Annotated in this window: 38 protein-coding genes and 2 pseudogenes (1 of these 40 cut by a window edge); 28 read left to right on the top strand and 12 right to left on the bottom strand. The window is 46.0% G+C overall.

Features of this window, described 5'->3' with window-relative positions:
• From HMPREF1535_RS25140 to HMPREF1535_RS16930, 15 genes and pseudogenes are all read left to right on the top strand, one after another.
• A protein-coding gene (locus HMPREF1535_RS25140; RefSeq protein WP_052716734.1) for a hypothetical protein crosses the window boundary here: on the top strand, positions 1-3,347 show its 3' portion. Its footprint begins 613 nt before the window's first position; the window shows 3,347 of its 3,960 coding nt (coding positions 614-3,960); its start codon lies beyond the left edge, outside the window; it ends in the stop codon at positions 3,345-3,347.
• 60 nt (positions 3,348-3,407) lie between these two features.
• Positions 3,408-3,932, top strand: coding sequence for a hypothetical protein (locus HMPREF1535_RS25135; protein ID WP_052716733.1), 525 nt, complete (start codon positions 3,408-3,410; stop codon positions 3,930-3,932).
• Positions 3,933-4,034: 102 nt separating this feature from the next.
• A complete protein-coding gene (locus HMPREF1535_RS16980) occupies positions 4,035-5,435 on the top strand; it encodes a hypothetical protein (RefSeq protein ID WP_052716732.1) in 1,401 nt (466 codons plus the stop codon).
• A gap of 37 nt (positions 5,436-5,472) precedes the next feature.
• On the top strand, positions 5,473-6,744 hold the full coding sequence (locus HMPREF1535_RS16975) for an Ig-like domain-containing protein (RefSeq protein ID WP_046146921.1): 1,272 nt from the start codon (positions 5,473-5,475) through the stop codon (positions 6,742-6,744).
• 310 nt (positions 6,745-7,054) lie between these two features.
• A complete protein-coding gene (locus HMPREF1535_RS16970; protein ID WP_046146920.1) occupies positions 7,055-8,728 on the top strand; it encodes an AAA family ATPase in 1,674 nt (557 codons plus the stop codon).
• Positions 8,729-9,695: 967 nt separating this feature from the next.
• Positions 9,696-14,318 carry a fibrobacter succinogenes major paralogous domain-containing protein gene (locus tag HMPREF1535_RS25125; protein ID WP_129699161.1) on the top strand — a complete coding sequence of 1,541 codons (4,623 nt, stop codon included), beginning with the start codon at positions 9,696-9,698 and terminating at the stop codon, positions 14,316-14,318.
• A 226-nt stretch (positions 14,319-14,544) separates the two neighbouring features.
• Positions 14,545-14,850 (top strand): annotated as a pseudogene (locus HMPREF1535_RS26485) (DUF6922 domain-containing protein); the annotation flags it as partial.
• 106 nt (positions 14,851-14,956) lie between these two features.
• Positions 14,957-16,525: an ATP-binding protein gene (locus HMPREF1535_RS16960; RefSeq protein WP_046146919.1), complete on the top strand. Its 1,569-nt coding sequence runs from the start codon at positions 14,957-14,959 to the stop codon at positions 16,523-16,525.
• 107 nt (positions 16,526-16,632) lie between these two features.
• Positions 16,633-16,845 (top strand): annotated as a pseudogene (locus tag HMPREF1535_RS25460) (AAA family ATPase); the annotation flags it as partial.
• A gap of 186 nt (positions 16,846-17,031) precedes the next feature.
• Entirely contained in the window at positions 17,032-18,207 is a 1,176-nt protein-coding gene (locus tag HMPREF1535_RS16955; RefSeq protein WP_046146918.1) for a M24 family metallopeptidase, read from the top strand.
• A gap of 19 nt (positions 18,208-18,226) precedes the next feature.
• Positions 18,227-19,921 (top strand): alkaline phosphatase, encoded by a 1,695-nt coding sequence (locus HMPREF1535_RS16950; protein WP_046146917.1) that lies wholly within the window; start codon positions 18,227-18,229, stop codon positions 19,919-19,921.
• Between the two features lie 68 nt (positions 19,922-19,989).
• The gene (pyrB, locus tag HMPREF1535_RS16945; protein ID WP_007659291.1) at positions 19,990-20,910 is read left to right on the top strand and encodes an aspartate carbamoyltransferase; all 921 of its coding nucleotides are present in this window, start codon (positions 19,990-19,992) and stop codon (positions 20,908-20,910) included.
• A 6-nt stretch (positions 20,911-20,916) separates the two neighbouring features.
• A complete protein-coding gene (pyrI, locus tag HMPREF1535_RS16940) occupies positions 20,917-21,381 on the top strand; it encodes an aspartate carbamoyltransferase regulatory subunit (RefSeq protein ID WP_007659289.1) in 465 nt (154 codons plus the stop codon).
• A 6-nt stretch (positions 21,382-21,387) separates the two neighbouring features.
• On the top strand, positions 21,388-21,954 hold the full coding sequence (locus tag HMPREF1535_RS16935; RefSeq protein WP_007659287.1) for a flavin reductase family protein: 567 nt from the start codon (positions 21,388-21,390) through the stop codon (positions 21,952-21,954).
• Positions 21,955-21,958: 4 nt separating this feature from the next.
• Complete coding sequence (locus tag HMPREF1535_RS16930; protein WP_007659285.1) at positions 21,959-22,675, top strand: porin family protein; 717 nt, start codon at positions 21,959-21,961, stop codon at positions 22,673-22,675.
• A gap of 6 nt (positions 22,676-22,681) precedes the next feature.
• On the opposite strand, the gene HMPREF1535_RS16925 is transcribed toward HMPREF1535_RS16930, so the two are convergent.
• The 3 genes from HMPREF1535_RS16925 to porU form a co-directional block, all read right to left on the bottom strand.
• Entirely contained in the window at positions 22,682-25,561 is a 2,880-nt protein-coding gene (locus HMPREF1535_RS16925) for a PD-(D/E)XK nuclease family protein (RefSeq protein WP_046146916.1), read from the bottom strand.
• A 72-nt stretch (positions 25,562-25,633) separates the two neighbouring features.
• Positions 25,634-26,641: an L-glyceraldehyde 3-phosphate reductase gene (mgrA, locus tag HMPREF1535_RS16920; protein WP_046146915.1), complete on the bottom strand. Its 1,008-nt coding sequence runs from the start codon at positions 26,639-26,641 to the stop codon at positions 25,634-25,636.
• A 34-nt stretch (positions 26,642-26,675) separates the two neighbouring features.
• Positions 26,676-30,110: a type IX secretion system sortase PorU gene (gene porU / locus HMPREF1535_RS16915; RefSeq protein ID WP_046146914.1), complete on the bottom strand. Its 3,435-nt coding sequence runs from the start codon at positions 30,108-30,110 to the stop codon at positions 26,676-26,678.
• Between the two features lie 124 nt (positions 30,111-30,234).
• Between porU and HMPREF1535_RS16910 the strand changes: the two genes are divergently transcribed.
• The gene (locus tag HMPREF1535_RS16910) at positions 30,235-31,116 is read left to right on the top strand and encodes an aldose 1-epimerase family protein (protein WP_046146913.1); all 882 of its coding nucleotides are present in this window, start codon (positions 30,235-30,237) and stop codon (positions 31,114-31,116) included.
• A gap of 86 nt (positions 31,117-31,202) precedes the next feature.
• On the opposite strand, the gene HMPREF1535_RS16905 is transcribed toward HMPREF1535_RS16910, so the two are convergent.
• Together HMPREF1535_RS16905 and HMPREF1535_RS16900 are read right to left on the bottom strand one after the other, a co-directional pair.
• Positions 31,203-33,320, bottom strand: coding sequence for a M3 family metallopeptidase (locus HMPREF1535_RS16905; protein WP_044246806.1), 2,118 nt, complete (start codon positions 33,318-33,320; stop codon positions 31,203-31,205).
• Between the two features lie 47 nt (positions 33,321-33,367).
• The gene (locus tag HMPREF1535_RS16900; protein ID WP_046146912.1) at positions 33,368-35,485 is read right to left on the bottom strand and encodes a M3 family metallopeptidase; all 2,118 of its coding nucleotides are present in this window, start codon (positions 35,483-35,485) and stop codon (positions 33,368-33,370) included.
• Positions 35,486-35,598: 113 nt separating this feature from the next.
• Between HMPREF1535_RS16900 and HMPREF1535_RS16895 the strand changes: the two genes are divergently transcribed.
• The gene (locus tag HMPREF1535_RS16895; protein ID WP_046146911.1) at positions 35,599-36,549 is read left to right on the top strand and encodes an NAD(P)H-dependent flavin oxidoreductase; all 951 of its coding nucleotides are present in this window, start codon (positions 35,599-35,601) and stop codon (positions 36,547-36,549) included.
• 208 nt (positions 36,550-36,757) lie between these two features.
• Here HMPREF1535_RS16895 and HMPREF1535_RS26480 read toward each other — a convergent pair whose 3' ends face one another.
• From HMPREF1535_RS26480 to HMPREF1535_RS16885, 3 genes are all read right to left on the bottom strand, one after another.
• A complete protein-coding gene (locus HMPREF1535_RS26480; RefSeq protein WP_129699168.1) occupies positions 36,758-36,961 on the bottom strand; it encodes a helix-turn-helix domain-containing protein in 204 nt (67 codons plus the stop codon).
• Positions 36,962-37,192: 231 nt separating this feature from the next.
• Positions 37,193-38,353, bottom strand: coding sequence for a molecular chaperone DnaJ (gene dnaJ / locus HMPREF1535_RS16890; protein ID WP_010803395.1), 1,161 nt, complete (start codon positions 38,351-38,353; stop codon positions 37,193-37,195).
• A gap of 36 nt (positions 38,354-38,389) precedes the next feature.
• Positions 38,390-38,974: a nucleotide exchange factor GrpE gene (locus tag HMPREF1535_RS16885; RefSeq protein ID WP_007659266.1), complete on the bottom strand. Its 585-nt coding sequence runs from the start codon at positions 38,972-38,974 to the stop codon at positions 38,390-38,392.
• 221 nt (positions 38,975-39,195) lie between these two features.
• On the opposite strand from HMPREF1535_RS16885, the gene HMPREF1535_RS16880 reads away from it, so the two are divergent.
• From HMPREF1535_RS16880 to corA, 3 genes are read left to right on the top strand one after another with little or no spacing between them, the layout of a single operon-like run.
• Entirely contained in the window at positions 39,196-40,620 is a 1,425-nt protein-coding gene (locus tag HMPREF1535_RS16880; RefSeq protein WP_046146910.1) for a DUF4136 domain-containing protein, read from the top strand.
• Between the two features lie 15 nt (positions 40,621-40,635).
• Positions 40,636-43,107: an endonuclease MutS2 gene (locus HMPREF1535_RS16875; protein WP_046146909.1), complete on the top strand. Its 2,472-nt coding sequence runs from the start codon at positions 40,636-40,638 to the stop codon at positions 43,105-43,107.
• A gap of 12 nt (positions 43,108-43,119) precedes the next feature.
• Positions 43,120-44,202 carry a magnesium/cobalt transporter CorA gene (corA, locus tag HMPREF1535_RS16870; protein WP_046146908.1) on the top strand — a complete coding sequence of 361 codons (1,083 nt, stop codon included), beginning with the start codon at positions 43,120-43,122 and terminating at the stop codon, positions 44,200-44,202.
• Here the strand turns inward: corA and HMPREF1535_RS16865 are convergent.
• Positions 44,199-44,798, bottom strand: coding sequence for a recombinase family protein (locus HMPREF1535_RS16865; RefSeq protein WP_007659262.1), 600 nt, complete (start codon positions 44,796-44,798; stop codon positions 44,199-44,201). The genes corA and HMPREF1535_RS16865 overlap by 4 nt on opposite strands.
• A 181-nt stretch (positions 44,799-44,979) precedes the next feature.
• On the opposite strand from HMPREF1535_RS16865, the gene HMPREF1535_RS16860 reads away from it, so the two are divergent.
• From HMPREF1535_RS16860 to HMPREF1535_RS16845, 4 genes are all read left to right on the top strand, one after another.
• Positions 44,980-45,786, top strand: coding sequence for a DNA-binding domain-containing protein (locus tag HMPREF1535_RS16860; RefSeq protein WP_046146907.1), 807 nt, complete (start codon positions 44,980-44,982; stop codon positions 45,784-45,786).
• A 201-nt stretch (positions 45,787-45,987) separates the two neighbouring features.
• Positions 45,988-49,734, top strand: a complete 3,747-nt coding sequence (locus HMPREF1535_RS16855; RefSeq protein ID WP_046146906.1) for an efflux RND transporter permease subunit — start codon at positions 45,988-45,990, stop codon at positions 49,732-49,734.
• Entirely contained in the window at positions 49,724-51,202 is a 1,479-nt protein-coding gene (locus tag HMPREF1535_RS16850; protein ID WP_046146905.1) for a TolC family protein, read from the top strand. The genes HMPREF1535_RS16855 and HMPREF1535_RS16850 overlap by 11 nt, the downstream gene beginning before the upstream one ends.
• A 4-nt stretch (positions 51,203-51,206) precedes the next feature.
• On the top strand, positions 51,207-52,787 hold the full coding sequence (locus tag HMPREF1535_RS16845; protein ID WP_046146904.1) for an efflux RND transporter periplasmic adaptor subunit: 1,581 nt from the start codon (positions 51,207-51,209) through the stop codon (positions 52,785-52,787).
• An 82-nt stretch (positions 52,788-52,869) separates the two neighbouring features.
• Here HMPREF1535_RS16845 and HMPREF1535_RS16840 read toward each other — a convergent pair whose 3' ends face one another.
• Positions 52,870-53,097 (bottom strand): winged helix-turn-helix domain-containing protein, encoded by a 228-nt coding sequence (locus tag HMPREF1535_RS16840; RefSeq protein ID WP_046146903.1) that lies wholly within the window; start codon positions 53,095-53,097, stop codon positions 52,870-52,872.
• A gap of 336 nt (positions 53,098-53,433) precedes the next feature.
• Here HMPREF1535_RS16840 and HMPREF1535_RS16835 point away from each other — a divergent pair, with 336 nt between their 5' ends.
• Together HMPREF1535_RS16835 and HMPREF1535_RS16830 are read left to right on the top strand one after the other, a co-directional pair.
• Complete coding sequence (locus HMPREF1535_RS16835) at positions 53,434-53,733, top strand: GNAT family N-acetyltransferase (protein WP_046146902.1); 300 nt, start codon at positions 53,434-53,436, stop codon at positions 53,731-53,733.
• A gap of 12 nt (positions 53,734-53,745) precedes the next feature.
• Positions 53,746-53,973, top strand: coding sequence for a (4Fe-4S)-binding protein (locus HMPREF1535_RS16830; protein WP_007659254.1), 228 nt, complete (start codon positions 53,746-53,748; stop codon positions 53,971-53,973).
• 70 nt (positions 53,974-54,043) lie between these two features.
• Here the strand turns inward: HMPREF1535_RS16830 and HMPREF1535_RS16825 are convergent, their stop codons facing one another.
• Both HMPREF1535_RS16825 and HMPREF1535_RS16820 read right to left on the bottom strand, forming a co-directional pair.
• Positions 54,044-54,541: a hypothetical protein gene (locus tag HMPREF1535_RS16825; RefSeq protein ID WP_007659252.1), complete on the bottom strand. Its 498-nt coding sequence runs from the start codon at positions 54,539-54,541 to the stop codon at positions 54,044-54,046.
• A 121-nt stretch (positions 54,542-54,662) separates the two neighbouring features.
• Positions 54,663-55,298, bottom strand: a complete 636-nt coding sequence (locus HMPREF1535_RS16820) for a hypothetical protein (RefSeq protein WP_046146901.1) — start codon at positions 55,296-55,298, stop codon at positions 54,663-54,665.
• A 177-nt stretch (positions 55,299-55,475) separates the two neighbouring features.
• Between HMPREF1535_RS16820 and HMPREF1535_RS16815 the strand changes: the two genes are divergently transcribed.
• Complete coding sequence (locus tag HMPREF1535_RS16815) at positions 55,476-56,684, top strand: DUF4861 domain-containing protein (RefSeq protein ID WP_044214660.1); 1,209 nt, start codon at positions 55,476-55,478, stop codon at positions 56,682-56,684.
• Between the two features lie 105 nt (positions 56,685-56,789).
• The coding region (locus HMPREF1535_RS16810) for an IS110 family RNA-guided transposase (protein ID WP_046146900.1) at positions 56,790-57,671 on the top strand (882 nt) is incomplete at its 3' end.

Genomic DNA, 57,671 nt, shown 5'->3' with positions numbered 1-57,671 from the left:
CAGCTACTGTAGAGGCAGATACCCTGGCGACACCGCTCGCTATGGCAGGCGTTTACACCACCCCTATCGACCTGACAAGCTTTGATAACTCAGCACGCGTACAGATCGGCTTCAAGCTGACACGCCTCGCCGCACGTTTCGATATAGACAATAAAGCGGGAGACTCCCGCTTTATCATCGAGACAGTCTCGATAGGCAATGGACGACGCGGTTCGGGCTTCTTCCCCATACGCGTATACGGCGACCTGCCCAAAGCCAAACCCGACGAACTCATCACCTATCCCGAACGTGCCTTCTATGGCGACAACGCAAACAACGGACTTTGCACAGGCGCTTTCTACGCCTATCCAAGCCCCAAAGACGATAAAGCGTTTCTGATTCTCAAAGGCAAATACAAAGTAAACGAAACAGAAATGAAAAACGTATCCTATCAAATTCCATTCACACAGCAAGCGCCCGACGGCAATGCTGCCTGGCTCGATATAGCGAACAACCATCGCTATACCATCGCCATCACGCAGGCAGCCCCCTACCACCTCGACGCCAATATAAGCGTGGCAGACTGGGCGAACGACGGAAGCATCGACGAGTTTAAGCCGGAAACAAACTTCGGAGATATGGAAATCGACATACCCGATCCGTTTAAGGTCAACACAAAATACGATCCGGATACGCGCTCCGTCAGCATGTCAATAAAAGCCGGAAGCACGTTCGACGCCACAATCAACACCCCGGCAGCTCTTTTTGTCGATAAGAAATATGCAGGAGGACCATCGGCACAACAATACGACTGGCTTGAAGTTTCGAAGCCAAAGGTCGTCACCAAAACAGCACCGATGGACTATACCTATACCTTCTCCGTAAAAGACGCTTATGCAGGCAGCCGCTATCCGCGTGCCATACTGCATTTCATAAATACAATGACCGGTGGAGAAACTACGCTCACCGTAGAGGCCGTTTCCGTCCCGCAGGCCAACGCCACACCTCAGGAGGCGGGAAACAGAAACTCATTCGATGCCGATCTGCTGGAAGCCTCCATGTACAGAGTTACCGGAAGTAAGGTTAATATAAACATCTCCTGTCCCGACGGAACAATCGTTGGCTCAATGTCCGACTGGCTCGATATGAAAATTGTTTCGACTAATACCGCCAAAACGACTTTCCAGTTCTTCATCAAAGACGGACAACGGGATGTGGCAGCAGACGAAGGTTTCGTTATTTTCCTGAACAAGAAAGAGAACAGTATGGAAACGCCGGTGACCATTAAGTTGCTGGATGCCTCTATCAGTCCGAATTTTAAAGCCCTGGGCGGCACAGACAATAACTACGTGGAACCCGCCGGAGATGTGCCGGGCAATGTGAACATGACAGTAAACGACGACAATACCTTTACAGTGTCTTCTCTGTCGCTCGATGGCGTAAAGGTCGGCATAGATTTCGACGGCCATCCGGCATGGCTCAAGCATAACGGTCTGCCGACAACGAAAGCAGGCAGCAAAGCCAATGAGGTCAGCTTCTCACTCGTAGAAAGCGAAATAGCTAAGGGCACTGCCCAAAAGGCTACCGTTACCTTGCAAAACCAGAGTGGCGGGAAAGACTTCCTATTCACAGTCACACCGATATTTAAAGATCCCGTTGTAACTACCGGTACAGTCATGAGTCCGGATATCAACAACTACGATGCCGGCGAAAACAAACTTTACCTGTGCCTGCAACCTGCCGGTAAGACATCGGTAGGCTCCATCAAGGTAAAAGCCCTGGGCGGCAGTCAGCTGGAACTGCCGACAGGAATAGAAGCAACCCTTACCTCTTCCAACGAAAAGGAACAGGAATATGAACTGCGCCTGGCAGGCAAAGACCAGTCAACACCCAACACGAACCCACTGACCCTGAAAGTGATGAATAAATCGGACAATACCAAGTATAAGGAGATCATCCTGCAACCTGTGCTTCCGGAAATAACAAATGTCAAAGTCGTTTCGCCCGACAACTCGGTCTCTTTAAACGGTACGAACATCACTACAAAGCTGATAGCCGATAATACTTTCAGCTTAAACATGAAAGCAGTGGGCGGTAAGGTTTCGATCAGTAAAAAGCCGGACTGGCTCACCGTAGAGACTCCTGCCTCTCTGCGCACAACTCCCGCCAAAGGAGATGCTACGTTTACTTTCAAGGTAAAGAACAATGCAACCAGTTTTGCAGAGGCAGACCTGGTACTGGTGAATGATGCCGGAGGTGCTCCCTATACCTTCAAGGTGAAACCGGCTTACCAAAAGCCTCAGATCAAGGCAGGCACTATGGATCCGGCAGCCAACAACCTGCAAGGCACAACGCTGAATCTGTATTATACCAAAAGTGGAACAACCTCGGATGCAACAATCACCCTGTCGGCATTGGGTGGAACCGCCATCGAGGTGCCCGGCGGTGTAACCGTGTCGAAAACCTCTTCCGACCAGGTGACAGACTCTTACACGATCAAACTGGCAGGAAATACAGCAAAAACTCCTGAAAACGCCGGCCCTTATACGATCACCGTTAAAAATAAGAGCGACAACACCCAGTCTGTGCCAATTACGCTCTACTTCAAATCCTCCATGCCGGTCTTTACAACCGACAAGGGAAGTGCTATTAAGTTTGTGCTTCAGGGTAATAAGTATCAACATGACGTTTCATTAAATAATAATGCCGTATTCTACGGAACCAACGGTTCTTACACGCTGACGGTTTCTTCGCCTTCCGGGCTTAAGTTTTCTTTTGGCGATCAGAAGGATCCGTCCAACAGCGCCTCTACCTATCAGGATGTGAAACAAACAAAAACATGGACCCAAGAGAGCCCGACAGACGTATACGTTGTTTCGTTCAAATCGACAGCTACTTTCAACCCGACGAAGAACATCTGGTATCTGTACTTCGAGCACAATGACCCCAAGTTTCAGCGTTTTGAATTGGATGAATACATCTATTTCCCGGTTTGCCTGGGCAAAGTTCCTTACCCGATCGTAAATGCCAATACCACGACCACTAAATGGTGGTGCAACTTAGGCAAGGAAACCAACCAGACTACGGCCAAAAACAAAGCCGACGCCATCGGATCAGGTTGGCATATACCGACTCTTGCCGAATACAAGGCATTGGTTGGCTTCACCGACAAGCCGGCAACCGTTACAGATGCAAATTGGTACACTTTTTCTTATCCGATACAAACCTATATGACGAATGTATTCGGAACCGGCCGGGGTGCATTCTGGTTGCCTGATACGAATGCTACTTTTGAAATTTGGATCAGCGACAATAAAGGAGGTTGCTCGGGAATCAAAAGCAACACGGCACTGGTGGTCGTAAAATAAAGCTTTGTTCCGCCTCGTGGGCGGAGATGGCTACTGAATAATTAATTAAAAAGACTAAATATGTTGTACGTAAAGTTTATTACCGGATGTTTAGCAACTGCTTTATTACTGGGTAGTTGTACGAAAGAGACAGAACAAAAGGGCACAGCCCCTGTCACGCCGGACGCGGATAATTCCCGCCGGGAAGTTTTGATGACTTTGAAAAATAAGTTGTCGGTTAAACCCGTAACGTCGAAAGCAGGGACACCCATCGCCACCGCCGCCGAAAACGCCATTTCGACGCTCGACGTGTACGTATTCGGTGCAACGCAAGAAAGCGGCGACTACACCTTCCAGGAACGCTTCGCCTACCGCGCTGATGCCAACGACAAACTGCCGCAAGGAGCCACCGAACTGCAACTCAACACCACCGATGCCCACGGCAACGAAACGAGCGGGCTGCTCAAACTCAAAAAAGGGCTTTTCGTCAAACTATACTGTATAGCCAACGATACCACCCTGACCACCCCCGCCACAGGCAAAACAATCGTGCCTGCCGACTTCACTCCTATCACCTTTACCGAGGGCGAAAACGGCAACCCGTAACCCACAACCGAAGGCACTCCGCTGGAAAGTACCTTCCTAACCTGGCACACACGTCTGCTGACAGCTACCGCCAAAGCCGACACGCTCGCTACACCACTCGCTATGGCGGGAGCTTACACCACACCGGTCGACCTGACCGGTTTTGATAACTCCGCACGCCTGCAAATCGGTTTCAAGCTGACACGCCTCGCCGCACGTTTCGATATCGACAATAAAGCGGGAATCTCCCGCTTTACCATCGAGACAGTCTCGATGGGCAATGGCCGACGCGGTTCGGGTTACTTCCCCATCCGTGTTTACGGCGACCTGCCTGAAGCACAACCCGACCAGCTTATCACCTACCCCATACACGCCTTTTACGGTGAAGATGCGAACAACGGACTGCAAACCGGAGCCTTCTACGCCTACCCCAGCCCTAAAGACGACAAAGCATACATGATACTGAAAGGGAAATACAAAGTAAACGAGACGGAGATGAAAGACGTATCCTATCAAATTCCATTCACACAGCAGATGTCTGACGGCAATGCCACCTGGTTCGATATAGCAAACAACCATCGCTACACCATCAGCATCACCAAAGCAGCCCCCTACCACCTCGACGCCAATATAAGCGTGGCAGACTGGGCAGACGACGGCACCTTCGAGTATACACCCGAAGACAGTAATAACGAATTACTGATTTCCACCCCTCCGGCATTCGAAGGCCTCAACAAATATGATAAAAATACACAGACAGTCAGCATGGCTCTCGAAACCGGTAGTACCTTTGACATGAGCATCAACACAACTTCGGCGCTGAGTTTTAAGAAAACCTATACAGGCGGTCTGAATGCACAACAATACGACTGGCTAAAAATCTCCGAAACAACAACCGGACTGTCAAGTAAAGCAATCCAAACAAACTATACTTATACATTCGAGTTGCAGAAAGACTATAACAAATCACAATACCCACGTGCCATCGTACGCTTCAGCAACACAATGACTGGTGCTGAAACGGTACTATTCGTCGAAGCGATTGCCGCACCGCAAGCAATTAGTATTCAACAGGAAGCAGGAAACAGGAACACTATCGATACTGATTTGCTGAAAGCCTCGATGTATAGGGTTAACGGAAGCAAGCTGAAAATAAAGATGCTCTGTTTTGATGGCATAACCATGACCGAAACTCCTGAGTGGCTCGATGTAAAACCCGTTTCAACCAATGCTACCGAAACAGTCTATCAGTTCACGCTAAAAAATGATTACCGGGATACAGCCGAACAAGAGGGTACAGTATCTTTCTGCAACTCCAAACATATGAAGCTAAAAACAACTATCACCGTTAAGTTGTCAGACGCAACTATTGCTCCGGATTTTAGTGCATTGGGAGGTACCGACAATACCTATACTCCCCCGTCAGACGATACCCCGGGAAAAGTCAACATGACGATCTGCAGCAAAAATAACTTTACGATAAAGACTCTCTCTCGATGGGGTACAGATAGGTGTAGACTTTAATGGCGGGCCCGAGTGGCTTTCACACAACGGCGTGACAATGACGAAAGCCGGAACTCACCCGAACACAATTCTATTCTCGCTGGTGGAAAGTAAGATTGCCCAAGGACAAGCCCGGACAGCAACAGTCACTCTAAAAAACAAAAGCGGTGGTAAAGATTATTCATTTGCAGTCATACCGACATTCAAAGAGCCGGTCGTGGAAAAAAGCAACACGCCAGGAAAACCTATCCAAAATAGTTTAAGCAATACAAGTCTTACTATTTATAAGGTTCCCGGTTCTACAATCGAGATAAAAGCATATGCTTTAGGCGGTTCCGAAATACAGAATAAAACAACCGGAATTACGGTAACAGGAGGCAATAATTATACTGCCGATAATATATATACCGTAACATGGGATGGTACGAATACAAACGCTGCTTCTTTTGATATAGTAAACAAATCAGACCCGGAGAACAAAAAAACGACAATGACCGTCAATCTGCTTAGTCCGGAAATAACAGCCTCCAATACACTGATTACAGCAGGTAATAACAGCAATAGCAATATATCTATCCAATCACCTGAAGGAATAAAGGTTGCTGTATTAGACAACAATTGGAACGGAGGAGGGGAATGGTTTACGATTAGCAACACCGATTTGGCAAAAGGTAATCAAAACATCGTAATCAAACAGCCTGATAATACAAATACAATAATGAAAGCTGTTACCCTGCGACTGACCAACAATATAGAAGGGGGAGCAGCGAAAGATATAACAGTGACCCCCGGTAATTTTACTGCTCCGGTATTGAGTGCCACAAGCGGAAATTATCTATGGGCAAAAAATAATGTCTACATACCGAAGAGATCTTCAGCAACAGCAATTACCATCACGAAGCTCGCTGGTGGTGTAGGTAATATAACATCATCGAACCCTTCTGTTGCCACGGTATCTGTAGACGGAACAACCCTGACGATAACGCCTAAAACAATAGGAAGTTCAACTATTTCTGTTCTGAACGCAAGCGATACAGAAAAAAAAGCGACATTCAATGTAACAGTCAGTGCTGCAAACTTATATAACGGACAGCAGGTATGGTATTTCGGTGATTTGATTATTGCTCCGGCACTTGCCAATAATAGTCAGGCTTTAACGCCTTGGAATAAAAGTGTTTTAGATACTGCCTGCCCCAGTGGATGGCATATACCGACCAGTACAGAATGGGATCGTGTGAAGTCAACGAATAATTATACTACCTATAATAATGCATTCCCTGAAGGCAAGGTAGGCAAACACGCAGTATTGGGGAAACTCGGAAAATGGTAGTAAAGCTTATATATTTTATCTGCGTCATAAAGACTCAATGGTTTTGGGTAGTTTCTTTGGAAAAACGGAAGCGAACGTCTATGTCCGATGCTGTGCCACACCATAGAATATAGAAGTCAAAGAAGTCTTTGACTCCAGGCCGCCAGCGGGCGGCCACATTCAACAGGCTCCGGCCTGAACGATCTTTGACATGATGGGATTGATAGGAAAATAATAAGCTAATATGCTAATGTGGCAAATCAGTATATTGCCATATTGGCATATTGTTTAATTATTTTATCTTTGTAGAACCTTTTAAAACAGGACAGTTATGGACAGGAAAAAGTTACCGATAGGTATCAGCGATTACAAGCTGTTGGTCAGCGAAGACTATTATTATGTAGACAAGACAGATTTTATCCGCCAAGTCGTAGAAGAGGGTAGCCTCATTACCCTGCTCCCCCGTCCGCGCCGTTTCGGTAAGACGCTCAATCTTTCCACACTACGCTATTTCTTCGAGAAAACAGAAGGTAACGTATATCGTCCGCTCTTCAAAGGAAAAAGCATCGAACAGTGGAAAGATTTCGATAAGTACCAGGGACAATATCCCGTGATATTCATCACACTCAAAGATTGCAAAGGCGAAACCTTCGAAGAGGTGCTGCTAATGCTTGCCGGCGAAATAAAGTCGGAATATATCCGGCACGATTATCTGCAGGAACATATCCGGCAGGAAGACAATTTGGATCAGTTTATCCGCCTGCAAAACCGCAAGGCGACCCCCGACGAACTGGCCGGTTCGATGAGGTTGTTGGCCGATTTGCTGACCGATTACTGGGGAATGCCCCCGCTCGTCCTGCTCGACGAATACGACAGCCCGATCCATGTAGCCTACGACAAAGGCTATTACGACCGGATGATCGGGTTCATGCGTAACTTTATGAGTCTTGTGTTTAAAGACAATACGAATATTTTTCGCGGAGTCATTACCGGGATTCTCAGGGTGAGCAAAGAGTCGATATTCAGCGGATTGAATAATATCTCCGTATTCTCATTACTGGATCGCCCGATGTGTGCCTCTTTCGGATTTACACAAGATGAAACCGATTCGGTACTCGACGATTATGCCTTGGGAGATCATAAAGAGGAAGTTAAGCAATGGTACAACGGCTATCTTTTTGCAGGTATAACGATCTATAATCCGTGGTCGGTGCTTAATTATATAATGTATGACGGCGTGCTGGCCCCTTACTGGGTAAACACCGGTTCCGACGTGCTGCTCCGACATTTGCTGGCCGACGGTCCCTCGCAGATACGGGATGGAGTGGAAGCTTTGATACAGGGCGATCCTGTTCGCAGCGTGATCAATGACAAGCTGGCTTTTCCGGATTTACTGGACAAGGCGACAAATATATGGTCGTTCCTGCTGTTCAGCGGATATCTGAAAGCCTCCGATCCGGTAATGCTTTCAAATAAACTGTACGAATATAAGTTAGAGGTTCCGAACCTGGAAATATCGACTGTGTTTGAAACCATTATCCAAAACTGGATAGATGGCGGCCCCGTAAAGAACGACCGTCTCGAACGGATGCTACAAGCCTTGCGCCTGGGAGATATCGAATATTTCGAAGAGTTGCTCAACGATTTTCTGGTAAATACGCTTTCCTACTACGACACTTCCGGACGCGATCCGGAAAAGGTTTATCAGGCGTTTCTGCTCGGTCTGCTTGCCGGCATGTCCGACTTCGAAATCAGCAGCAACCGCGAGGCGGGTTTCGGACGCTACGATATCCTGCTCCGCCCCAAAAACGGACAGGGACAGGCCATTATCATGGAACTGAAACGGCTCCGCCCGAAAGAAACGGTCGAACAGGCACTTGCCTCGGCTCTCAAACAGATCGAAGACAAGCAATATGCCGCCACTCTTCGTGATGCAGGCTTCACCGATATCCTGAAAATGGCCATCACCTTCGACGGCAAACAGGTCTGGATACAAACCGCATAATTTCTTTTCTTATCAATCGCATCTGTAACCAATAACAGATGCACCGATCGTTACGCAGCCCCCGGCGGGGGTTGCGCAGCTTTTTGTGTGCGTTTGTGTAAACAGCCACCCCGGGACGGTTTCCCGGCTTTGTTCCGCCTCAGGGCGGGCATTGTTTCGCTTCGTGGGCGGAGATGGCTACTGAATAATTATTTAAAAAGACTGAATATGTTGTACGTAAAGTTTATTACCGGATGTCTGGCCACCACTTTATTACTGGGTGGCTGCACGAAAGAGACAGAACAAAAGGGCGCAGACCCTGTCACTCCCGACGCGGACAATTCCCGCCGGGAAGTTTTGATGACTTTGAAAAATAAGTTGTCGGTTAAACCCGTAACGTCGAAAGCCGCAAGCGCTACTGCCGGGACGAAAGCGGAAACACCCATCGCCACCGCCGCCGAAAACGCCATTTCGACGCTCGACGTGTACGTCTTCGGGGCAAAGACCGAGAACGGCGACTACACCTTCCAGGAACGCTTCGCCTACCGTGCCGACCCCAAAGACAAACTGCCCAAAGGAGCCACCGAACTGCAACTGAACACTACCGGTGCCGACGGAAAGGAAACGACCGGTCTTCTGAAACTCAAAAAAGGCCTCTTCGTCAAACTCTATTGTATCGCAAACGATACCACACTGGTCGACCCGGCTGACGGCAAGACCGTGAAACCTGCCGACTTCACTCCTATCACATTCGCCGAGGGCGAAGACGGTAATCCGAAGCTTGCTACTGAAGGAGTTCCCCAGGAGTCGGTCTTCACCACCTGGCATACCCGCCTGTTCACCGCAACAGCCAAGGGCGACACGCTGGCTACTCCCCTTGCTATGGCTGGCGCCTACACAACACCGATCGACCTGACAAGTTTCGATAACTCCGCCCGTGTGCAACTGGGCTTCAAGCTGACACGCCTCGCCGCACGTTTCGATATCGATGGGCAATGGACGGCGCGGTTCGGGTTTCTTCCCCATACGCGTATACGGCGACCTGCCCAAAGCCAAACCCGACCAGCTTATCACCTACCCGGTGCACGCTTTCTTTGGAGAGAATGCAAATAACGGATTGCAAACCGGAGCTTTCTACGCCTACCCCAACCCTAAAGACGACAAAGCATACATGATACTGAAAGGCAAATACAAAGTAAACGAAACGGAAATGAAAGACGTATCCTATCAAATCCCATTCATGCAACAAGGGGCCAACGGCAATGCCACCTGGTTCGATATAGCGAACAACCACCGCTATACCATCGCCATCACGCAGGCAGACGCCTACCACCTCGACGCCAATATACTCGTGGCAGACTGGGCAGACGACGGAAGCATCGAATACACCCCCGACAACAAGCCGGGGGAAATTGTCGTGACCATACCCGAAGCATTCAAGGACGATAGCGAATACGACGAAGAAGCAAAAACAGTCAGCATGTCGTTGCTCAAGGGAAGCAGTATTACGCTATCTACCACGTCGAACTCGCCACTCGGACTGACCAGAATATACGCCGGGGGCATTGCAGGGGAGAAATACGACTGGATGGAAATATCAGATCCCGTCACTACAACCTACCCCAACGGGCTGATCGGATATACATACACAGTCTCATTGAAAGACGATTACAAAACAGGCCGCTATCCACGTACGACATTGCGCTTCCGAAGCCTCACAGACGGCTCTGAAAGCATCCTCTTTATTGAAGCGTTATCCGTGCCTAAACCCATCGAAACGCAACAACCTCCGAAGGCTCCGAACGGAACCTCATCCAATCCCAACGACTTCGATCCCGAAACCCTCGAAACAAGCGTATACCGTATTACCGACAGTCGCACGCAAGTAAAGATCACCTGCCCCGACGGTGTGGAAGTGGAGAGCAAACCCACCTGGCTCGATGTTACACAGGCTTCACAGAGCGGGGCGGAAACCGTATTCGACCTGGTGCTCAACAACAGAGACGTGGTGGTAGACGGCAACCAGAGTTCCATCGTGTTCCATAACAAAAAGAAGGCAGGATTGAAAACCAATGTGACCGTTACCCTGCTCGATGCACCCGTTACCCCCTCGTACGAGGCGATCGGAACCGACAAAACCCATACGCCGGCAAACCCGGGTATAGCTCCCGACGACGTACAGATCGTCATCAAAAAAGACAACTCGGCCACCGTGAAGACAACCTCGATGGACGGAGTGACCGTAAAGATCGACTATCCTGAAAACACTCCCGAATGGCTCACACATAACGGTACTACAGCTACCAAAGCGGCAGCCGCTACTTCCGTCGCTACCCGTGCAGCCGTCATGAGCAAACCGCAGGACATCACTTTCAAACCCATCGAAAGCAAACTGGCAGGTGCACAAAAAGCGACCGTCACACTCAGGAATACCATCGGGGGAAAAGACTATGTTTTCACCATAACACCCGAAATGCTACCGGCAACGGCTGTCAAAGGGAAAGAAGTATCCGTACCCCTACAGGACGCACTGGCAGCGGATAAAAAGACAGCCACCCTCTACCAACTGCCCGGCGAGAACAAAGACAACTCGAAAATGCAGATCGCAGTCACCTCACAGGGAGGTAGCGCGCTCGTTATCGAAGGCGACGGAGCCAGCGTGACACCGGCAGAGAATACGGCTAACGAAGCAAATTATATTCTCAAACCGCTTTTACCGGACGGAACGAATGAAGCCACCGTCACCCTCCATGCCAAAAACTATACGGACAAGGAAAAGATGACAGACTACACGGTAACCGTATTGCGCTCCGACCTGACAGGAGCCACGGCCGCCACACTGACAGCAACAAAAGACCAGATGGCCACATTCAAAGCCTCTTCGCACGAAGGCTTCACCATCGATAAGACAGCTACCGCATGGCAGCCCGAAGGACAAACCGGCGGAAGCCAGTGGTTCGACATTACCGCCACCGAATTCGAGGCGGGCAAAGACAAAACTGTTACGGTCAAAGCGACGGCAACCACTGCTACCGCCACGGCACAGATACGCCCGGCTACCATTACGCTCAAAAACAAGATAGTGAACGGAGGCGACCTCAAAGTAGTCGTAACACCCGCCTACACCATACCGGCGCTTGTTACAGTTGGCGCAGCAGACCCCACACAGAATACACTCACGGCAGGGGCAGCCGCTTCCACCATTAAGCTATACCGGGTATCGAGCTCGAAAATAACGATCAAAGCAACCGCTATCGGAGGAAGCATGATTACCGACGCTACGGGAGTGACCGTTACGGGAGGAAACACCTACAACAACGAGAACACCTATGTCGTCACATTAAATAACAATGCCACCGGCGGTTCTTTCAAGATCGTCAACAAATCGGACGCTAGCAAAATACAGACCGTAACCGTGCAGGCACCCGTCGCCACCATGACGGCCACCAACCTTACGGGTCTGCCCGTCACGCTCGGTACCTCGCAAAACAGCACCGTCAACTCGCCCGAGGGCTTCCAGGCCAGTATCAACTGGGGAGGAGGCAACGCATGGTTCGACCTCACAGGCGGCGATGCCAACCTCAACTTCGCCAAGACGGTGAAGGCCGTCGGTGTGAAAGTAAAATCGAGCCTGGGCAACGTTAGCATCAAAAAGGCGACCGTGACACTCACCAACAAAATTCGCGGAGGAGCAAGCACCACATTCACCGTGCAGCCTACCATGGGAACACCTACTCTCAAAAAGACGGCGGCAAGCATCAGCGGAAGCCTGCCCACGGGAAGCAATATAGCACTGGCTAACAACACACGCCTGACTCTCTACAAAACCGACGCAGCCAACTCCACCATGACCATTTCGGCCACTTGCTACGGAGGATCGAAGGCTGTCATCAGCGGAACAGGCCTGTCGGTCAGCCCCAACAATACGCTGACTACAAACACGACACAGAACTATACCGTTACCTCTACAGCCAACTCCGGTACCGGGACGCTCACCATCTACAACTCCGACAACACCAAGACGGTTGCCCTGCCTATCACCATGGCAGACGGAGAGATCAGGATCAACGGAGCGGCAAACAACAATGCAAGCATCTCTTTATATCCTAAAGGAGGACAAACCAGCACCGTCAAAGTAAAATCTGCTACAGGTATTTCATCATGGAGCGTGTCGAACTGGGGCAGTGGCGGTAGAAGCGGATGGTTCTCACTGCCGGGTACTCCCGCAGCCGGCGAACCGACCGTGACACTGACTGCTGTAAACCAAGTCGCTACACAGAAAGCGTCCATCGTAACATTGAAGAACAAAATCAGCGGATGTCCCGACAGGACATTTACCGTGACACCTAATTTTAAGGCACCGGAATTAAGTGTTTCCAGCTCGTTGAGCCTGAATGCCGGACAAGACTATAATGTTCCATCCGTCACCATTTCCGGTACTTGTCCGGGAGGGGCTTCGATATCCGGTGAGAATTGGATTACGTATAGTTCTACTAATACGGACGATGCCACATACTCATTTACATTAAGTCTGGTTCCGGATAAGGACAACTTCCCCACAAGCGTGTCCGGCAATAAAACATTCACTATCATTAACAAGCAAAACACCAACTTGAAGACTACAGTGACTGTGAATATCACAGAGTCTAATCCATGGATAGCGAAAGATCTTTCCTCCTATGATAATGCAGGTGAACAACGTGTAGGAACAGGAGGTAAAACAATGACTGTTGAAGTATACGGCATGTTTGTTACGCCGACTTTTTATGCCAATTATAACGGTACGTATTGTAATGGTACAAACGGAGGAAACACTTGGCTGAATAACTCCAAACTGGCAAGAACCGATAAGAAAGTCAATAACCGCCGCAAATACACTTTCAACGTCGTTGTTAACGCCACAAGCGGAACCGATGCCGCTTACCAATGGCATGAGGCAAACCCGCAGATCAGATACAACGGTACCTCTATCAAGCAATATAAGATCATACGCGGAGCCTCGATCTATCCGTATCCGGCAGGAACTGGCAGCCCTTATTATTCTTGCGTATCGGTGGGAGGAAAATGGTGGGCACCGGTCAATGAAGGTGCAACACAGGTTGCCTCAAGCAATGTTTCTGAGACTAATAGAGGGAATTATCATCAATGGGGACGTAGTTATCCGACAAACCCTGGATGTGAAACTTTTAGTGGATTTGTAAATCTATTGTATTGGAACAAGCCACAGTATCTCACCGGTCAAAATAACAATTGGACAACTCATGTCGACGCAGAGACATTGTGGCAAAATGGACTCTACGACCCATGCCCTGCAGGCTATCGAGTTTCTACTGTTGACGAGGCAAAGATATGGCAGAATAATGGGACATGGGTTACTAATACGGGTAGAAAGATAACTGGAAGCAACGGAATTGACCTCTATTTGCCGGCATGCGGTTATTTTACGGGTAATAGCAGTCCTCAGAGATACAATGTAGTTGCAATGACTTGGACTTCAAGTCAACAAAATTACAGCTTTGCCTATCGCTTTTATACAAACAACGAAGGCCGCCTGGATTATATCGCAGATCCCAAATCAATGGCCTTACCGGTCCGCTGTATCAAAAAATAAACTATAACTTCAAAGAATATGCCCCCCAAACTCAAACTCCGGCTTCTTAAAGCCACCGGTTTTCTGGAATAGCCCATATCGCTATTCCGTATCTGCCGCCAGCGGGCGACAAACAATAAGCAGGCTTCGGCCTGAACGATCTTTGACATGATGGGATTGGAGAGATGATATGGTAAGCAACTTCATTGAGAAGTTTTCCCCCCATTTATTTTGAGATACTGATCGGAGTAAACTGGATTGGACAAAACACCGTTCTTATATTGTAGAACGTGTTCTGGAATACGGTTTATTTTCGGACTGGCAACTTCTCCGTAGCAGGTTATCTGTCACCGAAATAGCGAAACTGGCCAAACAGTTCCGCCAACTCGATACAAAAACCCTTGCCTTTATTTCTGCGATATCAAATACCCCTAAAGAAGAATTCAGATGTTACAATACCAAACAATCGAACCAGCCACCCCGGGACAGTTTCCCGGCTCGGTTCCGCTTCGTGGGCGGAGGTGGCGCCAATAAAAAGCGTTCTTTGACATGATGGAATAAAATTGAAACAAATAGGTATTACTATATTCATTATTATTTTCCTTTCAAGAGAAAAGTAATAATCTTATCTTTGTGTTCGTGCTTAAAACAACGGAAACATGGAAACAATGCCGATCAGAAAACTCCCGGTAGGGATACAGGATTTTACCTCTTTAATAGAAGATGGTTTTTTGTATGTGGATAAAACAGATTTGGTTTACCGGATGGTAACTACCGGTAAACCTTATTTCCTAAGCCGCCCGCGCCGTTTCGGTAAAAGCCTGCTCCTTTCGACACTCGAAGCCTATTTCCTCGGACGGAAAGACCTGTTCAAGGGACTGGCTATCGAACAACTCGAAAAGGATTGGAAAGTTTATCCGGTACTTCATTTGAGTCTGAATGCTCAATTCTATGAAAATAAACGAAGCCTGGAGCAAGTGCTTGATGCTCATTTTATTCAATGGGAAAAGAAGTATGGTGAAACGGATAAAGAAGTTGGGTATTCCGCACGTTTCATGCAAATCATCCAACAAGCCTGCGAGAAAACAGGAGAGAAAGTAGTCGTCCTGATCGACGAATACGATAAGCCCCTGCTGCGCACCTTGTTTAACGACGATCTGCACGACGTTTACCGCGAAATGCTGACAGGTTTTTACACCGTCCTGAAAGATGCCGACCGTTACCTGCGTTTTGTATTCATCACCGGAGTAACCAAGTTTTCGCAGTTAGGGATTTTCAGTAACCTGAACCAATTGATGGATATCAGTATGGCTCCCGATTATGCAACGATTTGCGGTATGACAAAGGCGGAGATCGAACGCGATTTCCAACCCGAACTGGCCGCTCTTGCTACCATGAACAAACTGACGTACGAACAAACGGTAAACGAAATGACGAAACGTTACGACGGATATCATTTCTCGGAATTCCTTTCGGATGGAATCTATAACCCGTTCAGCGTACTGAATGCATTGGTTCAAAAACGGTTCAGCAGCTACTGGTTCGCTACCGGAACACCGACGATGCTGGTAAATATGCTGAAAAAGACCGACTACGACCTGCGCCAACTCGACGGTATAGAAGTTCCGGCAGCTGCACTGATCGATTACCGGGCCGATTTTCATAATCCGGTGCCGATCATCTACCAGAGCGGGTATCTGACGATCAAAGGCTATGACCCTGCAAAGGATTTCTATACACTCAACTTCCCAAATGCTGAAGTAAAATACGGATGGCTGAATTTCATCACTCCATATTATACTCCTTTGTCGGAATCGACCGCTCCGTTTTACATCGGGAAGTTCTGGGATGAGTTGCGTGCCAGCGACGTCGATGCGTTTATGGAACGGTTGCACGCCTTCTTCGAAGGTATTCCCTATGAACTGAACAGCAAAACCGAACGGCATTATCAGGTAATCTTCTACATTGTCTTCAAACTGTTGGGACAATATGTAGATGCCGAAGTACGTAGTGCCCGCGGCCGTGCGGATGCAGTGGTAAAGACAACCGATTATATCTATGTATTCGAATTCAAACTGGACGGTTCGGTAGACGAGGCTCTCCGGCAGATCGACGAAAAAGGCTATCTGATTCCTTACACCGTCGACAGTCGCCAACTGGTCAAAGTCGGTGCCTCCTTCGACAAAGAAAAACGCAATATCGGAGAATGGAAAGCCATTTTCTGCTGACAATACCCCATTATCCTTTTCGATTTTATCCCATCATGTCAAAGAACAAACGGTCTTTAACATGATGGGATTGTTTTTTAAGCAATCGCATCTGTAACCTATAACAGATACAACGTGCAGCCGAGCTAACAGGTCATCCCGTCGTCGTACTCGTCGATGAATATGACAAGCCGCTGCTCCAATCTTTGCAAGATAAGGAGTTGCACCAAGCCTACAAGGAGACCCTGAAAGCCTTCTACGGTGTGCTGAAAAGTGTCGACCAGTATCTGAAGTTCTATCCCCTGACAAGTGTTACCAAGTTTGGACAAGTCAGTGTGTTCAAGGCTACCTGATCCCCTACACTACCGACGGTAGACAATTGGTCAAGGTCGGTGCCAATTTCAGCGCAAAAGAACGCAATCTGGAGAAGTGGATTTCTATTTCTTAATCAACATTTAATATCCCATCCTGCTTTTTCCCGGCAATAATTTAATATCTTTGATGCCACATAAAAATAAAAGTTGGAGATGATACAAAAAGAATTGACCGGCGACCTGCAATTGAAATGGGGTCGTATGCAACAGGCAATGCGAAAGATAAATGCGGATGCATGCCTGCTAAGTGTAGATGTAAACCTGTATTATACAACCGGACGTGTGTATAGCGGATATTTTTATCTGCCCGTAGAAGGCACGCCTTGGTTCTTCGTCAAACGCCCTAACGGATTAAGCAACGACCAAATCGAATATATCCGCAAACCGGAGCAAATAGCCGAGATATTCGCTGCCCGCGGAATAAAAATGCCGGAGAAGCTGCTTCTTGAAGCCGATGAGCTGACATACAACGATTATATCCGTCTGCAATCGATTTTCAATCCCAAAGAAACCGGCAATGCAACTACATTGATGCGGACCTTGCGTGAAATCAAAACACCATGGGAAATTGCCCAGTTTCGTATCTCGGCGGCAAAACATGCCAAGACATATTCCGAGGTTCCGGAATGTTTCCGTCCGGGAATGACCGACCTCGAATTCCAGTACGAAATAGAAAGACGTATGCGCCAGAACGGTTCCATCGGACTATTCCGTGCTTTCGGTGCCAATATGGATATCTTTATGGGAAGCATCCTGGCCGGAGAAAATGCCGAAGCTCCCTCTCCTTTCGACTTCGCCCTGGGTGGCGGTGGCATGGATGCCTCCTGTCCGCTCGGAGCCAACGGCACGGTCCTGAAAGAAGGTACGGCTATCATGGTCGATATGGCCGGGAACTATACATCTTATATGACAGACATGACCCGCGTATTCTCTGTCGGCAAACTGACCGAAGAAGCCTACCGTGCCCACCAGGTAGCCCTGACAATACAACATGAAATCGAAAACACAGCCCGTCCGGGTGTCGTTTGTTCGGAACTGTATACTATTGCTGCCGGCATTGCCGAAAAAGAGGGGCTGGCAGCCAACTTCATGGGAACCAAGCAACAGGCCAAATTCGTAGGACACGGCATAGGTATCCAAATCAACGAACTTCCGGTACTGACGCCCCGCTCCAAAGAAGAACTGCAACCGAATATGGTATTTGCCCTCGAACCCAAATTCGTTATTCCGGGCGTGGGAGCCGTCGGCATTGAAAACAGTTTCCTGGTGACAGAAACAGGATTGGAAAAACTGACACTTTTCGAAGAAGAGATCATTCAATTACATTAATTTATAAACATACAAGCACATGAAAAAGACGATTACTTTTCTGCTTCTACTGGCAATCATCATCATGCCGGCAAAAGCTGCGGATGTAGAAAACGTAAAACCGGTCAAGAATGTTATTCTTCTGATACCGGACGGAACTTCACTGGCTACCGTTTCTATGGCACGCTGGTTGCAATGGTACACAAACCCCGACAAACCCAACCTGAACCTGGACCCGTATCTGTGCGGAACCGTGCGTACCCACTCTTCAAATGCCCCTATCGGAGATTCCGCTCCGACAACTTCCTGCTATATGACCGGCTATCCGAGCCGTACCGGTTATGTTTCCACTTATCCGGAACACGACGGAGACAATGATATCTACCCGACCGACCCCGAACGCGCTTTCCAGCCGCTTACCACCGTTTTGGAAGCTGCTAAGATGACACAGGGCAAATCGACCGGTCTTGTTTTCACCTGCGAATTTCCGCATGCAACACCGGCAGACTGCTCTGCCCACAGCTACAACCGCGGTAAATATGAATGGATTGCTCCGCAGATGGCTCACAACGACCTGAATGTTGTAATCGGTGGTGGCGCATCTCTTCTTCCGGAAGAAAGCGAAGCTTATCTGAAAGGTAACGGATATGGTGTGTTTAAAAACGACATCAGCGGTATGCGTAACTACAGCGGTAACAATATGTGGGCTTTATTCGGTGACCGCGAAATGGCTTACGACATCGACCGCGACCCGGCCCAGCAACCGGACCTGGAAGAAATGACACGTATCGCCATCAAGAAACTGTCTAAAAACCCGGAAGGTTTCTTCCTGATGGTAGAAGGCAGTAAAGTAGACTGGGCCGCCCATGCAAACGACCCTGTCGGTATGGCAACAGATATGCTGGCTTACGACCGTGCCTGTGGTGCTGCACTTGAATTTGCCCGTCAGAACGGAGAAACAGCCGTTATCATGGTTCCCGACCACGGAAACAGCGGTATCAGCATCGGCCGTTATTCTTGCGGAGGTTATGATAAACTTACAAAAGATCAACTGTTCCACCAATTCTCTCTTTATAAACTGACGGCAGAAGGTTTCGCCAAGAAAGTAAACAGTGAACCCAACTCCGAAGTACAGAACATCTTCCGCGAATATGCCGGTTTCGAACTGAGCCCGGAAGAACTGGACGCATTGAACCATTGCAAAGACTACAAGAACAGCCCGATTCCTGAAAGCGAACGTACCACCGAAGGGAAAGGCTCCCTCTACAGCGGTTCGCTGACCTCTTTCATGTCTAAGCTGCTTACATCAAAAACCTGTTTCGGATTTACAACCGGCGGACACACCGGTGAAGACGTTTTCCTGGCAGCTTACCACCCGGACAAAGCCAGCCTTCCCATCGGTATGCACACCAACATCGAACTGAACGCATATCTGTGCGCCTTGTTCGGCATGGACCGTGACAAACTGGACGAACTGACAGAAGAGAACTTCGCTCCTCACACAGAGGTCTTTGAAGACTATAAATGTGAGATTATTCCGGCAAAAGACGAGAAAGGCTCTCCCTCTCTGGTCGTGAAAAATAAAAAGAAACAAATCAACATCACCCCGTTCAGCAATATCGTCACAATCGGTAAAAAAGGACAGGAAGAAGTCCGGCTCAACTCGGTTGTAGTTTATGTAGATAAGAACAATACATTCTACCTTCCGACGAAGCTGGCAGAATATCTGAAATAAATACAAGCGGAGGCTATTCAGTCTCCGCTTTTTTTATACTTTTGCAAGAAAGACAGATTATACACAAAATGAAAAGTAAAAGTTTAGTTTCTATCGATCAATGTTCCAAAGAGGACATTCTTCGTATTCTGGATAACGCCAGGAAGTTTGAGGAAAATCCGAACCGAAAGCTACTGGAAGGCAAAGTGGCTGCCACCCTGTTTTTTGAACCCTCTACACGCACGCGATTAAGCTTCGAAACAGCTGTCAACCGCCTGGGCGGACGAGTGATCGGATTCCAGGATGCTTCTACCACCAGTTCTTCCAAAGGGGAAACGCTGAAAGATACCATCCTGATGGTCAGCAATTATGTCGACCTGATCATTATGAGACATCATCTGGAAGGCGCTGCCCGTTATGCATCCGAAGTAACGGACATACCTATCATCAATGCGGGCGACGGTGCCAATCAGCATCCCTCGCAGACTATGCTCGATTTATACTCCATTCAGAAGACACAGGGAAAACTGACCGACCTGAACATTACCATGGTGGGCGACCTGAAATACGGACGGACAGTGCATTCGCTGATTGTCGGCATGTCACATTTTAATCCAACTTTTCATTTCGTGGCTCCGGACGAACTTCGCATGCCGGACGAATACAAGAATTTCTGCGACGAGCACGGCATCAAATATTACGAACATACGACATTCGATGAAGATGTTATCAACCAGTCCGATATTCTTTACATGACCCGCGTACAGCGCGAACGCTTTACCGACCTGGAAGAATATGAACGGGTAAAGAATGTGTATATCCTGCGTAATAAGATGCTCGAAGGAAGCCGTGAAAACCTTCGTATCCTTCATCCCCTGCCCCGCGTAAACGAAATTGCTTACGATGTGGATGATAATCCGAAAGCCTACTACATCCAGCAGGCACGCAACGGATTGTTCGCCCGTCAGGCAATTATTTGTGAAGTTCTTAATTTATCAATTGAAGATTAATCAGTCATGTCAGTAGAAAAGAAAAGAGAATTGCAGGTTGCCGCTCTGGAGAACGGAACTGCTATCGACCATATCCCCCCCAGCCAATTATTTAAAGTGGCCAAATTGTTGGGACTTGAAAATATGGATAACACAATCACGATCGGAAACAATTTCCAAAGTAAAAAAATGGGATGCAAAGGCGTGATTAAAATATCCAACAAGTTTTTTGAAGAAGACGAAATCAACCGTATCGCCCTGATTGCTCCCAAAGTAATCCTGAACATTATCCGTGATTATGAAGTTGTGGAAAAGAAAACAGTTACATTGCCGGACGAACTGGTTGGATTGGTTAAATGCAACAATCCGAAATGTATCACCAATAACGAACCGATGCCGAGCCGTTTCGAAGTAATAGACAAAGAAAAGGGAACAATCAAATGTCGTTATTGTGAACGTAAAATCAATAAGGAAGATATTATTATTAAATAAGTTTTTATGAAGCAAGACTGGAAGCCCGGTACCATGATTTATCCTTTACCCGCCGTAATGGTTAGTTGTGGCAGCGAACCTTCAGAATACAATATTATAACGGTGGCGTGGGTCGGTACAATCTGTACCAATCCACCCATGTGTTATATATCCGTACGTCCCGAACGTCACTCCTATCCCATACTGAAAAAGAATATGGAGTTCGTCATCAACCTGACAACACGCGAACTGGCCTATGCAACCGACTGGTGCGGTGTCAATTCAGGTAAAGGGCACCATAAGTTTGAAGAAATGGGACTGACACCGGGTAAAGCCACGTTAGTAAACTGTCCCACTATCGAAGAAGCACCTCTTTGCATTGAATGCCGGGTCAAGGAAGTGATTGCTTTAGGCAGCCACGATATGTTCATAGCCGATGTCCTGAATGTTCAGGCAGATGATAAATACCTGGACCCGCAAACGGGAGCATTCGATATGCAACGGGCCGACCTGCTGGCTTATTCACATGGGAAATATTATGGATTAGGTGAATTTGTAGGTAAATTCGGCTGGTCGGTAAAAAAGAAAAAATAAACGTATGAAAAAGATACTTCTTCTATTGCCTGTGTTTTTTCTCTGTATATCAGCCAACGCGCAGAAATTTATACAGATTGAGGACAAAGCGTTTAACTTCGGAGCAAAGGTAGGTGTCAACTCTACGTTTCCAATCGTTAATTCGCTTACAATAGATGATGTCAAAGCGGAAAATATCCGCCTGCAATATAAGGTAGGCTATCAGGCTTCTGTCTTTTGCAGAATCAATATCGACCGTTTCTTTATCCAGCCGGACCTGTCGTGGTATCACACGAAAGGAGACATTCTTTTCTCCATGCCACAAAATACCGAGTCCAACTTAGCCGATAGCAATACACCGGAAACAGACCTGCTTCAATTAAAAACCACCTCACTCGAAATGCCAGTTATGATTGGCTATTACCTTGTCAAGGAAGGACCTTATGCCCTCAGTATGATGGTAGGCCCTAAAGTGAAGTATAATTATAAGGTACGCTATACGACACATTTCTCTGAGGTCACGAATGAATACATCAACGACAGCACTCCGTTTGAGTTGGGTATTGCCACAGGGTTGGGTGTCAGCATCTGGAGGCTCTTTTTCGAATTCACCTATGAATTCGGACTCAACAAAGTCGAATCCGATTTCAAAGACAAATCCTCACAAAACCCGATTGAAAGAAACATCTCGATCGACAAACGGACTAATATGATGAGTTTCTCACTCGGTTTCCTGTTCTGACCTATACTATTTTCCACAGATATCTTTGAAAGGACACCAGGCACAGGCTTTTTCCGTTGTTGTCTGTGTAAACGGTGTTTCACGTCCGAATATCTCATCCAGACAACGGCGCAATTCTCCTTCAAACGCTTCGGAATATGCCGAAAAATCTGTTACCGGTTCCGTTTTCGTCCGTTCAATGCGTCTGCTGACTGAGGCGTCGAACGAGTCGGAGAAAAGCGTACGCATATAATAGATTCCCGGCTGAATCGTCTTTCCTGCGGGAGCGGCTCCAAGCATCCACGAATACATGAAAACCTGCATTACGGCTTTGGCACGGTCTTTATCTTCCTTATCGAACAAACTTTCGACCGAAGTGAAAACAGATGTTCCGCTCCCACTCTTATAGTCGATAATACGAATCGCATCACGCACCTCGTCAATACGGTCGATAAAACCTTTCAGCTGAATCTCTGTCCGGTTGTCACCCAACGTAAACAGACGGTTAATCTTCCGTTCCGATTCAATATATCGGAAAGGCGTCAGTTTACTGTCACGTTCCAGTATCTTCTCCACATATTTCCGAATCATCTCACCTATCAGAAAATTCTGCCCCGTCAGAGGACGTACGACGTCCGACATAAAGAAAATTTCTGCAAATGCCCGGGCAATGGCACCCGTCAGGACAGGCGTATCTTTCTTAATTGCTTTCAGCAGGTCGGCTGTCACTATTTTTCCACAGAGAGGCATATAGAGTTCTTCCATTACCTTATGCAGGATGCTACCGAACACGTTACTTTCAATCGTTTCGCTAACCTCTTCTTCCTCCTGTATACCTTCGACTACCGAAAAATAGAATTTCAACGGACAGTCCAGATACGTATTGACGGCACTGGCGGAAATAGCCCGGCTTCCCCCTTTGTGGAAAGCATTCAAGCGCTGCATCACTTCGTCCGTCTTCTTTACCTGCAAAGCCGGAGTCTTGGCAGACGATACATTATATACGACCAGTTTGTTTTGCAACGGCACTTCGTAGTGATAATGCAATTGATGGACAAAACGGCTGACTTCGCCAGTCTGTAAACCGTTACTGCGGGTATCATAGAGTAAACTGACATGGCTCGCCCTATATATTAAACGGTAAAAATGGTAGGCCCAGACACTGTCCTGATGTTCATAGGTCGGTAAACCGAATCCTCTTCGCAGATTATACGGGATAAATGAGTTTGCCGCCTTACGCAACGGGAAAATCCCTTCATTCATGGAAAGGATAATCAGTCGGTCGAAATCCAGTGCACGGGTTTCAAGTACTCCCATAATTTGCAAACCGGACAACGGTTCTCCCCGGAAAGGAATGGTAATCGTATCGGTTACCCGCTTAAGCAGACGGAAATAGGTATCTATCTTCATTTCTATTCCGGCATCCTGCATAATTTCTTTCATCCGGTTGACAGTTGTAAAATAATGGAAGATAAATTCCTGCTCGAGGTCATTGGTACGTTGCGTGGCATCCTCTTCTTCTTCGCCGGATGACAAAGCGTGCATCACCTTGTTCAGCTCCTGCAAGACATTAATGAGGTAATCGGAAAATGTATTCACATCAGTCACCGGAAGAAAGAGGACCGACAACAAATCAGTCTTTCCCAAATCGGCGGCAGAAATATATATCCGGTTATTTTCCGCAATATCTTTCACCAGGGCATTCACTATTTCCGGGCAGGTCGAACTGATATACCGGTGATTCAATATTGGTAATACATCCCGGAAATAAAAGACCGGTTGCCGGTCTACATAACGCACGTTTTTCTGTAACGCAAGAATATATTCCATCAACGAAGCGACAGGCGTACCCGCCAACGGGTATCCCATCGTCACATTAATCCGGCGAATCTGTTCAGGAATTGCGTTCAGCACCGGAATAAGCAAATGTTCATCGGGCAGAATGATAGCTGTACGCAATGCTTCCTCGGGTGACATCTCATCCTCCTTGCATAGTTCATTTAATAAAGTATAAACCTGTTTCGCCTGGCCGATACCGGACGGAATACCGATGACTTCAATTTCCGTATCTACTTTCTCTTCGGCAGGAAGCGGATATTGAGAAGGGAAGTTTTTGAGATTGCGCTCAACAAAATAAGAGGCTTTGTTGTTCAGGTCGGTCACCTTGTCAGAAGCATAATCCCAATAGAAATCGGCAATGCCCCGTTTCTGCAACTGAATCAGAAAACGTTCCTCAGCCACAGACAAAGCATTTAGTCCGACAAAGACAACCTTCGTATAAGGCAGGTCACAACAGTTGTTCTGCTCCATCTGTTCGACTACTTCTCGAAATATCATTCCTTCATAGCCTCTTCCTTCTGCGGCTAATGCGTCACGCAAGTCATTATATAATGTATACAGGATTTTCCACACGGCAAGAAACTCTTCCTGATTCGGAGAATCTCCTTTCGGATAAAACGATGACCAGAAAGTACGGATAGCGGCAATCTGCTCTGCATCCAGAAAGCTGAAATCATTTTCTATCTCCCGCAAGTCCGTTACATTGGTAAACAGCATGCGGGCATCGGCCATGTATTTATCGACATCATCGAAATCGTTCAATAACATTTCTCCCCAGTACAGAAACTCGTCGAAAGTTTCTGTCGAACCGCTATGCCGGACATAAATATCATACAGCATAAACAGCATATTGATTCTGTCGGCCGTCTGCTTACCGCTCAACTGCACAAACAAGTCGTTGATGGTCAAGATTGTCGGGGAGAAAAGCGGTTTGTCAGCTACTTCCGAAAGATATTTCTGAAAGAACAATCCCGTTCGGCGGTTAGGGAAAACAAAGGCCAGCCTGCTGACCTCCGCTCCGTATTGCTGATAAAATAAAGAGGCTATCTGTTGTAAAAATGGTGTCATTTGCTTCGTTGTTGTTGTTATGTTATCGATGTAATGCCTTCAACTTTTGTAGAAGAAGCCTACTTTCACCGTTTAACCGAGGTTTACTCTCAAAATACTCTCGATCCTTTCCTGTTCGTCTGCCGTGAAATTCGTATTGCGCAGCGCTTTCAGGTTGTCGAGCAGTTGCTCTACCGAACTGGCACCTATCAACACACTGGTTACGCGATCGTCTTTCAATAGCCAGGCCAGTGCCATTTCAGCAAGGGTCTGTCCACGTTCGGTAGCCAAATCGTTCAGAAGGCGAATCTTATTTATCTTATCATCCGTCACCTGTTCCCGTTTCAAATGGCCGGTCGACTTAGCGGCTCTTGAATTTTCAGGTATTCCATGCAGATATTTATTGGTAAGCATTCCCTGTGCCAAAGGAGAAAAAGCAATCATGCCGACACCTTTTTCTTCAAGCAAAGGCAGCAAATCCGGCTCCGTCCACCGATCGAACATAGAATAACGCGCCTGATGGATCAAGCAAGGAACGCGATGTTCTTTCAATACAGCCAACGCCTTTTCCGTCTGTTCCGCGTTATAATTTGAGATACCTACATACAGCGCTTTCCCCTGGCGAACGATATCTGCCAAAGCCCCCATCGTCTCTTCTATCGGTGTTTCCGGATCAGGACGATGGGAATAGAAGATGTCCACATACTCCAATCCCATCCGTTTCAGACTTTGGTCAAGACTTGCCATCAGATACTTACGGCTTCCCCAGTTTCCGTACGGCCCCGGCCACATATCATAACCGGCCTTTGTCGAAATAAGAAGTTCGTCACGGTAAGCTCCCAAGCCTTTTTTCAGAATCCGGCCGAAATTCTCTTCTGCCGAACCATAGACCGGGCCGTAATTATTTGCCAGGTCAAAATGAGTAATGCCATTATCGAAAGCCGTATAAGCTATCTTTATAAAATTATTGAAGACATCCACACTTCCGAAGTTATGCCATAACCCTAAAGAAATGGCCGGTAACAAAATACCGCTACGTCCGCAACGGCGATACGTCATGCCGGCATATCTGTTTTCATCTGCTGTATATATACTTTCCATGGTTTATTTTTATTTCCTACAAATGTAAGTAAAATCACCATAAAATAATCATCTTCTTTGCTTCCGTTGCCTCCTTTGAATTATTAGTGCTTATCGCAGCCCTGTAAATATAAACTCCGGGACGGACATGGCTTCCTGAATTATTTCTCAAATCCCAATCTATCACATAATCTTTGAATAATTCGGACGAACCAGTCTCCTCATGTTTCCAATGCAGCCGGCCTGCAATGTCGTAGACCATGATACCGACTTTCATCTGAGATTCGGGACGGTTGTGTGTAAGATGGAATTCAACATTACCTTTTGCCGGTGTCGGAGTTGCGACAATATTGGTGATGAAAGGTTTCAAGCTCTCATCTACTTCGAACCGGAACGTGTAAGTTGTTGGATTTCCCATGACATCCCAAACTTTAAAGACAGCCTCATGCATTCCCGCACTTAATTGCGGAATACCGAATCTCACTTCACCTTCTCCTTTCCGGCCAAATATATTGTCATAGTAAGAATTCAGATTATAGCTGGTAAAAGGTTTATTGTCTATCATAAGCATCACATCATGCCCGACACCGCCTTCTGTTATATCCACTCCCGTCTGATCCCACAACCGGGCATAGAAAAACGGAGTTGTATTTACTTTGTCACCACTCACAAATGTCGAATCGTTCAAATAAAGTTTTACTATTTCAGGACCTTCGTGATCGTCCAAAGGATCATCAGAAGTACCTTGTACCTTATAATTCGTAAAGTTACCTTTTGCTTCTATTTTCTGCTCGCTATCCGAAGCATACAGAATCATCTTTCCGGCCTTACCGGAATAAGAAATATTGCCCGGGACATAAAAAGAGAAACTGAATTTGCCATTCTGAACCTGGGTTGAGCCCTTATAAACAAGGTTTTTATAATCCATATATTTAAAAGCAGTATCATTCCTGAAGTTATTCCGTGTCGTAATTTCGATTTTACTATCCATCACTTTCACTTCCAGCTTTCCGTTGAAATTATCAATTATCGAATTATCCGGAGCTAATATCTCTCCCTCTACAGTCACTTCATCATAAGCTCTGAAATTAGTTGAATTCTGAACCGCATCTTTTCCATTAATCGTATTAATACGTATTTTATGGGAAGGCAAAGCCAACTTTAAAGCAGGATCACCAATAAAGGTAAAATTCAGGTTTTTCGATCTTAATGATTTATTATCAGCCTTAACACTTCTGACCACATCGCCCAAAGCCGGATACATACTTTGATCGAATAACTTCTCTAGGAAACTATTATTTATTCTATCATTCTCAGAACCGTAAGCCACTCGAACAGTTGTATACAATGCTATCCCCCCACTTTTTTCATTTAGAAAAATGCTCTCTCCTGCCGACGTTGCCAGTGCATCAAAACGACAAAAATCACAGGTAGCCGTAATCCATAATGGTAATTTGGGATAGGAGAATTTATCTATCATCGGTAGTGTAAGAACATTCTCATCAGACCACGAAGTCGTGTTTCCATGCCCTGTATAATTAATCAGCATCAATCCCTCTCTTAACTTCTTATTCATTTCGTCTGTTACGACCGAATATGAATTTGAACTAGAATAGTCTTTGGCATAATTATCAAAAAACAATCGACTTGCCAGAACATCCGGTGCTTTCTCTTCAACCGTTTGAGCTGCTCCATTTGCATATTTCATATGATCATTCGCTTGTTTTTTTACTTTATCCGCATTACTTCCATCATCTGCCACAAAACAAGTTTCATTTTTCCAAATGCCCAGTTCTTCATTATTCATATAACGAATAACCTTATTGACCATCTTCCGGGCATCCGAAACCGAACGGATAGGGAAACGGCCTATCCCTATATCCACCGGACACGATTCTACACTTTTCCCATTAGAAGCATCATCCAGAAAACCAAAATAATCATCTGTCACATAAGATTTTTCATCCAATGAATTTTCTGACTGAAAGGTAAGCAGGAAATTCTCTCTCTCCTTATCACTCATCTTACTCCATGATTCCGTAACAAAGCGGTTATCGTAAGCACCATCTCCGAAAAGCAACAAGTATTTCGGACGATCCTCTTTTGATGCCGCTTTATCATACAACATCTTCATAAACCTTCTATAGGCTGTTGCGTCGGGAGTTCCACTTGAAAATTCATTATATATTTCTTCCGGTGTTACCACTTCCACACGTAAACCATCTTGTGTTTCATGTGCTTCTTTCAATCTCTCCGCTTCTTTTCGTAAAGTAGACGGAGAGATAATAATCATATCTTTATTCGACCAGCCATGAAGGTTCCTGCACTCAACCGCTCCTTTACTGACAGGGACAGGAAAATCCGTACGATCAGTCCTTATCAAAACAAATTCTCTTAATGAATTACTTTCCGGAATAGTAAAAGACATGGTAGAGCCAGTCAGTTCTGTTTCTATAATTTTACAGTTTGCAGGGTCTGTTATATCCATAACCATACAGGCTGAATTAGCGCCTTCTATTACAAACCGGGATATATGATTCCGGGATTTAAATGAACGGAAAAATGTATATGGTTCATTGTAAGTCTTCAATTGACGTTTGACATTCAAACGGATATAATCGACATAGCCATCGGTACTGGGTTGCTGTGATTTCTTATACTCCAGCTTAACACTTAAATGATCCCCTGCCTTATATTCATATTTTTGGGCTAATTCCATATCCTTGCCTTTTGTGTATGTCCCACTTTGAAGGGAAGTGTTTCCATTATACAGCTTATTTCCTGCAAAAGATAACGTAATTTCACCTTGTGCCTCTGATGTTGTAGTGAGTGGTACAAATTTGCAATCTACATAAATTTCACCTTCGACTATCCCTAATGTCTCCGGATTTCCAAAGTCATTGAAAGTCTGGGTAGACTGCGATAACTTCTCAAACAATCTCCTTCCCGATAAATTAATAGAAACCAACTCTTTTTCATGCAGCAAATAGTCATCAAAAGTTTCTATTCTCTCACTGGTAGTTCTATCATATTTAATCTGCTCCGGGACTTTAACCTCCGCCCCGTCTGTCAGAAAATAATATCCATACACAGAGTAAGGATTATTGGTATGCGTAAAATTTTCATTTCTTATCTGAGCTTCCCATTTCGTCGTTCCCCGCCCATAAAAAAGGATATAATCATCCTTTCTCAGCACCGGGACAGCAGGCAAATCATCCACATAAGGTTTTGTGAAATCTTCTTCCAAAGGCCAGCCGCCATATCCATAGACAGCAACTTTCGAAGGATCGTCAAATCCCATCTTCTTCAATTCAGAAGAAGTAAGTTTGTAGATTCCATCCTGCTCTATCTGTATTTTCACCCAGTTTCCTTTGCTCAATACCGAGTTATCCGTATACCGTTCACCGGCCTTTACCGAGAGCGAAAAACAGAGGCAAAGCAAAGTCGCGATACCACTTATCAGAAATGATCTTGTTTCGTGTAGTTCCATATTTTCAACTATTCAATGATCTTTTAACGCTTTCTGTTTTGTTTTATTATAAAAGAGCGGGAGAATCAAAAAATAAGTTCATTAACTTTGCTGAAACGGAAAATAACATAAACAAATAAATCTGATGAAGAAAACAGTATCGAATAATTCGCTCACCATTCAGGTGTCGCCACATGGAGCCGAACTAAGCAGCATTGTTGCCAACGCAACCGGTAAAGAATATTTATGGCAGGCCGATCCTACCTTCTGGAAACGCCATTCGCCGGTACTTTTCCCTATCGTAGGTAGTTTATGGAACAACGAATATCGCCATAACGGAAAGACTTACAAGTTATCACAACACGGTTTTGCACGGGATCAGGAATTTAAACTGATAAAAGAGACTGATACGGAATTGCGGTTTCAACTACAGGAAAATGAGGATACATTACAATTATATCCTTTCCCCTTTTGTCTGGAGATAGGATACAAACTGGCCGGAAACCAGATAGAAGTCTTATGGACAGTGAAAAATACCGGAAACGAGGAACTGCATTTCCAGATTGGAGCGCATCCGGCTTTTTATTATCCTGATTATGATAAAGACAGCAGTTCAAGAGGCTTCTTTGCCTTCGACCGGCATGAGGGACTTTCCTACAAACTCATTCAGGAAAAAGGTTGTATCGGAGACAAGGAATATCCGCTTTCACTTGACAAAGAAGGATTATTACCATTGGATATACATACTTTCGATAAGGATGCATTAGTTCTTGAAAACAGCCAGGTAAAGCGGGTGGATTTACTGAAACAGGATGGCGGCTCTTATTTGACGGTATATTTCACAGCGCCTGTTGTCGGCCTTTGGTCGCCTCCCTCAAAGGACGCACCCTTCGTATGTATCGAACCCTGGTATGGCCGTTGCGACCGTGTTAACTACACCGGGGAATATAAAGACAGAGACTGGATGCAACATTTACAGCCGGGAGAGACGTTTGATACGTCCTATATTATAGAGATACATGGATAGAAAATATTGAACCGGCCTGTTTCATTATGATGGTGCCTGTAGGGGCGGTTCGCGAACCGCCCCTACCAACGACACTACATTTACCTTTATTTCAATCCCCTGTTCTTCAACAACGGTTCCGTGTTCGGTTCTTTACCACGGAAATTTTTATACATATCCATTGCGTCGTCGATGCCGCCAGGGGTAAGAACGTATTCACGGAATTTGGCAGCTACTTCCTGATTGAAGATATCTCCGGTTTCCTTATAAGCCTGGTAAGCATCTGCATCCAGGACTTCGGCCCAGATGTAACTATAATAACCGGCTGTATATCCGCCACCCATCGTGTGATTGAAATAAGTAGTGCGATAACGGGAAGGTATCTGTTTCAATAGTCCGCGTTCACCCAAAACAGTTTCTTCAAACTTCATGACGTCTGCACCTTCATGTACTTCCTTCAATACATGGAAATCCATATCGAGTAAAGAAGCGGCCAGATATTCAGTCGTAGCAAAACCCTGTCCGTACTTTCCGCTCTTATCCAACTTTTCAATCAGTTCGGCCGGAATCACTTCGTTTGTCTCATAATGTTTCGCATATTCTTTCAGTAACTCAGGTTCGAACACCCAATGCTCCATCACCTGTGAAGGCAGTTCGACGAAATCGCGGGGAACACCCGATACACCATAATAATGTACGTCCTTAAACAAGTTATGCAAACCGTGTCCGAACTCATGGAATAATGTTTCCGCTTCATCCGCACTCAACAAAGCTGGTTGCCCCGGAGCCGGCTGGGAGAAATTACATACAATCGTTACGACCGGTCCCTGACGTTTGCCATCTTTATAAGTCTGCGAACGATAGGTTCCGCACCATGCACCGCCGCGTTTGCTGGCTCTCGGGAAGAAGTCCATATAAAGAACACCCAGATGCGTACCATCTTTATCCTTACATTCGAAAGCCTGTGCATCCGGATGAGGCAACGGTATTTCCTTGATGGGTGTAAAGGTAATACCATATAATTTATTGGCTAACAAGAAAGCACCGTCACGCACATTCTCCAGTTTCAGATACGGGCGAACCTGGTTTTCATCCAAATCGAACTTAGCCTTCTTCGCTTTCTCGAAATAATAACGCCAGTCCCAACCTTCCGCTTCGAAGTTACCGCCTTCCTTTTTTATTTCGGCATTGATATCAGCCAGTTCTTCTTTCGCTTTCCCCAGGGCAGGTTTCCATATTTCGTCCAACAGAGCATATACTTTATCCGACGTTTTTGCCATACGGTCTTCCAGGACGAAAGAGGCATAATCGTCATATCCCATCAACTTCGCTTTTTCCAGGCGAAGCGTAACCAGTTTAAGCACGACATCTTTGTTATCGGCATCATTGCCATTATTTCCACGGTTGATATAACCTTTGAAAATCTTTTCACGCAACGCACGGTTATCGGCATATTGCAAGAAAGGCATCACGCTCGGATTATGCAAAGTGAAAAGCCATTTGCCTTCCAACCCTGCTGCACGGGCAGCAACCTCCGCGTTCAGTATCAGGCTTTCGGGCAGGCCGGCAAGGTCGTCTTTATTCTCAATAACCAATTGGAAAGCGTTTGTTTCCTTCAACATATTCTGTCCGAATGTCAACTGAAGCATGGATATCTCACTGTTCAGTTCACGTAAACGGGCTTGTTGCTCTGCATCCAGGTTCGCACCGCCGCGGACAAAACTCTTATAGGTTTCTTCCAGCAACTTCTTCTGTTCCTTATTCAGGTTCAGAGATTCCCGATTATCATACACGGTCTTTACACGGGCAAACAAATCTTTGTTCAAGCGGATATCATCACTGTTCTTTGATAATAACGGAGACAACTCACGGCTTAACGCCTGCATCTCATCATTTGTGTTGGCACTGTTCAGTCCGCTGAAAACGGCATTGACCTTACGCAGCAGGCTACCGCTCTGGTCAAGAGCAACAATCGTATTCTCAAAATCGGGAGCAGCCGTCTGACCGACAATATCATCTACTTCCTTTTGTTGTTGCGCAATCGCCTCCTTAAAAGCAGGCATATAATCCTCCAGTTCGATTTTATCGAAAGGAGGAACTCCGAACGGAGTCGTGAACTCCGTTAGTAAAATATCTCCTGGAGCTAAGATTTCAGACTTTTTCTCCGACGAACTGCAAGCACTAAGTGCAACAGCTATGCCGGCTGTCATAATCATTTTCTTCATATTGTTCTGTTTAAGCATGTTACATGCGCAAAGATAATAAAAAAATCTTATTTTAACCCTCTGTTCTTTAGCAACGGTTCAATGCCTGGCTCCTTGCCACGGAAGTTTTTATACATATCCATTGCATCATCGATACCACCCGGGGTAAGGACATTTTTACGGAACTTGGAAGCGACCTCGGGGTTGAAGATATCGCCGGTTTCTTTGTAAGCCTCGAAAGCATCGGCATCCAGCACTTCTGCCCAGATGTAACTGTAATATCCGGCTGTATAACCACCTTCCATCGTATGACCGAAATAAGTAGTACGGTAGCGCGGAGGTATCTGGCGGATTAATCCGCGTTTGTTCATCGCTTCAGCTTCAAAGGCTTCGATATCCATGCCGGACAGCTGTTCTTTCAAGGTATGATAATCCATATCCAACAAGGAAGCGGCCAGATATTCGACCGTAGCAAAGCCCTGTCCGTATTTGCTGCTTTTCACAATCTTGTCAACCAGCTCCTGCGGAATCACTTCTCCTGTCTGATAATGTTTGGCATATACTTTCAACACTTCCGGTTCGAACACCCAATGTTCCATTACCTGCGAAGGCAATTCCACAAAGTCGCGGGGAACACCGGCTACTCCGGTATAATGAACATCAGCAAACAACCCATGCAACGCATGGCCGAACTCATGGAAGACGGTTTCCGCCTCATCCGCACTCAGCAATGCAGGTTGCCCGGCAGCCGGTTTACTGAAATTAAATACGGTGGTAACGACCGGCAGCACTTTCTTTCCATCTTTATAACTCTGATCACGGTATCCGCCACACCAGGCACCGCCACCTTTACCCGGACGAGTATAGAAATCCATATAAAGGACACCCAGTGAAGAACCATCCTTATCCTTACATTCAAAAGCAAAAGCATCCGGGTCCGGCTTCGGTATGTCCTTGATTTCCGTAAAAGTTATTCCATACAACTTATTCGCTACATAAAAAGCACCTTCACGCACATGGTTCAGTTCCAGATAAGGGCGGACTTCGTTTTCATCCATATTGAATTTTGCCTGACGGGCTTTATCCGCATAATAACGCCAGTCCCAACCTTCGGCTTCGAAGTCGCCGCCTTCCTTCTTTATTTCGGCATTGATATCGGCCAGTTCTTCCTTCGCTTTTTTCAGCGCCGGAGTCCAAATCTGGTCAAGCAGGTTATACACATTCTTCTCGTTCTTTGCCATGTTCTCATCCAGCACAAAAGCGGCAAAGTCTTCATAACCCAACAGTTTGGCCTTATCCAGGCGGGCAGCTACAAGTTCTTTGACAACGTTCTTATTGTCATTCCCGTTGCTATTGTTTCCACGGTTGATATACGCCTTGAATATCTTTTCCCGTAACGCACGGTTATCGGCATATTGCAGAAAAGGCATCACACTCGGATTGTGGAGTGTGAAAATCCATTTGCCTTCCATTGAGTCGGCAGCGGCAGTTTCGGCAGCAGCGGCAATCAACGATTCGGGAAGTCCGGCCAAATCCTCTTTGTTATCTACAACCAGTTTGAAGGCATTCGTTTCTTTCAGTACGTTCTGCCCGAAAGTCAGCTCCAGGACAGATATCTTTTCATTCAGTTCACGCAACCGGGCTTGCTTGTCAGCGTCGAGATTGGCTCCGCCACGTACGAAACCTTTGTAGGTTTCCTCCAGCAATTTCTTCTGTTCCTTATTCAGGTTCATTGAAGCCTGCTTGTCATACACAACTTTTACACGGGTAAAGAGAGCCGGATTCAGGCTGATATCATCCGAATGGGCGGAAAGAACCGGATACAGTTCCTGCTCCAGAGCTTGTATTTCGTCGGTCGTATTCACACTCGACTGACCGCTGAAAGCATACATCACTTTCGTCAACAATTCACCTGAGCGATCTAAAGCGACAATCGTATTCTCGAACGTCGGTTCTTCCGGATTATTGACAATAGCATCGATTTCCTTTTTCTGTTCTTCCATCCCTTTCTCAAATGCCGGCTTGTAATGAGCCACTTCTATCTTGTCGAAAGGAGGAACACCGAACGGAGTCGTATATTCCGTAAAGAACGGATTGGGTGCGGCATCGGCCACATCGCTTTTCTTCGAGGAGTTGCAAGCTCCTAAAACTACTGCCAGACCGGCAGCCATAAGCGCTTTATTCATAACTGTTATATTGTAAGAATTAATTTATATCCACATTATTTATAGAATCAGACACGCAAAGATAGGTAAGTTTTATTTTACTTTGTTCCCCTAACATTATAAATAGATTAGCCATGAACAGAATATGTAAATTGTTTGGTATTAAATATCCTATTATACAAGGTGGAATGGTTTGGTGCAGCGGCTGGCGGCTTGCTTCGGCAGTGAGCAATGCCGGAGGACTCGGATTGTTGGGAGCCGGCTCCATGCACCCCGAAGTATTACGCGAACATATCCGGAAATGCCGGACTGCCACCGACAAACCTTTCGGGGTTAATGTACCTTTGATGTATCCGGAAATCGAAAGTCTGATGAACCTGATGGTCGAAGAGGGAGTAAAAATCGTTTTCACCTCTGCGGGAAGTCCCAAAAAATGGACTCCGTTCCTGAAAGAACACGGCATAACGGTCGTCCATGTGGTGAGCAGTTCCCTGTTTGCCGTCAAATGTGAGGAAGCCGGTGTGGATGCGATTGTTGCCGAAGGTTTCGAAGCCGGAGGACATAACGGACGGGAAGAAACAACCACACTTTGCCTGATTCCCGCCGTACGCCGTGCCACTTCCCTCCCGCTCATGGCGGCCGGAGGAATAGGAACCGGTGATGCCATGCTGGCCACTTTTGCGCTTGGGGCCGAAGGTGTACAGATAGGAACACGTTTCGCACTGACCACCGAAAGTTCCGCCCATGAAAACTTCAAGCAGCTCTGCCTCAGCCTCAACGAAGGCGACACGAAGCTGTTGCTGAAAAAGCTCGCTCCCACCCGCCTGGTGAAAGGCGGTTTCACAACTGCCGTAGAAGAAGCCGAAGCGCGGGGCGCATCGGTCGAAGAAATGCGTACCTTATTAGGTAAAGGCAGAGCCAAGAAGGGTATGTTCGAAGGCAATCTGGAAGAAGGAGAACTGGAAATCGGACAAGTCGCCGCCCTGTTCAGAAAAGAAGAAACGGTTGCCGAAGTGATGGAAGAAATCATTACCGGCTACCGGCAGTCTCTCGGCCGGTTAAAGGACGAGTCCGGGACTTTCTGATTCCCGCCTATAGAGTCGTTCCTGTTTCCTTAGGAGGAAACACGCGTTTCCTGCCTGGGAAACTGTAGTTCCCTCCGCAGGAAATTGTAGTTTCCTAGGCAGGGAACTGGAGTTTCCTAAACACGGAACTACGAGGAAACTGTAATCAATTCACAATCAACCAATAGAGTTTTTTCTACGGGAAGCAGATTTTTATAACGTTTTGCTTTTAGAATAAAACCTCTCCCCTCCTTTTCTTATAATCGCCGGGAATGATTCCGTAGTGCTTTTTGAATACCCGGCAAAAGTAGGCGTCGTCTGTAAATCCCAGCTCATAAGCTATTTCCTTTATGGTATATTTATCATTGATTAATAGTTGTAGAGAGGCATTCATCCGTAATAAAGCGATATGATAGACAACACAAATCGGCAAGCATTTTAAGGTTCATCGACTCCGTAAAATGCTTATTGATAAACAAGCAAATCCTTTGGAATAAGAAACTAATAAATGAGGGCAGTAATATATTGCTTTATAAAAAAGAGGTATGTGAAAAGTCACCGCCCTGTCCTTCCGGGACAAGACCGATAATAAAAAAGAGTAAAGCCAACTTCCTGTTAGTCGACTTTACTCTTTTCTTATTTATCTGAGAATAGTTGAATACTTCTAATCAAACATATGTCTGAATTTGCTGAAGATCTTCTCTTTCATTGTACGATTCGGCTGGAAGTTCGGTGAATTATCCAAACCGGTCAGCGTTTCTTTTTCTGACGCTGATAATGTTTCAGGAATATATACGCTGACATTTACCAGCAAATCACCTGTTCCATAACTGTTCACGGAAGGAAGTCCCTTATTTCTCAGGCGAAGGACTTTACCCGGTTGCGTACCCGGCTCGATCTTCACCTTCGCTTTGCCGTCGATAGTCGGAACTTCTACGGTTCCTCCCAAAGCAGCCTGGGGAACACTCAACAACAAATTATACAGCAAGTCATTCTCGTCACGGATCAGTTCTGCATGCGGTTCTTCTTCAACCAAAATCAGCAGGTCACCGTTTATACCTCCGTGGCGGGCTGCATTTCCCTTTCCGCTCATGGATAACTGCATTCCTTCAGCTACGCCGGCAGGTATGTTGATCGTAATGATCTCTTCATCACGCATAACACCTTCACCGTCACATTGAGCACATTTTTTAGTGATGATCTTTCCTTCACCGCCACAAGTCGGACAGGTAGACTGTGTCTGCATCTGCCCCAGGATTGTATTGGCAATACGGGTAACGACACCACTGCCATGGCAAGTCTCACAAGTCTTGGAGCTGTGATCGTCTTCTGCTCCGCTACCGTGACATTTGCTACAAGGTACATATTTCTTAACTTTTATCTTCTTCTCTACTCCGTTAGCGATCTCTTTCAGATTCAGTTTTACCTTCACACGCAAATCTGATCCGCGGTTCACACGACGGCCGCCACGTGAGCCTCCGCCAAAACCTCCGAAACCGCCAAAGCCACCAAAGTGTCCTCCAAAGATGTCTCCGAACTGAGAGAAGATATCTTCCATTGACATTCCGGCTCCACCAAAGCCACCTCCCTGGGATGCACCTCCTACTCCAGCATGCCCGAACTGGTCATAGCGCTGGCGTTTCTGAGGATCACTCAATACGTCGTACGCTTCGGCAGCTTCCTTGAAGTTTTCTTCTGCCTGTTTGTCACCGGGGTTCTTGTCCGGGTGGAATTGGATTGCTTTCTTTCGATATGCTTTCTTAATTTCTTCTACTGTGGCGGTTTTTGACACCTCCAGCACTTCGTAATAATCTCTTTTAGCCATCTTTGTATTGTTGTTATTTGCCCTCTAGCATGTTGCTTATTCTCCTACTACTACTTTAGCGTGACGAAGCACTCTGTCATTTAAAGTATATCCGGTCTGTACACAATCCAGGATTTTACCCTTCATGCCAGGTTCCGGAGCAGGAATAGTAGCTACAGCTTCAAACATTTCGGTGTCGAAAGGTTGGCCTACCGCTTCAATAGCTTTCACTCCCTGCTGGGCCAGATAAGCCATAAATTTGGAATAGATAAGTTCTACCCCTTCTTTCACGGCTTCTACATCATCCGAGTTACGGATATTCTGTAATGCACGTTCGAAATCATCGACTACAGGAAGTAAGTTTTTCAGGGCTGCCTCACCGCCGTTCTTAATCAAGTCTGCTTTTTCACGCAGGGTACGTTTGCGGTAATTATCAAATTCTGCCATCAGGCGAAGATGAGAGTCGTTCAATTCGTTATACTTCTTTTTCAACTCATCCAACTCTTCGGTCACATTGTCAGTTTGCGCACATTCTTCTGCCGCATTTTCCTGTTCCTGCTGCAAATTTGTCGCTTCTTCGTTGTTCTGACATTCATTCTTTTCAGCCGTTTCCTTCTTTCCGTTAAAATTCATCTTGCTCATAACTATCTTAATATTTTTATTATTACCTAATTGTCAGCATAATACGACAACTTTCATCTACTAACACTTTGGATGCAGAAAAAGTTATCCTTACGATCATACACCAGAATAACATCAAATATGCTGCCAACTATTCATACTCAACAAAAATATCTTTACCTTTGCCTATAGATTTAGGTATAAACAGGTATTATTAATACTATAATAGAATTACTGGCATTATGAAAAGAGTTGTTTTATCCATATTATTGTTATTTGCATTCTTAACCGGTTATGCACAGAACCGTAGCGCGTCAATCTGTAGATTAGGATTCACATATGATATCAGCCAAAGTAACAACTGGGGAAAGTTCAAACCTGTCATTACAGGAGTTATCCCTTATTCTTCGGCAGAACTTGCAGGAATTAAGCAAGGTGATATTGTAGAAGCGATAGACGGGGTGCAGTCGGCAGAAGTTTCTCCTCAGGAGATAGCCCAGTTACTGAATCCTGCCGGTAAAAATGAAGTGATACTAACCATCTCCAATCTATCCATTCCTACCAAACAAGTAATGGTTAAGAAGGATTGCAAGAAGGTCAACTCAATCACTGAAGACCAGTTGGCTTCGGCTTTCTCCATGTACAGTCTGGAAACTACCAGCGAACGCACTTTTACCTGTCCGTTCAAGACTGTGGTGACACCCGATTCTATAAGCTTCGGCAAATTCAAGACATTTGCTTTCGCTGCGATAGATGAGAACAACCGTAAACTGGAAAGTGCCATCAACGATTGCATCGAGAAAGAAATGACTAAAAAAGGACTGGTGCTGGATATCGCACAACCGGATATTCTGATACAGACATTCTACTTCTTCGATAAGAATCCGAATTTCAAAGGAGCCAATAAGATACAGATAGAGAAAGAGCCTACTTTCCGTTATAATTTTACTCAGAGTAAGATGGATTCTTTCCCGTTCCTGGGTAATTCGGCGGCAGAGGCTGAAGCAGAATACCTGTTACAATTCGGTTTCCGAATGATTGACCAGGCATTTGTTCCGGGTCGCATCCTTTGGGAATGCGAGGCGAACGAATTGCTGGAAGACTCCTACAAGCTGGAAGAATATGCCCGTATCCATGTGCCGTTGATGCTGATGCAGTATCCGTATGTAAAATATGGTCGCAATGTACAATATAAGGTAAACCAGAAGACTTATAATTACACCGGGATCAGTTATGACATCGACCGCCTGGAACTCATCATAGATGTAGACCGCAATTCGCCGGCTTATGCATCAGGACTTCGTCCGCGTGACGTGATCGAAAAGATCAATGACAACAAAATGAATTATTCCGCCGAAGAATTTACAGCAGGCTATAAGAACTTCATTTCCAAAACAATGAAATTCCGCGATCCTAAAACACAATTCACGGACGCAAACGGCTTCAAACGCTGTATGTTCTGGGATACATTCCAATACCCTCAGGTTGCCGACGCTTTACAAAAGTCAGGCAATGTAGGAGGTTTCTCCTACCTATATTATTATGCTCCTTATGTCAATCCGACCGGCAACAATGCCTGTACGTTTGAAATTAAACGGGGCAAAAACAAAATGGAAATGATCGTCCGCCCGACTATCCGCAGAGAGATTACGGTGGAGATAAAATAAAGCATATAAATAAACGTGATATACCCACAAAACTTTGAACAGAAAACGGGGTTCGATAAAGTACGCCGTTTAATTTCCGATAAATGTTTAAGCCCGCTGGGACAAGAGCGGGTTGCAGAGATGGAATTCTCTGCCGACTATACAACTGTTATTGAACGTCTGGAACAGACAGATGAGTTTGTCCGTATCCTGCATGGAGAGGTAGAGTTTCCTGCCAGTTTCTTTTTCGATGTCCGTTATTCGTTGAAACGGATACGCCCGGAAGGAACCTGGCTGGACGAAAAGGAGTTGTTCGACCTGAAACGTTCGCTACAGACAATCAACGATATTGTCCGTTTCTTCCGGACGGAAGAGGATGAAGAAATAGCTTATCCGGCTTTGACAGCGCTGGCTGGTGACATTCTTGTATTTCCCCAGTTGATCGGGAAAATCGATTCCATCCTCGACAAGTTCGGGAAAGTAAAAGACAACGCGTCTCCTACCCTGGCACAGATTAGGAAAGAAATTTCTTCCACGATGAGCGGTATTTCCCGCAGCCTGCAATCCATCCTGCGGAATGCACAGTCGGAAGGCGTAGTAGATAAAGATGTCACCCCGACCATGCGCGACGGTCGTCTGATGATTCCCGTCGCTCCGGCTTTTAAAAGAAAGATAAAAGGCATCGTACACGACGAATCGGCCAGTGGAAAGACAGTTTTCATCGAACCGGAAGTTGTTGTGGAAGCCAACAACCGCGTACGTGAACTGGAAGGTGACGAACGCCGCGAGATCATGAAGATCCTGACGGAGTTTACCAATATCGTACGCCCGATGGTGCCGGATATCCTGCAATCATATGAGTTTATGGCAGATATTGATTTTATCCGTGCCAAAGCGCTCTTTGCCGAACAGGTAAAAGGGATCAAGCCGGTTGTGGAGAATGTACAACAGGTGGATTGGGCGCGTGCCGTTCATCCGCTGCTTTACCTGTCGTTGCAGAAACAAAACAAGCAAGTCATACCACTTGATATCACACTCAATGAAAAGAAGCGTATCCTGATTATTTCAGGACCGAACGCCGGAGGTAAATCAGTCTGTCTGAAAACGGTCGGACTGCTGCAATATATGATGCAATGCGGATTATTGATTCCATTGCACGAAAGTTCACGCACCGGTATATTCTCCAGTATTTTTATTGATATCGGTGACGAGCAAAGTATTGAGAACGACTTGAGTACTTATAGTTCTCATCTGACCAACATGAAGTATTTCGTCAGAAACTGTAACGAAAAGACAATCATACTGATCGATGAGTTCGGTAGCGGTACAGAACCCCAGATAGGTGGTGCCATTGCCGAGGCTTTGCTGGACCGTTTCAACCGGAACCGCAGTTTCGGTGTAATTACGACGCACTATCAGAACCTGAAACATTTTGCCGAAGATACGGAAGGCATCGTAAACGGCGCCATGTTGTATGACCGCCATCTGATGCAGCCGTTATTCAAATTGTCTATCGGGAATCCGGGTAGTTCGTTTGCCGTCGAGATCGCACGAAAGATCGGTTTACCGGAAGATGTGATAGCAGACGCCTCTGCCAAAGTCGGCTCCGATTATATCGATATGGACAAATACCTGCAAGATATCGTCCGCGATAAACGTTACTGGGAAAGCAAACGGCAGAATATCCGCCAGCAGGAAAAGAAACTGGAAGATATCACCTCCCGTTACGAAAAAGATCTGGAAGAGGTAAACAGGCAACGAAAGGAGATCATGCGCGAAGCGAAAGCCGAAGCGCAACGAATACTGGCCGAAGCTAATGCAAGAATCGAGAATACGGTTCGTGAAATCAAAGAAGCACAAGCCGAAAAGGAACAGACCAAACTTGCCCGCAAAGCGTTGGAGGAGTTTAAGGCCTCTGTCGAATCGGCCGGAGAAGAAGATGACAAGATCGCCCGCAAGATGGCGAAGCTGCAGGAACGGAAAGAGCGCAAAAAGCAAAAACAGAATACACCTGCCGCCAAACAGACATTCAACCGCGATGTGATCGAGGTGGGCGACAATGTCCGCCTGAAGGGACAGGTTTCTGCCGGAACAGTTATGGAACTTCAGGGCAAACAGGCAGTCGTAGCATTCGGTATGATTAAAAGTACGGTTAAACTGGAACAACTGGAGAAAGTCAGCAAAGGACAGATCAAGAAGGAAATCCAGAAAAGTACGTTTGTCAGCTCGGATACGACCGACCATATGCACGAAAAGAAATTGAACTTTAAGCAGGAAATAGATGTTAGAGGTATGAGGGGCGATGAAGCACTGCAAACTGTCACCTATTTCATTGACGATGCCATCCAGGTCGGAGCATCGAGGGTACGTATCCTGCATGGTACAGGTACAGGTATCCTGCGGCAACTGATACGCGACTATCTGCATTCAGTCCCCGGTGTCCGCCATTACCACGATGAGCATGTTCAACTGGGAGGTGCCGGCATCACTGTTGTGGAACTGGATTAAACAAAGGTATCTATGAGACGAAAAGAAGCTACACATGTGCACAGAAGAAGACATATTTCTAACCGGCATCTGTCGGATAAGTATTATTATGCCGGTGAACATGAGACTGTAACCGACATTCGTCTCACCCAATACAATGCCGAAGCACTCCACACGACCGAAATAAAAAAGGGTACTTCTTCTTTCGGCAAGCTGGTCGATCCGAACAAAATAAACTGGTTTCAGGTGAGCGGGCTGACCGACTCCGATGCCATTACGCGTATCGTAAAAGAGTTCGGCCTGCACAATCTGGATGCCAAGGATATACTGACACCTCAGCATGTCGTAAAGATCGAGGAATATGCGAACCATGTGCTCATCATCCTGAACTCCAGCTATTATGATGCCAATATGGAGATACATTCCGAGCATATCAGCCTGTTGGTGACCGGAAATGTAGTCATCACTTTCACAGAAAGCAATAATCCGGTATTCGCCAACACAATGAAAGCGCTGGAATCCGATATGCTGAACCTGCGAAAAAAAGGAAGCGGACTGCTGCTTGCTTTCCTGCTGAATACGATCATTGCCAATCTGGTGGAAACAGCCTCCAAAGTAGAAGAAATGCTGGAAGATATCGAAGAGACACTGCTCGACATCAAAAGCGACCAGGGAAACATGGGTTCGATGATCCAGCAACGCCGGCATGAATATATGCTTATCCGCAAAAACAGCCAGCCATTGAAGGAACAGTTCCCCAAACTGCTGCGTACGGAGAACGGAATAATCAGTCCCGATATGCTCCCGATCTACAACGACCTTGCCGACCAGTTACAATTCGTTATCCAGACAACAGAAAGTTGCCGGGAAATCATTTCTTCATTGGTGGACCTTTATATTTCCAACAATGACCTGCGAATGAATGCGATCATGAAACGGCTGACGGTCGTATCGACCCTGTTCATCCCGCTGACATTCCTGGTCGGCGTATGGGGTATGAACTTCAAGCTGATGCCCGAACTGGACTGGAGGTATGGCTATGGTATTGCCTGGGGAATCATGTTCCTCACAGGCATACTAACCTGGATTTATATGCGGAAAAAAGACTGGTTCTAAATCCCGTAATTCCTTTTGAATTGGTAATAAGTATTTCTGGACACGTTGAAATGCTTGCAGATCATGACAATGGTGTCCCCTCTTTCAAGCATGTTCATCACTTCATCTTTGTTGGCATCCAGTAAAGATTGTTTGGCATCCGTTCCTTTCGGACGTCCCAACTGCAAGCCCTCCTTCTCTTTCTTATGGTTCAACGCCTCTTTCGTACGGACAGACATCAGGTGGTGTTCTATCTCCGAAACCAGATTACAGGTAGTCGATATAGCTTCCGTATTCAGGTTGTCATCCAGAAGATAACGGTCATTTATACTATATACATGAACCCCCAGGGTCATACATTTGCTCAAAAGGGTCATTACTTCGGACAGGGTACGACCAAACCGGGCAATATCCGTTATAATAACTTTATCGCCTTTTTTCATTCTGTCCAACACACGGAACAGAGTCGGCTCACTCTCCATTCTTTTTCCGTCTACTATATCAGTGATCCATTTACTGATTTCCCAACCATTTGCCGATGCATAACGAGTAATTTCATCTTTCTGTCTTTCAAGATGTTGCCTGTCAATAGTTACTCTCAAATAAGCTATTACCATATCTTTATAACTAACTAATATTAAACTGTATAATCAGCGTTTTCGCTTTTTTGCCGTGAAGATACAACAAAGCTGTATACGCCGTCATAAAATAAAAGCTAAACTTTCCATTTTAATGAAAGCAAATGTTATTACAAAAGCGTATCTTTGAAAGCTTTAACTCCTTTAAATCAAGAATCGAATGGACAAAGAACTACCTAAATCCGAATTACACAACATGATTGCCAATGTACATATCGGGACCAACGAGAGTTTCCTTCCGGGAATAAACGTCCAAAAAGCCAGCGTGATGTTTCGCGACACAATCGACTTGGACGAACTTGCCGACCGGGCGAAAAAAGACGGTACCCCCTACTCGAAAGAATCACTGACAGGTTGTTTCCGGACAATGATAAATGAAATTTATAAGGCCACGGAAGCCGGCTTCAACGTCGATTTCGGGTTGGCCCGTACGGAATTGACCGTAAATGGAACATTCGATAATGCACATGCCAAATTCGACCCTGAATGCCATACTCTCGTCCCCTGCCTTCGCCCCTCTCCCCGCCTGAAGCAATGCGTCAAACGCCTCCCGGTCGAAAACTTAGGCCCGATTAAAGACTTCAAAGTGCCGCGTCCGGATTACATCTCCCGACTTATCCGCCCATACAATCCGCAGACAGACGGCAAGATAGACAAACTCGCCCCTGGCCAGCCTCCCCATGTATCGATCTACGGCTACAATCTCAAGCTGATGGGCGACCTGCCCGGTGTAGGCATTACCATCAGCTGCCTCGAAACGGGCGAAAGCTACTCCGTCAGTCCCGACGAATTGATTGTAAACAGCCGGTCGCGCCTCTGTTTCACACCGAAAATACCCTTTACCACAGGTGAATGGGAAGCTCTCATCGCGACCCAGTTCACACCGACTTACCACCTCTATAAACAACTGCGTTACGGCACACTCGCCTTCACTGTCGCTGACGAACCTCAAACATCTGAGGCATAGCACCTCAAAACTATGAGGCATAAAACATCATAATTATGACACAAGACACCTCATAGCTTTGAGGTGCACTCACGAAAGAGAAGCCGAGCATGCCGACAAACACGTTATGCCGACCGGCAGCCTCCTCTATTCAACTGCTGCGTTCAACAAAAGACAGGCCCGGTTGTTATAGGTATAGTTATTCATTATACCATACAACTTATGCTGAACAAACTCATCCGTTATTTCCTTGAGAACAGGGTGATAACCATGCTATTATTACTATTGGTCGTTGTCTGGGGGATATCCACCTCTCCTTTCAACTGGCACGGTGGTATCATACCCCGTAATCCAATCCCGGTGGATGCCATTCCCGATATAGGCGACAACCAACAGATTGTCGCTACCGAATGGATGGGACGGTCTCCCAAAGACATACAAGACCAAATCACTTATCCGCTGACAACTTCCCTACTGGGAATACCTGGGGTTAAAAGTATCCGGAGCAGTTCCATGTTCGGAATGTCATTCATTTATATCATTTTTGATGATAATATAGAATTTTACTGGAGCCGTTCACGTATCCTGGAAAAATTAAATTCGCTGCCTCCCGGCACATTGCCGGAAGGTGTACAGCCAGCTCTCGGGCCTGATGCAACGGCTTTAGGACAAATATACTGGTATACGCTGGAAGGTAGAAATCCGGAAACGGGTAAACCCTCCGGAGGCTGGAATGCCGAAGAGTTACGCACGATACAGGACTTCTACGTCAAATATAGCCTTTCGGCTGCCGAAGGAGTCTCGGAAGTGGCTTCTGCCGGAGGTTTTGTAAAGGAATATCAGATCGAACTGAATCCGGACGCCATGCGGGCTTTCAATATATCGGTTATGGATATTATGAACGCCGTCAAGAAAAGTAATCTCGATATCGGTGCGGAAACGATGGAGATAAACAAAGTAGAATATCTGATCCGGGGGTTGGGATATATTAAAGATGTATCCGACCTGGAAAAGGCGGTCGTCACTGTGCGCGACGGTGTTCCGGTCCGTATTTCTGATGTTGCTTTCGTAAATATCGGTCCGGGAACACGCCGGGGCGGACTGGATAAGGAAGGTATCGAAGCAGTCGGCGGAGTGGTTGTCGCCCGTTACGGAGCGAATCCGCTGGAGGTGATTGACAATGTTAAGACGAAGATAAAAGAAATTGAAGCCGGACTTCCCCAAAAGACATTGGAGGACGGGACAGTTTCGAAAGTAACCGTTATTCCGTTTTACGACCGTACCAACCTGATAAAAGAGACAATCGGGACACTGGAAACTTCACTTTCGCATGAAATATTGATTTGTATCATTGTAATTATCGTACTGGTGCTGAACCTGCGTGCCTCGGTCATCATTGCCAGCATGCTGCCGATAGCCGTACTGGCGACTTTCATCCTCATGAAATATACCGGGATAGAGGCAAATATTGTTGCATTATCGGGTATTGCGATAGCAATCGGAGTCATGGTCGATGTGGGGGTTGTTTTTGTGGAAAGTATTATCCGGTATATGGAGATGCCGGAGAACAAAGACATTAAAAGAGGTAAAGCCTTCGTAAGCCTTATTTACAAAGCAGTAAGCGAAGTGTCCGGTGCCATCGCGACGGCGATGATAACAACCATTGTCAGTTTCCTGCCGGTCTTTGCGATGGAGGCACAGGAAGGGAAGATGTTCTCTCCCCTCGCCTATACAAAAACTTATGCGCTGGCTTCCGCTTTTATCCTGGGGTTAATACTATTACCTACGCTCTCTTATCTGCTGTTCTCCGTCAGGATAAATTCAAAAATGATACGGAAGGTAGCTAATTATTTGTTAGTTGTAGCAGGTATCGTATTACTGGTTATCTATGGAAGCATACCGGCACTGGGACTTACGGCTATCGGTGTGAATAACCTGTTCGCTTCTTATTGGAAAAACCCTAAAATGAGTACCTATATCAATATAGGCATTACGCTGCTGGTTGCTATTTATTACCTGTCGGAAGAATGGTTGCCGATGGGACCGCAAGCCGGATTATCGGCCAATATATTATTTGTTGCTGCCTGTATCCTTATTATCTTATCTCTTCTGTGGATATTGGTTATTTACTATGAAAAGATACTGAGATGGTGCCTTAACCACCGCTGGCTATTTATGATTATTCCGGCAGCCACCATCGTATTCGGTTTCATGATCTGGAGAAAAATCGGCGAAGAGTTTATGCCCAGCCTGAACGAAGGCTCCTTCCTGCTGATGCCGACCAGTATGCCCCATACCGGGATTGCACAGAACCTGGATTATATCGAAGCACTGGATAAACGCTTGGCGGCTATTCCCGAAGTAGAGACAGCCATCGGGAAATGGGGACGTGTCAACTCGGCTCTCGACCCGGCTCCGGCACAGATGTTTGAAAACACCATCAATTATCGTCCGGAATATATATTGAATGAAGACGGACAGCGTGAACGGTTCAAGGTAAACGGGAAAGGAGAATATCTTTTAAAAGACGGCGGTACTTATAATCCTACCGACGGTTTCCGGCTTATCCCCCGCGATAGCCTGATACCTGACCGGAAAGGAGATTATTTCCGTCAATGGCGTCCGGAAATTAAAAACACAGACGATATCTGGCAGCAGATTGTGAATGTCACTCATTTACCGGGTTTGACCTCCGCTCCTAAATTACAGCCGATAGAGGCACGCCTGGTCATGCTTTCCACCGGGATGCGTGCACCGATGGGACTAAAGATATATGGTCCGGACCTGGAGACAATCGAGCAAAGCGGAAAAGCGATAGAACAGGCATTGAAAGAAGTTCCTTCGGTTATCCCCTCTTCCGTCTTCTACGACAGGGCAGTCGGTGCCCCTTATCTGGAAATAAAGTTGAACAGGGATAATATGGCCCGCTACGGAGTAAACGTAGAAGACTTACAGGAGATATTGAGTGCTGCTGTCGGTGGAATGGTATTGACCACTACGGTCGAAGGTAGGGAACGTTTCCCGGTCCGTCTCCGTTATGCACGCGAACTGCGGGATAATCCGGAGGCTTTATCCATGTTACTGGTTCCTACCGCTACCGGCGCACAGATTCCATTGAAAGAACTGGCGGATATCGACTATACCCGGGGAGCACAGATGATTCAAAGTGAGAATACGTTTCTGGTCGGTTATGTCATATTCGACAAAACATCCGGCAAAGCCGAAGTAGATGTAGTAAAAGAAGCGACACGCGTACTGGACCAAAAGATAAAAGATGGAGAGTTGAGGTTGGCAAAAGGCGTCTCCTATAAATTCGCCGGCAATTACGAACAACAGGAACGAGCCACCCAGCGGTTGGCGATTGTTGTGCCATTGGCATTGCTAATCGTTTTACTGGTACTCTATTTCCAGTTTAAGACGGTGACCGCTTCCCTCATCCACTTCTCCGGCGTATTTGTCGCTTTTGCAGGAGGATTTATCCTGCTTTGGTTGTACGGGCAGGATTGGTTCATGAACTTTTCCGTAGGGGGAGAAAACATGAGGGACCTTTTTCAGATGCATACAATCAACCTGAGCGTCGCTGTCTGGGTCGGCTTTATCGCCCTGTTCGGAGTCGCAACCGATGATGGCGTGCTGATGGGGACATACATCCACCAGACTTTCCTGCAACAGAATCCGACTACTAAAGAAGCGATACGGGAAGCAGTCGTTACAGCCGGACTCAAACGTGTACGTCCTGCCGCCATGACGACAGCAACGACATTAATTGCTTTACTACCGGTACTGACTTCTACCGGAAAGGGAGCCGATATCATGGTACCGATGGCAATACCCACTTTCGGAGGTATGCTGATACAATCCATGACTATGTTCGTAGTCCCCGTGTTGCAATGCTGGTGGCGCGAAAGTGTGATTAAGAAAGAGCAAAAGAAACAGAACATTCAAATGAATACAAGCGATGAGAAATAAGATAAAAATACAAGCATATATAACAGGAATAGCCTTGCTGCTCGGTCTCCTTCCGGCATTTTCACAGCAGACGGACAGCCTGGCGTGGTATCTGGAGATAGCCGCACGCAACAACCCGTTGGTAAACTCCAACTTTGCCCTCTATAAGGCTTCACTGGAAAAGATTCCACAGGCAGGAGCTTACGAAGACCCGGAACTGGATATCGGTGTTTTTGTCAAACCGATGGAGACACTGAGCGGTAAACAGATTGCCGACTTTACCCTGATGCAGATGTTCCCCTGGTTCGGAACGCGTAAAGCGGCCCGCAATGAGGCGACCGAAATGTCACGCATGGCCTACGAGCAATTCCGTGAAGCCAGGAACAATCTGTTTTATGAAGTAAAGAGCCAGTGGTACCAGTTATGTAACCTCAACGAACAATATAAGAACACGCAAGCTAATCTTGCTTTATTGGAACAATTGGAGAAATTGGCACTCAACCGTTATTCCGCACCGTCGGCCAATGCACCAGCCTCCACAGTTCCCCCCATAACAGGCAATGTCGTTACTCCCCCCGCTTCCAATGGAAACAGTATGGATAACATGGGAGGAATGGGAAGCAGCTCCCAGGCAACGCCACAAGGAAGTCCGGCCGGGAATGCCTCTATGCAGGGAATGGCTTCCGGTCCTATGGGTAGTTCCATGGGTACCGGCAGTTCTTCAGGCACCATGTCGGACGTACTGCGCATACAGATAGAAAAAGCGGAACTTCAGAATAATCTGGAGCTCATAGCCTCCAACAGAACGGCTGCCGAAGCACGTTTCAATGCCTTGTTAAACCGCAGACAGGATATGAGGGTTGCTGTTCCCGATTCTTTGCGACAACTGCATTTCCTGATTGACGACCAGGCCATGACCGACAGTATCATTATAGCCAACCCAATGTTGTCGATGCTCGAAGCCGAAGCGAATGCCTACCGGGCAAAAGCAGAGATGGATAAAAAGATGAGTTATCCGATGTTTGGAATCGGCCTGCAATATTCACTGGTCGGGAAATCGAATAACAGTATGGTTATGGATAACATGAACGGTATGGATATGGTCATGCCTATGTTTAAAATCAGTATTCCTATCTTCCGTAAAAAGTATCAGGCACAACAAAAGGAAAGCCGGCACTACCGCCAGGCAAGCGAACTGAAATACGAAAATACGCTGAATCAGCTGCAATCCGAATACCAGACGGTTAAACAACAGTTGGCGGATGCATCCCGGAAAATAGCTCTTTACCAAAAGCAGCAGGAACTCTCATTATCCACCTGGCAACTGATTGTCCGGGAATTTTCCGCCGGAACAACCAGTCTGACAGATGTCATACAGGTAGAACGCCAGCTTTTGGATTACCGCCTCAAGAAAAGCGAAGCTATTGCCGAATACAATACAAGGATAGCCGGCATGGAAAAATTAGTAGCAACCTCAATAAACGAATAAAGACATGAAAAAGATAAAAGAATGGTTTAAAGCCAAACAAGTACAATATATCCTGTTTGTAATGGCCGGTTTATTTCTGGGCTGGTTATTCTTCAGTCCATCCTCCACAACACCCCAGGTAAACGACGAATACCATAGCCATGACAGCATTGCGGAACACACCCACAGTCATGACCTGCAACAGGATGAAAACGGCGTATGGACCTGCTCCATGCATCCCCAAATCAAACAGGATAAACCGGGAAAATGCCCGATATGCGGTATGGACCTGATTCCTTTACGCAAAAGCAGTAATAGCCACGAGAATGTAGACCCTTCCGCCATCCAGTTATCGGAAGAAGCAATAGCACTGGCTAATGTGCAAACCTCACGTGTCAGCAAAGAAAACCCGGTTAAAGAAGTGCGCCTGTACGGTAAAATAGCACCGGACGAACGGAGCCTGCAATCGCAAACCGCCCATGTGGGAGGCCGCATAGAAAGTCTGGCTGTCGATTTTACCGGCGAAACGGTCCGTGCCGGACAAACGCTGGCCACCCTATACTCGCCGGAATTATTTACGGCACAACAGGAATTACTGGAAGCGATCAAAATGCAGCAACCCGCCTTAATCAAAGCTGCCCGCGAGAAACTGCAACTCTGGAAGATGACGGATGCTCAGATAACGGCTATCGAACAATCCGGCACCACCTCTCCTACCGTAGAGATTAAATCGAATACAAGCGGTATCGTTATGTCGAAACGGGTCAGCCAGGGGGATTATGTTTCGCAGGGAGCCGTACTATTCGATGTTGTCAACCTTTCAAAGGTATGGGCCATGTTCGATGCCTATGAAACAGACCTGCCCTTCCTGAGCAAGGGAGATCCGGTCTCATTCACCATGCAGGCTTTCCCCGGCAAAGTATTTAAAGGGCGTATTGCCTTTATCGATCCGATTGTCAACCCGACCAGCCGTACTTCCCGTGTTCGTGTCGAAGTAGCAAATCCGAGTATGGAACTGAAACCGGAGATGTATGCGACAGCCATCGTCGACGCTCCCCTGAAAGGATATAAAGATCAGATTATCGTTCCCCAGACAGCCGTACTCTGGACAGGCAAGCGGTCTATCGTTTACGTCAAACGACCGGACATGTCTACCCCGACATTCCAAATGCGTGAAGTGGAACTGGGACCGTCGTTAGGCAATGCCTATGTGATACTGAAAGGACTTTCGGATGGAGAAGAAATTGTAACCAATGGCGTTTTCTCTATCGACGCCAGTGCACAGTTGGAAGGAAAAACATCCATGATGAATAATGACGGAAACACGGCTCACCCAACTCAAAGTGAACATGCTATGTTCGGAGTAAAAGGAGCCTGCGACATGTGCAAGCAACGAATTGAAGATGCTGCCAAAAGCGTAAAAGGAGTCACTTCCGCCTCATGGGATAAAGAAGCGCAAATGGTCCATCTGCAATTCAACCCGGAACAGACCTCTGCTGATGCCATTGCCAAAGCGATAGCCAAAGCCGGGCACGACAACGATAAGTATAAAGCAGACGACAGTGTTTACAACAAGCTCCCGGCTTGCTGCAAGTACCGTCAATAGAAGAGTGAAGCGCAAACAAAAAGGGCTACAATTCATTTTGTATCCCTTTCCCGTTTGCGCTTCAAAAATTATCCTCTTCCTATCAATAATACGTCTCTGTTAGCGGAATATTTACTTCGACAGATAGCATCCCACTGCCATCACTACAAAAACGTACTTTGTTTTCCCGGGCCAACCAACCCAATGCGAGAAAAATAACAGACTCCTTACAATGAGTCATCTCTCCAATCTTTCTGATAGACATGTTACCTCTCTCTGCGAGCAAGCGCCAGATCTGACCAGCACTTGAACCAACGTCATTCTTATTCATAACACTCCATTTTTTGATATGTGACCTAAAACTAATAATAATGGATCAAACGGACATGTTCCATTTGACTCCTATATTAGTTACTTATACCATTATTACTCAACTTTCGCACAAAACAAATGACTTTGCTTTATAAATGAAACAACCTTGACGCTAAAAATGTTTCACAAAAACCACACTTATTCAATATAAATTGAAAGACAAACAAGCTTTAGGCTTACAATCAGCAACTTCCGTCATTCGTTTTTCTGATAAAAAGAATTGTAGGGAACCGTAAACAAAGCCTTTCCCTAAACTGTTTGAATTATATAGAATCAAATAAAACAATTAGGCGATATGGACGATTATGAATTAATTGATAACGAAGAGAGACACCAATACGAATTTCACATTGGCAAATACGTTCCGAAAATTGAGTATATAAAAACCAAGAACGGCGAGATATACCTTACACACACCGAAGTGCCCGTAGCCCTCGAAGGGAAAGGTGTCGGCAGCCAACTGGCTGAAAAAGTGCTGAAGGATATAGAAAAACAAGAATTGCGCCTGGTTCCGTTGTGTCCCTTCGTTGCCGGATACATCCAAAAGCATCCGGACTGGCGACGCATAGTAATGAGAGGTATTAACATAGGATAAAGCGATATAGATATGGGAAAGAAAATTGAATATTCAAACGGCGAACTGACAATTATATGGCAGCCTGACCTTTGTCAGCATTCGGGTATTTGTGTAAAAACATTGCCACAGGTATATAACCCCAAGGAAAGACCCTGGGTGAAAATAGAAAATGCAACCACCGATGAATTGATCGCACAGATCAACAAATGCCCGTCGGGAGCACTTAGTTACAGGCTTAATAAAAAAGAAGAAGAATAGGTAAATAAATAAATGCTATAACTTAATTACTGACTTCCGTCGGGCTCGTTCACAGGCCGGCGGAAGTTTTTTATTTGAGGCGGCCTTCTATCCCTAACTGGTAAAGGAATAATCCCCAGTTTTCTTCACGTATTTCTGTGTTCAACCGGACTTGTTCCACATCGATATTTGCCGGATAACTGTCATTCAGATAGTATTTATCCTCAGCAGTATCATAATACAACACCAGGTCGTTATAAACCGTACTCACACTCGCCATCACATCGGAGACATTGGTCGCCGTAAACAACTCCGTATCGGCCAATATAACAAGTATCTTTTCATACTGCTCCAGCTTTTCCTTAAATACCGAATGGTCGTAGAACCTGATTTCTCTGGTATCTCTGTTAAACCATTTTATATCGTTTCCTGTAAAAAGGATTTCATTTCCTAAAGGCAGGTTATAAACCTTATGACCTAAACCGACCACAACTATTTCAGAGTTTTCATTCAGCGTACCGTCATTCTCACAGCCGGCAAACGTCAGCAATAAGAACAAAAATGATATGAAGTAACATAACTTTTTCATCAGACTATCATTTAGACTACTGTATCTGCACGGAATAAATTCAGGAACAGAGAAATAGCAGTCTCAAAATTAGCATTTTAAATTGGATGCACAAATCATTCCGGAAGAAAAAGTAAACCTGTCAGGGCATGGCATTATAGTAACGCCAGGTATCATCACGTTTACGGTTCCTCCGCTTATTCCTTTCCTCTTTCGAAAATATCCATTTCAAGATATCGTCCAGAGAAAAATAGAGTTTGACGGACCCGCCCACGGTTCCCCGCTTCTGTCCGTCTTTTACCACATCTGAAGAATACAGGTTCCTCCCTCCTGCCGCAGCCGTTACCGGCAGCTTGCCTATCTGTATCTCTTTTTTGTCGATAAGCCGTGTGGGAGGAGGCGTATAGGCCTCTTTGTTTATTTTCGGAATTGTATCCAGTTCCATCTTATAGAGACGGTAAACACTTGGGGGCATCAACTTATAATCCACGTTATTATGTATGCTATCCGTATCTGCATGCAAATATTCGGAGAAATCTTTCAGGAGAGGCAATTCAGAGGGGGCCTCCAGTATCTGCTGTCCGGGTTCATCTTCCACATGGATCAATTTACCTTCGCGGATAGCTTTCTGAAACTCCGGATTAATACGTATCGTATCCTTTCCGGATAAAACACGCGACAACCACACCGAATCTTCTTCACTCCAATGCTGTGCATAGAGCTGAACCGGCAAAATACCTGTCAACATCAGAATAAGTAAACACTGCTTCAACTTCATACTATAGAAACGATGAAAAGACAATTTTACTGCATGACAAGAACAACCATTAAGTAGAAAAATAGTTGTTTACCGGCGATGAACTTTGTAAACTTCGCGAATATTCATACTTTTACTGCCGGTTTTAGAACTGTTTGTCACAAGGGCGAAATATTTATAAACTACAATATATTATTTATGAAAAAGATTATCAGCTTATTTTTAGCAGCTACCGCATTTGCCTGTACACAGGAGCAAAGCGTAGATGTAACGGTTACGAACCCGTCTGCCATCGACCGTTCAAAGGAGGTCACAGAAATTTCAATGGATGCCATTGCCAAACTGAATGGCGAATCTTTCATCATTTCCGACAATAACGGGACGCAGGTTCCTTATCAGATCACATACGACAAGAAAATTATTTTCCCTGTTGATGTGAACGCAAACAGCAGCGTTACTTATAAGATTAAACCGGGCACTCCCGAGGCTTTCGCCACAGTTGCCTGCGGTAAGTTCTATCCGGAACGTGTGGACGATATTGCCTGGGAAAACGACCGTATCGCTTTCCGTACCTATGGTCCGGCTTTGCAAGCTACCGGCGAACAAGCTTTCGGATATGATATCTGGACTAAATGTGTTTCCGAACCGGTTGTAGACATGCGTTATAAGACTGAACTGAACCCGGAATCGAGAGCCCAAATAGCCGAACTGCGCAAAACAGACAAGAAAGCAGCACAGGAACTGGCCAATTCGATTTCCTACCATATCGACCATGGTAACGGACTGGATTATTATAAAGTAGGCCCGACACTGGGTGCCGGTACTTCCGCCCTTCTTTCTAACGATTCCATCGTTTATCCGTATTGCTACAAAGACTACGAGATTCTGGATAACGGTCCGTTGCGTTTCACTGTTAAATTGGTTTACAATCCGCTGAAAGTAAAAGAGAATGACAATATCATCGAAACACGTATACTTTCACTGGATGCCGGTTCGCAGTTGAACAAAATTACGCTTACGTTTGCCAATCTGAATGAAGCTACACCACTTGTAACCGGTATCGTACTGCACGAGCCGAGCACAGACTATCAGGCTGATGCCGCAAACGGCTACATTGCATACGCCGACCCGGAAGACCCGACAAACGGACAAATCTATATCGGAGCCGTCTTCCCTGAAAAACTGAGTGATGCGAAAGCTGTAAACTTCTCCGACGCTGAGAAAAAACAACGAGGAGCAGACGGTCATGTACTGGCTTATGCGACTTATGCACCGGGCAACGAATATACGTATTATACCGGAGCCGGATGGAGCAAATGGGGTTTCAAGAACTCTGCCGAATGGTTCAAATATATCCAGGACTTTGCCCAGAAGGTAAAACAACCGTTACAGGTTACTGTAAAGTAAAAAAAGAAATATCATGAAACATCCATGAAATAAATTTCGTCCAAGAGAATGTAAATAGGGGGGTATTGTTTACTTTAGTGTCATTCACTCGAAAAAACGAATGCAATGAAAACAGTACCTTTTGAACAAGTCATCCTCCGGGGTTGTGGAATAGATGTCCACAAGGACATGGTAGTTGCTACGATAAGTGGCGAAGGTCTCAAAACTGAAACCCGCAGTTACAAGACCTTCAGTAGTTCTTTGACAGAATTAAAAGAATGGTTATTATCCAGTGGCATTACGCATGTAGCCATGGAAAGTACCGGTGTTTACCGGAAGCCGGTTTATAAGATTCTTGAATGTCCTGATATGAAAGTCTGGATCGTGAACGCACGGCACATCAAGTATGTTCCCGGGCACAAAACGGATAAAAAGGATAGTGGCTGGATTTGCAAACTGCTTTTAGCAGGTTTGTTGAAACCGAGTTATATCCCGGAGCGTGAACAACGTGAGCTTCGTGATTTAACCCGTTACCGTAACAAGTTGATCCAGCATGTATCTTCTGAGAAAAACCGTATTGTTCGTATCCTGGAAGATTGTAACATCAAACTTTCCAGCGTGGTGTGCAGCCTGGACGGAGTCGTGGCGAACAAGCTGATAGATATGTTGATCGATAAGGGTCATGTAACAATGGATGACATAACTTGCATCTATCATAAAAAACTTGAAGCCAGTCCGGAACTTCTTTATCAGGCTTGTGAAGGCTTTATAGAACCGCATCACATCTATATGTTGCAGACCATCCGTAAAGATATGGAACAGACGAAAGCCATCATAGCTGACCTTACCTGCCGTATAAAAGAGGTTTTATCTCCTTATGAGAATGTGATGGAACTCTTGCAGAAGATCCCCGGACTTAGCCGGAAAACGGTTGAAGATCTGATAGCAGAGATAGGTGTGGATATGGAAGCCTTTCCAACCGAAAAGCACCTGGCTTCGTGGGCCGGT

Source organism: Parabacteroides goldsteinii DSM 19448 = WAL 12034, assembly GCF_000969835.1.
Taxonomy (GTDB): domain Bacteria; phylum Bacteroidota; class Bacteroidia; order Bacteroidales; family Tannerellaceae; genus Parabacteroides; species Parabacteroides goldsteinii.
This window is presented reverse-complemented; position numbering and strand designations above follow the sequence as displayed.

Bases quoted from the DNA above. Each gene is read 5' to 3' on its own strand.
- HMPREF1535_RS16895 (WP_046146911.1), top strand. From the start codon at position 35,599: ATGAACAGAATATGTAAATTGTTTGGTATTAAATATCCTATTATACAA.
- HMPREF1535_RS16850 (WP_046146905.1), top strand. From the start codon at position 49,724: ATGAGAAATAAGATAAAAATACAAGCATATATAACAGGAATAGCCTTG.
- HMPREF1535_RS16865 (WP_007659262.1), bottom strand. From the start codon at position 44,798: ATGGTAATAGCTTATTTGAGAGTAACTATTGACAGGCAACATCTTGAA.
- HMPREF1535_RS16835 (WP_046146902.1), top strand. From the start codon at position 53,434: ATGGACGATTATGAATTAATTGATAACGAAGAGAGACACCAATACGAA.
- HMPREF1535_RS16815 (WP_044214660.1), top strand. From the start codon at position 55,476: ATGAAAAAGATTATCAGCTTATTTTTAGCAGCTACCGCATTTGCCTGT.
- HMPREF1535_RS25125 (WP_129699161.1), top strand. From the start codon at position 9,696: ATGGGCAATGGACGGCGCGGTTCGGGTTTCTTCCCCATACGCGTATAC.
- HMPREF1535_RS16935 (WP_007659287.1), top strand. From the start codon at position 21,388: ATGAAGCAAGACTGGAAGCCCGGTACCATGATTTATCCTTTACCCGCC.
- pyrB (WP_007659291.1), top strand. From the start codon at position 19,990: ATGAAAAGTAAAAGTTTAGTTTCTATCGATCAATGTTCCAAAGAGGAC.
- HMPREF1535_RS16880 (WP_046146910.1), top strand. From the start codon at position 39,196: ATGAAAAGAGTTGTTTTATCCATATTATTGTTATTTGCATTCTTAACC.
- HMPREF1535_RS16930 (WP_007659285.1), top strand. From the start codon at position 21,959: ATGAAAAAGATACTTCTTCTATTGCCTGTGTTTTTTCTCTGTATATCA.
- mgrA (WP_046146915.1), bottom strand. From the start codon at position 26,641: ATGGAAAGTATATATACAGCAGATGAAAACAGATATGCCGGCATGACG.
- HMPREF1535_RS16820 (WP_046146901.1), bottom strand. From the start codon at position 55,298: ATGAAGTTGAAGCAGTGTTTACTTATTCTGATGTTGACAGGTATTTTG.
- HMPREF1535_RS16975 (WP_046146921.1), top strand. From the start codon at position 5,473: ATGACGAAAGCCGGAACTCACCCGAACACAATTCTATTCTCGCTGGTG.
- pyrI (WP_007659289.1), top strand. From the start codon at position 20,917: ATGTCAGTAGAAAAGAAAAGAGAATTGCAGGTTGCCGCTCTGGAGAAC.
- HMPREF1535_RS16900 (WP_046146912.1), bottom strand. From the start codon at position 35,485: ATGAATAAAGCGCTTATGGCTGCCGGTCTGGCAGTAGTTTTAGGAGCT.
- HMPREF1535_RS16960 (WP_046146919.1), top strand. From the start codon at position 14,957: ATGGAAACAATGCCGATCAGAAAACTCCCGGTAGGGATACAGGATTTT.
- HMPREF1535_RS16970 (WP_046146920.1), top strand. From the start codon at position 7,055: ATGGACAGGAAAAAGTTACCGATAGGTATCAGCGATTACAAGCTGTTG.
- corA (WP_046146908.1), top strand. From the start codon at position 43,120: ATGAGACGAAAAGAAGCTACACATGTGCACAGAAGAAGACATATTTCT.
- HMPREF1535_RS16955 (WP_046146918.1), top strand. From the start codon at position 17,032: ATGATACAAAAAGAATTGACCGGCGACCTGCAATTGAAATGGGGTCGT.
- HMPREF1535_RS16950 (WP_046146917.1), top strand. From the start codon at position 18,227: ATGAAAAAGACGATTACTTTTCTGCTTCTACTGGCAATCATCATCATG.
- HMPREF1535_RS16830 (WP_007659254.1), top strand. From the start codon at position 53,746: ATGGGAAAGAAAATTGAATATTCAAACGGCGAACTGACAATTATATGG.
- HMPREF1535_RS25135 (WP_052716733.1), top strand. From the start codon at position 3,408: ATGTTGTACGTAAAGTTTATTACCGGATGTTTAGCAACTGCTTTATTA.
- HMPREF1535_RS16825 (WP_007659252.1), bottom strand. From the start codon at position 54,541: ATGAAAAAGTTATGTTACTTCATATCATTTTTGTTCTTATTGCTGACG.
- dnaJ (WP_010803395.1), bottom strand. From the start codon at position 38,353: ATGGCTAAAAGAGATTATTACGAAGTGCTGGAGGTGTCAAAAACCGCC.
- HMPREF1535_RS16905 (WP_044246806.1), bottom strand. From the start codon at position 33,320: ATGAAGAAAATGATTATGACAGCCGGCATAGCTGTTGCACTTAGTGCT.
- HMPREF1535_RS16845 (WP_046146904.1), top strand. From the start codon at position 51,207: ATGAAAAAGATAAAAGAATGGTTTAAAGCCAAACAAGTACAATATATC.
- HMPREF1535_RS16925 (WP_046146916.1), bottom strand. From the start codon at position 25,561: ATGACACCATTTTTACAACAGATAGCCTCTTTATTTTATCAGCAATAC.
- HMPREF1535_RS16855 (WP_046146906.1), top strand. From the start codon at position 45,988: ATGCTGAACAAACTCATCCGTTATTTCCTTGAGAACAGGGTGATAACC.
- HMPREF1535_RS16885 (WP_007659266.1), bottom strand. From the start codon at position 38,974: ATGAGCAAGATGAATTTTAACGGAAAGAAGGAAACGGCTGAAAAGAAT.
- HMPREF1535_RS16910 (WP_046146913.1), top strand. From the start codon at position 30,235: ATGAAGAAAACAGTATCGAATAATTCGCTCACCATTCAGGTGTCGCCA.
- HMPREF1535_RS16860 (WP_046146907.1), top strand. From the start codon at position 44,980: ATGGACAAAGAACTACCTAAATCCGAATTACACAACATGATTGCCAAT.
- porU (WP_046146914.1), bottom strand. From the start codon at position 30,110: ATGGAACTACACGAAACAAGATCATTTCTGATAAGTGGTATCGCGACT.
- HMPREF1535_RS16840 (WP_046146903.1), bottom strand. From the start codon at position 53,097: ATGAATAAGAATGACGTTGGTTCAAGTGCTGGTCAGATCTGGCGCTTG.
- HMPREF1535_RS16980 (WP_052716732.1), top strand. From the start codon at position 4,035: ATGGCGGGAGCTTACACCACACCGGTCGACCTGACCGGTTTTGATAAC.